Genomic DNA, 54,359 nt, shown 5'->3' with positions numbered 1-54,359 from the left:
GCATCCTACTTAGCTTATTCTCCGATGTCTTCACGGATGATCGACCACTGTGGGTTCTCTTCCCGTATGTAAGTAATGGAGCGGGTGATGGGAATCGAACCCACGCTACCAGCTTGGAAGGCTGGAGTTCTACCATTGAACTACACCCGCATACGTATAATGGTCGGGAAGACAGGATTTGAACCTGCGACCCCCTGGTCCCAAACCAGGTGCTCTACCAAGCTGAGCCACTTCCCGAAAAACTGACGACATAAAATATTATAATATAATTTCATGCAAACGTCCAGCGTATTTAGTGCTTAACGCTGGACGTTTTATTTCTCATTTATTACATAATCTTCATACTTACAATAACAACGATGGTACTAGCCATAACGGCTGAACCAAGCATAAACTTGCTGTAGACATCAGTCACTCCCTGTAGCGTTAGCTTCTTAGCAGAGCTTACTTCTACACCATCCGTTTGCTGACGTAACGCCTTTTGTATTTTCCTGCTTTGAATCGTAAGAACAATGATGGAAAGAAGGATAATTAAGGAGCCTGCTTGCTCCATCAGTGTAATATACAAAGGCAATGACCCACGATCGTACGGTAAAATCAGAAAGACCCCTGAGATCATGACCACTAATGCACTAGGAAGTATCAGACGTTTGACAAGCTGATCAATTTTGGTGACTACCTGAGTGTGCTGTTCAACTGATTCTTTCTTGGCTAATGATCGAAGAAGAAGACCGAATCCAATAAAAGATCCAATCCAAATAATTACACCAATAATGTGGAGAAAGTAATAGAATGACTGCATCTAACCCATCCTTTCAATGCATAGTTATTAAAAGATTTAACAAGCTTTAAGCTACCTTTACTAAAACCTTACCACATCTTTTGTTTAAGTGAAAAGGGTTAAGTTTTAAGCCTTGTTCCAAATCCGTGTATTAAGATCAAAATCTTCGATCATACCGAAGAAGAATAAAAGATCTTCATATACAGTCCTTGCTTGACTCCCATCAAAAGGTTTAAACACATTAGGCTCAAAATAATCCTTTCCTTTACCTAAAGCAATACTCATGTATGAGTTTACAAACGACAACTCGATACCATGAGGATGTCTCTTTTTGAAATTCATAATCCTCTCCAGCATGCTCACTGATAAGAGATATCTTGCTTTTACCTCATCGGTGGAAACAACATGGAATGCCTTATTAAATTCTTCATTTTCAAGAGTCACGGTGACCTTTTTCTGAGAGGAAAAGATATTGCCTACTCCTTGTAACAAGGAGTTAATTCCACTTCTATTGAAAATATTACCTGACTTCAAAGTCGTAACTCCGTCAAAGTCCTTGTGAAAATCAGCGACAAACAAAATACCATCGAACATCGTTACATTTTTTGTTGTACTTCTGCCTTTTGAGTCCGTAGAGGTTCTTACCTGAATCAGTTCAAGCTCTGAGAACTGAAAATCGGTTAGTCCGATTCTGCCTGAAAATAAATCCTCTCCACGCGTTTTATCAATCTTAAAATTAAATAGGTGACTGTTTCTAATATACTGATCTCTAATCCTACCGTTTTTCCTGTAATCACAGTGATATTCAAATTTGTCTGTTGCATTAGGCAACTCGCACTGTCTCAGTAGCTCTGTAGAAATTTTACCAACAACATGCTGTTTAAATTCGGTTCGGATTTCTCTTTTTTGCTTCATGATCTTACCTACACTAATACCTATGTATACGATGAAGATTAGAAACACAAAGAAAGTACCTGAGAAGCCTGCTACCATGCAGAGAATAAGAATGGCGAGCCCAAGGGCAAAGCCAATACCAAACTTTTTATAGCCTGAGACTATTTTGCTTCTTTTATCTTCTAGAGTTTGGATATGATCGCGTAAAATAGGGAGTATCTGTTCAAAAGTTGGAAACATTGTCTACCCCCTTAGAATGCCTCTAAGATCAACATCTTGTTTCTTGGCATCATCAATTTCTAGCATGGTTTTTCTTTGGAAGCCCATCATTCCAGCAAATAGGTTTGTGGGGATCGTTTCAATCATCGTATTAAATTTGGTTACATTAGCGTTGAAGGTTCTGCGACTTGCAGAGATCTTTTCTTCTAGATCATTTATGGTGCGTTGAAGCTGGATATAGTTCTCATTAGCTTTAAGCTCTGGATACCTCTCTACGTTGATGGTAGCTGCTGTGCGCTCAAGCTCATTATAGATTTGTATTTTTTGATCCTCGGGCATATCTGGGTAGATCGATTGTCTGAGCTGAGTAATATCCTTCAAGGTTCCTCTTTCGTGATCAGAATACGCTGCAACAGTTTCAGCAATTTGGGTTAGTGCATCAAAGCGCTGTTGTAAATATACATCAATACTTTGAAAGGACTCTCGTACTCTGTTTCGAACACTTATTAACCTGTTATAAGAAATGATTAAATACAGACCAACAAGGACTACGGCTCCAATAATAATAAATTCCATCATTCCACTCCTTTTAACTCTTTTTCTAGAAAATAGCCTACTCTTCCTTTTCTTACCCGCTTTCTAGATGCTTTAGGCCTACAATTGGTGCTGAAGTCTTAAGGACTTCCTTCCATCTTACACTAAATGTCGACATTTTTTCTGCTTTTTCAAAAAGTTCATTTCTGTTCTTAATATTTACTACGTTTATTTTATCGGGAGGTTTCTATTTAATGTATCTACTTGCAAATAGTCAACGTTGATTATATAATGTTGGTGTAACTATTTCCATTAAGGAAGGAGCTCATCATGACACGTTTAATGGTATTAGGATTACTCACGTTAAAGCCAATGACTGGCTATGAAATGCAGCAGCTGCTTCAGCAGTCCCAAACAGATCAATGGGCGGGGATATTACCTGGCTCTATTTATCATGCTTTGAAAAAGCTAGACAAAGAGGGGCTTGTTGAAATTGAATCGATTGGACATACGGGAAATCGGGCTAAAGCCGTCTATCAAATTACAGCAGCAGGCAGGGAAGCCTTTACAGAGCTCTTACTAATTACCCTTCAGGATTCATCTGTGCTCTTCCCTACAGGCATGTACACGGCTCTCTCATTTATTGAGGCTCTACCTGTGGAGGATGCTTTAAAGGCTATAGATCTCCAAAAGAGCTCCATAGAAGCTAGCTACAAAAACATGAAAGATGGAGAGGAGTTAAAAAAAGAGTATGGACAGCTAAACAGCTTCGCTTTGCTTACATTCGAAAACATATATGCTCATTACCGAATTCAGCTCGACTTTTTAGCGAAATTAAAGGAACTACTTCTTGCTCAACAGACTAACAGAAAAGGAGAAGGCAAAGGATGAAACAATTATTAGTATCTGCGAAGGGGCTCGTCAAGCGCTATGGCTCAAGGGCTGTAGTAAATGATATTCATTTGGAGGTGAACCACGGTGAGATCCTTGCATTGATTGGCCCTAATGGGGCTGGCAAATCGACAACGGTGGAGCTGCTAGTCGGTCTGCGATTACCCAATTCAGGTGAGGTGACCTATTGGCATAAGAACTACCAGAAGCATATAGGTGTACAGCTTCAATCGCCCCCCTTTTTTCCGGGACTTAACTCGTTAGAAAACCTAAGGTTCTTCGCTGCATTATACAAGAAGAATTTGACTCGACATGAGGGTGAAAGCATATTACAAGTTTGTGGTTTATCTGAAGTCATGCATACGGACGCTTCCCGTTTATCAGGAGGACAGCAAAAAAGGCTGGCTATTGCTATCTCAATGGTTCATAGGCCCGAGCTCCTCTTTTTAGACGAGCCAACAGCAGCGTTAGATCCAAGATCAAGATTGGAGATCCATTCTTTAATACGTAAACTAGCCGAGCAAGGTGTGTCCATTGTCCTCACCTCACATGATATGGATGAGGTGAGTAAGCTAAGTGATCGGGTTGCTATGATAAACGCTGGAAGAATTGTTGCTCAAGGTCAGCCAAGTGAGGTTTGTGCTACGTATCAGGTAGAATCCCTAGAAGATGTCTATCTACATCTAACCAATAAGGAGGAGGTTACATGCTAGGAACAATATTTCGTTCTATGTTGGTAACATCGATTAAGGATAAAATTACACTGTTCTACTCCCTGTTACTCCCTGTCCTATTAATCATTGGATTAGGATTATATATGGATGTAGCTTACCATCAGACTCTTTTGTTTGGGACGTTAGCCATTAGTACATTATTTTGGGGCTTATCAGGTATTGCCTTTCAGGTTCATCAGCAAAGAAGCCAGGGTGTTTATAAATTGATTAGGCTTACACCCTTCCCTACGTTTGCTTTTATCCTCATTGTTGCTGGCTCTAGGACTGTCTTAGGGATTCTTATTAATATTACGGTCTACGTATTTGGAGCTCTGTTCCTTAAGCAAGCTTTTTCTCTAAGTGGTATTGTAGGACTTCTTCTTGTTCTTGCTATTGGAACATTGTGTTTTTCTTGCCTTGGCTTTTTTATTTCTAACGTTTCTAAAAATGAAGGGCAAATCAGTATGTTCTCCAATTTACTGTTTATCCCTATTATCTTTGCTAGTGAGGTGTTCTATAGCTTACAGGGAGCTCCGCAATGGATTTATGTCATAGGACAGCTTTTTCCGATGAACAGCTTCATGCAGAGCTTATATCAAAGTCAATATGGCTTAGGTATGCTGGCACCACTTGGCTTACTTATGATCTTCACATGTATTTGGGCCGTATTAGCGCTATTAACGTTTCGATGGGATGATAGGACCTATCTCTTCATATCAATGATTAAGGGTAGGAAACAGACTTTGTAAATATGAGTCAGCTTATTTTTTATATCATTTAGTCAACATTGAATAAACCATGTTGCCTATCTGAGCTACGCTATTTTTGACTTTGTTCAAAATGTGCTGGCTCTTTTTTATAACTATGAACTGTAAAAATATTGAAATGAATAGAATGAGAGGTTCCTCCTCATACTTAAACAGACACACTAACAAGTTGTATGATATCCATGCATGGGTGGGATTAAAATGGGTACATTCTTTCAGCATAGCTTGGGTTTTTTACCTAAAGCCTTCGTCTTCATTATGGCTCTAGCTATTTTTTCAATTATCCTCCTTTCACACTGGTTGTTTGAATGGATTAGGGGATTGGTCGAACTGCCATGGATGAAAGGCGAAAATCAAAAGAATAGAAAAGAGATCATTGATTCTTTACGCAAAAAATAATGAAATCCCCATAAGAAAGGAAGCCTATGTTTAGTGATGAGACCTATAGAATTTCACCGTTAGAGCTATGTATCACTTTGATTGGAATGGTTCTTGGGGTTGGAGTGCTGACTTTACCAAAGGTGCTTGCGCAAGCACTAGGTACCCCAGATGGCTGGATTTCTGTTCTGATAAGTAGCTTGTTGGCTATGCTTATCATTCTCCTTTTCGTCAGATTAGCTCAGCACTTTCCTCAGAAGAACATATTACAAATATTGGAATACGCTCCTTATGGGAAGCTACTCTCCATGACGTTTGGGATACTTTTTGTTCTATATTTCCTTGGTGTGATTGCTTTTGAGGGTAGAGTCCTAGCTACTGTGGTGAAAATTTACTTATTGGTTGAAACCCCGACAGAGATAATACTGGCTCTCGTTTTTCTTACGGTAGCTTATGCAACCTCAAAAGGACTTCAGGGGTTGATCCACCTTAACCTGCTCTTTGTGCCTATATGTACCCTAGTTCTGTTTGGGATTGTTTTATTAAACATGAAGGACTTTAGCTTAGGAGAGCTGCTCCCTATTATGCCAAATGGTGTTACACCCATTCTCCTTGGTTTAAAAGAATCCAGTGTTTCGTTTTTAGGATTAGAGATTATTTTTTTCCTCGCGGCGTATATGAGAGCAAATCGTCTAAAGGCTGCTCCTTTAAATGTGAGTTTATCTTTTTTGGCTCTGCTCTATCTCATTGTTACTCTGTTATGCTTTTCCGTTTTTAGCGTCGAAGCTACTAAGATCATTGTTTTTCCTACTGTAGAGTTGGCCAAAGAAGTGGAGATTGCGGGAGGAATTTTTGAACGCTTGGAATCTCTTTTAATCACAGTATGGATTATTACGATTTTTAGTACAGTGGCTCTTTCCACATGGCTAACCTACACCATTCTACAAAAACAGTTTTTTAAGAAGAGCAAGCGAATATGGCTCATTGCTTTCGTGTCAGCTATCACGTATTTTCTTTCTTTCCTTCCTCAATCTATTACACAAGCGTTTATCTTAGGAGAACGAATCAGTTTTTTAGGGATTTGCTTGATTTGCTTTGGTCTCGCTGCAGGATATATGGCTTTATGGAGAAACAAGAGCTTAACCCATTAAAGGAGGAGAAATATGCCCCTTTATAAACTGTTGTTTAGTATACTTTGCCTCTGCCTATTAGGAGGGTGCTGGGATCGTACGGAAATTGAGGATATTGGATTTTTATTAGCAGTGGGATTAGATCCCATTGAGGATCAGGATCAGGATGAAGAAACGAGTGAGGAAAGGAAAGTAGAAATAGGGAAGCATGACCGTGAACGTATGTTTCGAACTACCTTTCAGGTGGCCTTACCAAAAAGCCTCCAAAATGAGGACGGTAATGGAATGAAATCCTATATCAATATAACGACTACGGGCATGACTAATTTAAAAATTAGCAGAAATACAGTGACAAGGAATAATAAGCAAAACAATGCTGAGCATCTACAAACCATTATTATTAATGAGCAGTTAGCCAAAAAAGGCATGATTGCCCATCTTGTGGATCTGTATTTAAGAGATCACGAAATGAGACGAAGAGTACATATTCTGATTTCTCGAGGAGAAGCTAAGACCTTACTAGAGCAAAAGCTACAGGTTGAGGAAATTCCTGCTATAGCGATAAAAAATATTAATGAAAACTATACAGCTGCCCTGCAAATGCTTAAATACGTGGAGATTGGTGAGTTATCAAGTAAACTGGTTCGCTCTGAAAGCTATGTCCTTCCAAGAATAAGCAGTGAGGGTGGTGCGGACTTTAAAATTGCTGGTGGAGCGGTCTTTGATGGGAAAACGAACATTATGCTTGGCTGGCTCTCTGAAACAGATGTAGAAGGCTACAATTGGATTATGGGTGAAGCAAATAATGGGGTCCTTGAGGTGGAGTTTGAAAAGGATGCTAATTTTGTATTTGAAGCCTTTACTATGTCTTCTACTATTTCCTATGAAAAAAGAAACGAAAATAATCATTTTACTGTTTCCATTTCAGTTGAAGGTACTTTTGGAGAAAGCTGGCTTGATCATATACCTATGAGTATCAATGTATTAAATAAGCTTGAGCTTGCTGTAGAGAGAAAAATAAAGGAGCAAGTCACTGCGATTATACAAAAAATGCAAACAGACTATCACCATGATATCTTTGGTTTTGGACAGAAAATTAAGCAGGAAGAGAACTCGTATTGGTTAGAGATTAAAGAGAATTGGGATGCTGAAGGTGGGGAATTTCAGAAGTCCGATTTCGAGGTTTTAATTGAGACTAAAATAAGAAATACAATGACGGAGGAACAGCTCAATTAGCTTTATAACGGGTGGGTGAATAAAAACTATGGGCAATAAATTCCGGAAGAAACGTCCTATTCTGCATAGAGTGAATAGAAATGAACTAGATGAACCTTTATCAACCAAACTTCAGGATTCGGTCACTACGATAAAAAACATATTTAAGGAAAGCGATGATCTTATTCAGCGAGATTTTAAGATTGGTAAAAAACTCTCCGCTTGCTGCTTCTATATCTCTAGCTTAACTGATGAACAGATTGTGGAACAAGCCATTCTAAAGCCTCTGATTCAAGCTGAAGAACATTACTGCGCTGATCTACCCCATACTCCTCCAGCCATCCAGGAGATCGTTAAGGAGCTTTTGGTTTCGGCGTCTGTTACCATGCATCATTCTTTTGATGAAGCCTTACTGCCCGTCCTTTCAGGAGACGCTCTATTGATCATAGATGGAGCTAGCTTGTTATTCACAATAGAGTCAAAAGGCTTTGAGAAAAGAGGAATTGAAGAGCCACAAACCGAGGTGGTCATTCGTGGACCAAGAGATGGATTTACAGAATCCTTAGAAACAAACATATCCCTGCTTCGTAGAAGAATAAAAAGTCCAGATTTAATCGTGCAGTCAAATGTACTAGGAAAACGATCTAAAATGAGTGTTGCCCTTTTGTATATAGATGGACTGGCTAACTCTGAATTAATTGAGGAGCTTCACTATCGTCTAGCATGTATAGATACGGATGATATTTCCGAATCGGGATCCATTGAGCAGTTGATTGAAGATAATGTCCTTTCTCCATTTCCTCAAATTAATCATACTGAAAGACCTGATAAGACAGTAGCAGGACTTCTAAATGGGCAGGTTGCTATTCTTGTTGAAGGCACTCCTTTTTCATTAATAGCCCCCATTACCTTTCATCAATTTTTTAAATCTACAGAGGATTACTATGATCGTTGGTTGATCGGCTCCTTAATTCGCCTACTCCGTCTCTTTGCTGCTTTCATTTCCTTGTTCTTACCAGCTCTTTACATTGCTATGGTGTCCTACCACCAAGGGATGATTCCAACGAAACTAGCCTTGTCTATCGCGGGGTCTAGAGAAGGAATCCCTTTTCCAGCCTTAATTGAGGCTATGCTGATGGAAGCCACATTTGAGCTCTTAAGAGAAGCAGGGAATCGTTTGCCTCGGCCGATTGGGCAAACTGTAGGTATAGTAGGGGGTATCATTATAGGAGACGCTGCCGTACGAGCGGGCATCGTTAGCCCCTTTATGGTTATTATGGTAGCCCTTACAGCTATAGCATCCTTCTCCATCCCTTCTTACAGTGTCTCTATTACATTCCGTATTCTACGCTTTGCCATTATGCTAGCAGCAGGATTATTCGGACTGTTTGGTATCACCTTATCATTTATTTGTATAAGTATCCATCTAGTCGGATTAAAAAGCTTTGGTAGTTATTACTTATCTCCTCTCGCTCCATATCGCTTTAAAGACTGGTTAGATTTTGTTTTACGTGCACCAATTAGCTTATTACGGTATCGTACCGATGAACCAAAAACAGTAGAAGACAGGAAGCAAAAATAATCAGCATTACCTTTCTAATAGGGTTAGCCATAAAAAAGTAACAAAAAAGGCACCCAACACTGTTGGGTGCAAAACAAAGGTTATGAAAAAAAGCTTATCGCTTTTTGTAGTTATTCGACATAATTCGAGCTACTATGGACGTCAAAATCCTTGTTATTTCTTCCAAATCAAACTGAAGCCTATAGCTCTGCCTGATTCAGAAGATCTCTTAAAGCGATTAACTCTTCCTTGGTTAGCGTTACACCTTTCCCCATCTTCTCATGATCAGCATCCCAATCCCTAAGGTCGTATTTCGCCTCTCTACCATTCCAGCTAATAAGGTTTAGCTCTTTTGTCCAGCCCTTTCCACTCTCGGATAGAACGCCAAGTGTCTGCTCTATTTCAAATTTAATTTGTGACATTACACTTTCCTCCTCTTGCCTCTTTGGCTAAAGATCCATTCATTGACCTATTTCTCTAATCAAATTACAAGTAAAATTACATTCAATAACAATTTAACTCCTACTGCTTTACCTTTACACCAAAGGCTTGGACAAAAGCCACTGCTTGTTCAGGGGAAATGACACTTCCGACTAAATCTCCAGCACTGGCGTGAATAGAATCGAAATGGCATAAACTAAGGTCCACATCAGCTAAAGATGTTCCCGTAAATTGAACATCATCTATGTAAGATTTACCGAACTGGATACGTTCAAATACTGCCTCAAAAAAGCTGGCACTTTTAAGCTGACAATCCTCAAAGCTCATATCCTTACAAGTCGAAACACTCCACGTCGATAACTGTCCCTGACATTGAACAAATTGAACATCAGCAAATACAGCTTCATCGAAGTCTGTTCCTACCATTTTACAATCTACAAATCGTACCCGGTTGAACTGAGCGCGATTAAATTTGACGTTCGATAAATCACATTTTTCAAAAATAACATCCGTCCAATTCGAGGCATTTAATTGTGATCCTTGAAGCTGAACGCTTTTTAAATAAAGCTCACTAAAGCCCACATGATCTGCTCGTAACTGTGTCGCTATGTTCTCGATTATTCCGTTTTCAATATAAGCATGGCTTGAGATATGCTCGCTCTCCAGTGCTATAGGAAGGAGCTCATACGGTAAATCTGGCTCTTGAATGCTATGTTTCTTTTTACGCATAACGATGTACTCACCTCTTCGGAACAAGTCTATAAATGGATCGAAGTCTTTAGCTACTATTATAACCATTTTCCTTAAAAAGGGGAACATATATTTCTATAATAATGTGATTTTCTTAATATCATCCACAAAAACCTTCTTGCGGTTTACCAAATTGGAGAAAATTTAAAAACCTTATGTGTATGTAAGTAAAAAAGAAGGAATATTTTATCAAGTGGGGAATAACCTATTTTGTAAAATTTTATAGGGGGAGTTTAAATTGACGGAAAAAGAATCTGGGAAAGTAAAAAAGTCATTCTGGAAGAACTGGTGGTTTTGGGCAATTGCTATTATTGTTATTGCTGCGATTGCCTCTAGCGGAAGTGATGATTCAGAGCAGCAGACTACAACCACAGTTCCAGCTCCAGCTACCGGGGAAACCCAACAAGATCAATCCGCTGATCGTACAGAAGAAATGAACGAAGAGGATCAAGTTGAACAAGAGATCCAAGAGGATTCAGAAGTTGAAGAAGTTGGAGGAGTTCAAGAAGTTGAAGAGACATCTATTAAAAAATATGATTCAGGGTCCTATATGGTTGGTACTGACATTGATCCCGGACTATATAGAAGCGAAGGAGATATTTATTACTGGGCCAGACTTTCTGGATTCAGTGGTGAGTTAGATGATATTAAAGCGAATGGAAACCCTATGTCATCATCTGCCATAGTTGAAATAAAAGATACAGATATAGGTTTTGAAACTCAAGGCAGTGGATTTTGGTATAAAATTGAGGACGACTTCCAAGGCGAATTGCTTACCGAATTTGGAGATGGTATCTATATAGTTGGTAAAGACATTGCAGCCGGAACATATCGAAGTGATGGTCATGTAGACTTGATTGGCTACTGGGCTAGACTAAAGGATTTTTCCGGTGAATTAGATGGCATAATTGCTAATGGAAATCCTGATGGATCTGTCATTGTAGAAATCAATACAACGGATGTAGGTTTTCAGACTTTTGGTAGTGGTCTATGGACTAAAATTGACTGAGCGACTTGGCTCTTACTTAACAGCCACTTTATTGCTGGCAAACGAAACTCCATTAAAAGCAATTCAAGAGAGATTGCGACATTCTAAAAGTATCAAACAACAGCAAATATTTATGCAAATGTAACAAAAAAACTTGAACAAACTACAACCAGCAAATTTGATAAATACAACCCAAATAAGAATAATGATTAAGTTGATTCGTCCCCAATTTTGTTTTTGGGCAAAAATACAAGCATTACAATTTAGTTTTGGACTCAAGGACAAAATAAAAAACCCTTATGTATCAAGGGTTTGAAGGCTTTAATATGTATGGTGCGGTCGGGGGGATTTGAACCCCCACACCCGTTGGGCACTACCCCCTCAAGATAGCGTGTCTGCCGTTCCACCACGACCGCAAAAAGAGTTCATTACGCTTACATCTATAGAAATATTTTATTATAAGAGATACTCTATATTTAATCATCTAATTTCTGCAAAAATAAAAAAATGGCTGGGCTACCTGGATTCGAACCAGGGAATGACGGAGTCAAAGTCCGTTGCCTTACCGCTTGGCTATAGCCCAACAATAATCATCCAGCTTTTTTAAATAAATAATCACCTTCGGGAGAACCCTCGGTGAGAATTCCGTATGTTTTTAATGGCGGAGCTGACGGGATTCCGACGCGCTAGCTAGTCCCGTGATTTGCTTCCTTGGTTCTTCACCTTCGGGAGAACCCTCGGTGAGAATTCCGTGTTTTTAATGGCGGAGCTGACGGGATTCGAACCCGCGATCTCCTGCGTGACAGGCAGGCATGTTAGGCCTCTACACCACAGCTCCAAATTAAGTATGGTGGAGGATGACGGGATCGAACCGCCGACCCCCTGCTTGTAAGGCAGGTGCTCTCCCAGCTGAGCTAATCCTCCATAACCAAATATGTTCTTTAATAATTTTCTTATTACTTCTTGAATAATGATGGTGACCCGTAGGGGATTCCGACGCGAAGCTAGTCCCGTGAACTCGCTTCCTTGTTTCTGCACCTTCGGGAGAACCCTTGGTGAGAATCCCTTACTACTTCTTTGAATAAAGATGGTGACCCGTAGGGGATTCGAACCCCTGTTACCGCCGTGAAAGGGCGGTGTCTTAACCACTTGACCAACGGGCCATGATTTAATTTTTATAAAAAATGGCGGAGAAAGAGGGATTCCGACGCGACAGCTAGTCCCGTGAATAACTTCCTTGTTTCTGCACCCTCGGGAGAACCCTTAGGTGAGAATTCCTCTTACATAAATGGCGGAGAAAGAGGGATTCGAACCCTCGCGCGCCTCACGACGCCTACTCCCTTAGCAGGGGAGCCCCTTCGGCCTCTTGGGTATTTCTCCAAATGGCTCCGCAGGTAGGACTCGAACCTACGACCGATCGGTTAACAGCCGATAGCTCTACCACTGAGCTACTGCGGAATAAGTAGAACATTTGTTATCATACAATGCTTTGGACAAAAAATCAAGAGCTTTTCCACAAATCTTTTCCATAAAATTTGTCCAAATTTCAATCATGCATATGGTGAATAAAAGAGATGATAAATCACAGCTTTTATTTTTAACAGCGACTTTTACAATTTATCATACTCTTTCTATTCAGTCAAGGCTTTTCCCTTTATTTTTTTGAACATCCGATTAGATAAACGCATAGAATGAAACATCTGTAATCGACTAACATGTAAGTATTGGAGGGAAAACTGATGCCTTATTGGCTACAACGACAGCTACGAAAAGCGTATTCATTAAAAGATATACATCAAATTCGTATGCTAAATGATTGCTGGTACTTATATCAGAATTCCTATAATAAAGGGGCAGCTAGAAGTGAACGTTAGGTATGTCTTATTTGTGCTAGCTTTACCAAACTCATATTGGTAAGCTAGCACATGATCTAAACATTCCATCAAAAACCTTAATCAGAAGATGGATTCATGATGAACTTAGCTTTTGTCTTCACTTTACTTATTAATATCCTGTTTGTTAACCCTCTGTTGGGGAAAGCATGGATAAGCCTACACGACCACGTTGATGATCAATCTGAATCACCCAAACAGTGACAATATCTCCTACCGATACAATATCTAATGGATGAGATACGTATCGCTTACTTAACTTAGAAATATGAACTAAACCATCATTTTTCAAGCCAATGTCCACGAAGGCTCCAAAATCGACAACGTTACGTACAGTTCCTTCAAGCTGCATACCTTCTTTAAGGTCATCCAGATTTAGCACATCTTTCATCAATAAAGGTTTAGCTAGTTGATCCCTTGGATCTCTCCTTGGCTTTTGGAGAGCTTCTATAATATCCGTAAGTGTTGGAATACCTATTTCTAATTGTTCAGCCCATTTATTAGTTTGAATCGCTGAGAGCGCTTGTACAAGCTCCTGAGAGCCTATCTGTTCTTTGGAGAAACCCAGACCATCTATAAAACGTTCCGCATCTTTATAGGACTCTGGATGAATAGGCGTTTGATCGAATGGATCCTGGCCATCAAATATACGTAAAAAGCCTACTGCCTGCTCATACGTTTTAGCACCTAAACGAGGAACCTTAAGAAGGTCCTTGCGCTTGGAGAAGGTTCCTTGCTCTTCTCTATGCTTCACGATTTGGTTAGCGACAGATTTATTAAGTCCTGATACATATTGAAGTAAGGAAACAGACGCGGTATTCACATCTACACCTACCTGGTTCACCGCACTCTCTACTACAAACGTTAGACTGTCACTCAAATAGGTTTGTGTAACATCATGCTGATACTGCCCTACTCCTATGGATTTAGGATCAATTTTTACAAGCTCTGCTAGAGGATCCTGCAAACGTCTGGCAATTGAAATAGCGCTGCGTTCAGCTACATCCAGCTGCGGGAACTCTTCTTTAGCAAGAGGAGAAGCCGAATATACGCTAGCCCCCGCCTCGTTAATTATAATGTATGATAAGTCAGCTTGGCTGCTTTCCTGAATAATATCAGCTACGAATTGCTCTGTTTCTCTAGAAGCTGTACCATTTCCAATAGCTATGATATCAATTGGATATTGCTGCAGAAGATCTCTGACCTTCTTTTTCGCCTCCAAAACTTTATTATGAGGAGGTGTAGGGTAAACAACACCCACTTCAAGCATCTTCCCTGTAGGGTCGATGACGCCTAGCTTACAGCCTGTACGGAAGGCCGGATCAACACCCAATACATATTTGCCCCGGACAGGTGGCTGTAATAATAGAGCCTTTAGATTCTTAGAGAAGATTTGGATCGCCTGCTCCTCTGCCTTTTCCGTCAATTCTCGGCGAACATCTCTTTCAATGGATGGGGCAATCAAACGTTTATAGCTATCTTCTACTGCTTGGCGTACAAACATAGCAGACGGTGAGGCATCCTGTTTGACCCATTCCTTATGAAGCTTCATTGTGATTTCTTCGGTAGGTGCTGAGATATCGAGCTTCAAGATCTCTTCTTTTTCTCCTCGATTCATTGCTAAAATACGATGGGGAACCACCTTGCTGACAGGCTCGTGATAATCATAATACATTTCATATGTATTTTTTCCGTCTTCTTCTTCATTTTTTTGCTTAGCTATTAACGACCCTTTGCGATAGGTCAGATCACGAATCCATTGTCTAGCTTGAGGATCATCAGAAACAAGCTCCGCGATAATATCCATAGCACCCTGTAATGCCGCCTCAACACTCTCCACCTGCAGCTTTTCTGAAAGGTAGCGCCCAGCCTCTTCCTCTGGAGCTGACATAGAAAAAGTTAGAAGCCACTGCGCTAATGGCTCGAGTCCTTTTTCTTTTGCCATAGTTGCCTTGGTTCTTCTTTTTTGCTTATAGGGACGGTAATAGTCCTCTACCTCTTGGAGCTTTTTAGCGGACGAAATTTGTTCTTGTAGCTCTTCCGTAAGCTTTCCCTGCTCCGAAATTAAGCGGAGAACTTCTTCCTTACGTTGAGCCAGTCCTCTTAAATATTGTAGCCGTTCCTCAATCCCTCTAACCTGCTCTTCATCTAAGCCTCCCGTCATCTCTTTCCGATAACGTGAGATGAAAGGCACGGTGTTCCCATCATCCAATAAGCTAACTGTTGTTTGAATAGATTTCTGAGTGAGCTTAAGCTCTTGAACGAGCTGCTCCATGATTTGCTGTTCCATGACTTTTGCTTCAAGTATAGTTTCTGTCACTTCTGTTCCTCCTAAACCGTTCAATATCCCCTATATAACACATATCAAAAACATGTATAAAACAGTATTCGCTTTCCATCTATTATTTCCTTGTATAGGACAGAAAAAACAAGGAAATGAACCTGAGCAAATAAAAATAGACGTGCTGTCACATGTCCAACATCGCCTATCTATCTACTCATGACCATATAAACCATTTTTAATGTCCATCTATGACCACATGTTCACCCCTACATAAGGGCACGACCTGTTATAATCGTCAAGTCATCGGCAAAATACTTGTGATTTCCGTACAACTCACTGATAATCACATCTGGTTTTTGATTTTTTCTCAAATCAAAAAATGCTCGATTAAGCTCTACACCATCTGAAAAAAGTGTGAAGGTAGTTCCTTTGGAATAAGGCATGGTCTGACCCTGAACATCAATCATTCTTCCATTTAAAAAACCTGGCTTGGAAACAGTTCTAAACATTTTTTGATTAGGAGTATAGAAATAGCCTTGAATATTCCCTATTCCTGCAAAAGTGATACTAGAATGCTGATAATCGACTTTCATTACACCAGCTACGGCGCCACGCGTTGAAGCTAACGTTCGATTACACTCCTGCAAGATGAGATGAACAGGCAAATGATGCTGTTGAGTAAAGCATCGTACAGCTTGATCAGCCGCCTTTTTTGCTTCCTCTCCACTACCTAACCCATCTGCAATCCCTAAAAAGAGATAGCTTTCAGTCTCCTCAATCACGTAGGCATCTCCACAGACGGCCTGCCCGCCTTTAGAACGTTGAAATACGGCAATTTCTGCTTTCTCTAAATCCAAAACTTTCATCTATAATATCAGCTCCGAATTTTCTGCCTTCAATGCTGCTTTTAGCTTCTGTAGAGCCTTCCTTTGCAGTCTAGATACGTGCATTTGAGAAATATCCAGCTGATCACCGGTTTCCTGTTGACTTAAGCCTTTGAAGAATGTGTAATGAAGTATCATTTTTTCTCTTTCGGACAGAACCTTGAATACCTTATCTAATAGTAGCCTTTGATTGATTTGATCAAAGCCTGCATCCTGTTCACCCATAATATCAAGAAGTGTCATTGTGCCCCCTTCTTGATCTGCTTCTATCGTTGAATCTACAGACAGCGCCTGATAGCTTTTACTCATCTCAAGTGTCTCTAAAACTTCCTCTGTAGTGGTTCCAAGATACTCGGCTATCTCATCAGGTGTTGGAGAGCGTTGAAGCTGATTTGTAAGCTCTTCTAAGGTTCGCTTTATTTTCGGCCCCAGCTCTTTAATCCTGCGAGGAACATGAACACTCCATGTTTTGTCACGCAAATATCGTTTGATTTCCCCTACAATGGTTGGTACCGCAAAGCTCTCAAACGTTCTACCGATTGACGTGTCGAAGCGTGCTAAGGCTCCAAGTAGACCAATCATTCCAACCTGAGATAAGTCCTCATATTGATCTTGATTACGAGAAAATTTACGTGCTAGGGTTTGAACCAAGCTTTCATAATGAAGAACCAATTTTGTTTTGATTTCTTCAGAGGGATTTGTTTGGAATTCTTTGATCCAATCTAGCACATCGTTTTTATTGTGATGAGGTTGTTTTGAATGATTGTTCATCACTCTCCACCTCGTTCCCCCGTTTAAATTTGGTCATGGATATCACAACCCCACCGTCGCCAGTAATTTGAACATCATCCATCAAGCTTTCAATAAGGAACAAGCCCAAACCACCTTCTGTGATAGAGTCAATGGATTGAGTATGGTCGATTGGCTTTAGGTTTAAACGAGTTTTTTCTAGATCAAAGCTCTGTCCATGATCCATAACCATTATCTCAAGGCGATCGTCGTAACCCGTACACCCGATAATAATTTTCCCGTCGCCACCTTCATAAGCGTGCAAAGTTGCATTTGTACAAGCTTCAGCTACAGCAAGCTTGATATCTTCGATGTCATCCATAGAAAATCCAAATCGACTAGCTACTCCCGAAATGAGCAAGCGTACCACACCAACATATTCCGGCTTAGCAGGTATTTTGAGCTCTACAAAATCCTGATTCATGATTGGCCCTCCTGTACTCCGTTTATTTCTACTAAGGCAGAGAGTCCTGTAATAGAAAAAAGTCTTTGAAGTCTTTCATTAGCATGCTGTAATGTAATTTCACTATTGTGATTTTTAGCTGTTTTCAAAGCTCCTATTATCGTCCCAAGTCCAGAGCTATCCATAAATTCAACTTGGGCTAAATCGACAATGATTTTATGCTCATTTTGTTCAACTAGTGGGAAGAGCTGACTTTTCAATTGCGGTGCTGTATAGACATCAACTTCTCCAATTAAATACACAATAGATTTATTTCCTTGAGTGCTTAGCTTTATTTCAAGATTCATATTAAACCCTCCGTGCCTTATTAAGATGTCTATTATATACCCACACCGAGCTTAGTTTAAACTAGAATCCATACTGGCATATTATGGATAATTATAAGTTTACTAATCTGTTGGATTTTGGTTCAGCACACTTATAGTAATCTTGCGTTATTTACCCTATGCTGACCTTTTGATGACAACAATGGTTTGGTCGTCCTGTAATTCAAAATCGGACAGCTTAAGAAGCTGCTTGTGTATAGAATCGGCCATCTCTTGAGCAGGTAAATGTTTGTACTCGTTAAAGAGCTCTTTAATCTCATCTCTTTCAATAAATCGTTCTTCTTCGACTCTAATTTCAGTCAAACCATCCGTAAATAGAATAATAATATCGTTTGGCTGTACTTCGATGGATTGCTCCTGATACGTAGCTTCATGAGTTAAACCAAGTACAGGTCCCTTTGCTTCAAGGTCATAAAATTGGTCATCTTGAGCAGAATAATATAGGCTTGGCTCGTGTCCAGCTGATGCGTAACGAAACACATGATCACTAAAGCAGTATGTTCCGTATACCATGGTCACGAACATATTAATATCAATATTTTTTTCTACAACTCGATTAATGCTTGATAGTAGGGTATGAGGGTCTAATGGGTGATCAACCAAGCTCTCAATCGCATATTTGATTAATGACATACATAATGCTGCTGGAATTCCTTTTCCGATAATATCGGCCACAGCTAGACAAAGATACCCACTATTATCAACAAACACATGGTAATAATCACCACTCATTCTCTTAGCTGCTACGCTACATATCCCTAGCTCTAAATCGCTGGGAATGGATGATGGTATAGGAGGAAGTAAGGTTTGTTGCATTTTAGCGGCGATCTCAATCTCAGATTGAAGTTGAATTTGCTTTTCTCTTAAGCTGACATGCTCGCGATACTGAATGCCATAGCCAATCATAATCTCTAATAGAAAGTCGAAGGATTGGAGAACTTCTGGCTGTATGTTTAAAAAATCTTTTTTAATACTTTCAATATGAAAGCCCACAATCTCTTCAGGAGACACGCCTTTATCAATCATGCTCTTACTAAGCTGCTGGGCATTGTATAGTGCATCTTCTGAACCATGCTGGATATATTGGTGAAGCATTTGAGCATACCGATCACTAACTTTTTTTTCTTTTGTTTGTTTATCCACCCTATTACCTCCTTCCCGTCAAATTTCAATATTTATAGTAGACTCCCTACCTTAACCACTTAATTGATATAATTTCGGTTCCATTGCCTACCTCTGAAGTAATTTCGAATGTATCCATCAGACGCTTAACTCCTGGTAGACCTGCGCCTAATCCTCCTGATGTAGTAAATCCATCCTGCAATACCTGTTGGAGGTCACTTATCCCTGGTCCATTATCACTTGCTTGTATGCGTAAACCTATACGACCACCTTCCTGAATAATAGATATTATAATAACGCCTTTTTTAGCATATAGGTAAATATTTCTCGCTAGTTCTGAGATAGCCGTCGCTATTCTGGCCTGATCGACTTCTCCGAAGCCCATTTCCTTGGCCATTGTCCTCCCAGATTGTCTTGCTGCAACAATATCTAGTTCAGCCTCCACTTCAACACAGGATGATTGGTCGCTCACTGTTTAGCCCTCCAATTCCTGTTTCAGCTTGGATAACCCTTGCTCTAAATTAAGCGCTGTAAGGACACCCTCCATTGAAATGCCTAAGTCTATTAAAGTAATCGCTACCGCTGGTCTAATTCCAGTGATGACAACTTTGGCTCCCATTAAATCTGCCATTTGGATCACATCACCTAGCACTTTAGCAATAAAACTATCAATTAGAGTTACAGAGGTAAGGTCAATGACTACCCCTTTAGCTCCAGTATCTCGTATCCTATTTAACAAATCCTCCTGAAAGGATAGAGCGGTTTGGTCATCTAACTCAATTTGAATAGAAGCTAAAAGATATTGTTCTAGCTTCAAAATAGGTATTCTATTCATCATCGCTAGCACCCTCTTTTAAATCTACAATTTTACGATTGGTCATGGCCAGAGCTTCAGCCATCCCTTTCCTCAAGGAACTAGTGGTTCTAAATTTCCCTAGCTGAATACCAAGATTCACGATTGTCTGCGCAATTTCAGGTCGAATCCCTACTAGAATCGCTTCAGATCCTACTAATCGTACAGCGTCTGAGGCTTGGATCAAGTGATGCGCTACCATTGTATCTACTACAGGCACTCCTGTAATGTCAATGAGTACAACCTGAGATTCAAACTTAATCACACCGGATAAAAGATTTTCCATAATTAATTTAGCACGGTCGGTATCAATCGTACCAACTAACGGCATAACACTAATCCCTTCGAATACAGGAATTAATGGAGCAGTTAGCTCCTTTAGAGCTAGTTTTTGTAAGGTGTCAACCTTTTCCCATGATCCCGTATACAGGGTAATTAGCTGATCAATCACAGGATCAACCCAACGTTGCACCTCGCTATAAATATTAACAGGTGAGCTTTGGATCTCCTTATCTTGAGATAGCTCTTCAATCAATACTTTCTTAAAAACCTGCAGCCCTTTAGTTAAATGCTGCAAAGGCCACCCTTGCTGGATTTGCTCATTCGCAAAATTTTCGATATGCAATAGAGGGTTGTCTTCACTCACATAGCTATCTGCCAATACACGTATAAACGCTTCATTCATTGCATCGTAGCGATCATTCGACATATGCTGCAAGCGATGCTCCTGTCTATATGCTTGTATTTCCTTCAACCATTTCTCGATCAGTCCATCTTTATTGTCCCGAATAAATTGGATAATACTAGCTTCCATGAACTTTATCCCCTTTACTTGTTTTGTCCTACTCTCTTCCCCTATCATACCTACTTTGTTCAATTTTCGCCAGTTTGAGATTTTTCTTCGCTTGGTTTATTTCTTTTTTGAACCCTTCTATATCTTGTTTTATTACTTCTTGATCACTATATCGTTTTTGTTCATAAAACGTATGAATGCTATCCCACAATGCTGAATCTTCCTTGCTTTCTTCATAACCCATACTCCAGGTTCTTGCTGTATGAGAGGAGGTAATCTTGACCCCTTTGCTCTGTGCATATATTAAAAGATCTTGATATAGTCTCCTCACTTCGTCTTTAGCCCAGTTTACTTTTCTCGAACGATTTTTCATGCCCATGTATTCGGCTGCACGATCAGTCGTACTTTTTTTACCAGCTGCACTTTTTTGTTCTACTCTAGGTTTTATCCAAACATTTAGGGCAATAAGGTACATGCAAAAAAGAACAAAAGCAACCCCAATCAATAGCAAGACAATCATCACACTAGAGCTAGAAAATGCTTCGTTCAATATATTTTCTACTTCTTCTAGCTCTCCCGTAGAGTCTTCCTCGGATTGCCAATCATTATTTAGTGATATGTCTAGATCCATCAGCCAATACATAAAAGACTGTAAGGGCTTTGTACTTAATACCCACATTACAATGAATGCGATGAAGTTCTTTACATATTGAACACCCATCATTAAGTACGGAAGAAAAATAGGAAGACCTGCCCAAGCTAAAGCTAAACAAAGCAGAAAGGACTGGTTCTTTAACCAGTTCCAAAAAGAAATAGGACTATCCTTCACTTTTTCGTAATTATAATAAAAAATACCGAACAGCAATAAACCCAGATTTACCCATAGATAAGGAAGCATAATGGACTGTACTTCCGCATGAGTAAATATGCTTAGAAACAGAAATAGAATAGTCAGAAGGGTCACAAAGGAAAGAAAACGTTTAACAATCGCCTCTACTGTAAAGCTTTGTTCATGGAGTAGCTTTAATCTCCATAAAGGAATAGCTGTTATAATAAAAAGGATGAAAAAGTGAAAAATGTTTACTATGAGACCCATTAGCATCATAAGCAATAATAAGATATATACTAGATGATTCGTCTTAATGTTTTTCTTTTCTCCTAGCCGCAAAGTCAAACTGGCTACTAGATAAATAACTAGCAGCCAAATATATGATTCAAAGCTTAAATACTCAAGCTGTAACAGAGCATAAAGAGTCTGAAGCAGTAACATAAATATAAGCATTTCTTGCGTGTAGGAGATTAGAATGCCGATCATCTTCTTCAAGAATCTTCTCACTCATTTCTGAATATGGTCAGTTTATAATTTATCCCTTTGCTGCTAGTTGCTTCTATCTTTCTTCATCTTCTTTAGTTGTTTTTCTTGCTTCTTCTTTTCTTTATAAAAGAGATCTAGCTCTTTTTTAGCCTTTTTAATCTCTTGTTTATATTCATCCATCTGTTTTTCTTCTACAGGCTGATTGCTATATCTTTGTTGCTCGTAAATAGCATTTACATTGTTCCACAGCTCTTTCGCCTGCTCATTAACCTTAAACTCCTTGCTCCATGAGCGTACAGTCTGGATAGGAGACACAGGTTCTCCCTTCCTCTCAGCTTGTACAAGCAAGGATTGGTACTGTTTTCTAATGTCATCCTCGACCCAATTCACCTTTCGGCTCAGCATTCTCGGTGATTTTGCTTGCTCATGGACTTTTCTACGGTCTCCTGATGTCCTGCCTTCTTGCTTGCTCATAAAGCCTTTCCCTTTCCGTACAAGTAATATAATGAAAAGAATCAGGCAAACTAAAATTAAGGCAAAGAATAGAATACCTACACCAAGGACGACAAAATCAAACCAGTTCCGAACAACCTCTTCAACCACTTCTTCTCCCTCACCAATCTCATAAATGGTCTCTTCTAGCTCAAGTTCTTCTTCTCGAGAAGGTTGCCAACGAGAGTTAGGGAGTAGCCAAGAGAAAAACGCCTGTATCGGGGGTGAAGTAAATAACCAGGATAATCCTTCTGGTATTTTCCTCAAAATAAATTGTACTGCAGGGAGTAAAAAAGAGGTTGCTAAGGCTAACGCTCCGAAACCTAAACCAAGATATAGAAGCAAGGTCTGGCTTTTTAACCACTCCCATATTGTTGATCCCATTTCCTGTTGATTCTTCAGATAACTCCTGTAAAGAAGGCCGGCCACCATCACAATGAATTGGATCCATAAATGAGTCAATAGAAGACTTTGTTCCACATCGATAGTCATTAAACTAACATAGATAAAGCTTATGACTAGGACTCCGACAAACACTGTTAGACGTTTAAGAACATGTTCAGCTTCAAGCTTTAAAGGCAATATGTTAAGCAGTCTCCAACAGAAGAAAGCAGTAATAATAATAAGTACAGCCAAATTAATGTCCCACAATAAGAAACCAATCACACATAAAATGACAGGTAGCACAAGGGCTAAAGCTCTAGAGTTAGGTGCTTTGGCTTTTACACTGAGTAAAAAAGGTACACCAATTATAAAACAAACTCCTGCCCAGCTATAAAAGCTGACTATGGAAAGCTGTTCTTTTACAGAAGTAAGAAGGAGATAAAAGCCAAGGAAAAAGGTCAATACTTCTTGTACGTAATACAACATTGCTGTAAAAATTCTCTTAAGCATAACGCTTCATCTCTCTCCCTACTTTTTGTAACACAAAACCTTCTTTTTCTGTCTGAATGATATATAAGGGGATGCCTTCACGCGCCATCCTCTCTATTAAAGTATTTAAGGAGTCTGATAAATACGGTGTGATTAAAATAAAGATTTTGCCCTCCGTATAGTTCTGATAACCATGATAAACAGCACCCTCAAAGGAAAGTGTTGAAAATATATTAACTTGGGCAAGGTTCTCTAACGTGTAAGATAGATGCTTTGGTCCTTCTCCTGTCTTTATTTGATACACGGCCTTTTGATTCATGGGTCTCATATTTAAGAGAACCTGATAAGGGATGCTCTTGACTGCAGCGTGATGACAGATAGAGGCCACAGCACTAATCGCTCGCTCGATCAGTTCTTCATTCATCCCCATCCAGCGCTCCTCCTGTGACCGTACATTCCCCACAACCACTAGCTCCGTGTGGGCTGTTCGATCTAGAAGCTTCGTATGTAACTCTTGTTTTCGCGCTGTTGTTTTCCAATCAATTCGCTGAAATGGATCCCCGTTTTGATACGTTCTAGCGCCAACAATATACGTTGGATCCTCGTGAGTAAATCGATTCACCGATCGTTCTCCCATAGGGGTACGCTCTAATTGATCGACTCCCACAACAGGCACTACCTTTGGATATATGAGCAATTCATCTCTAGGCAGGATAAACTCTTTCTTTACACTTCCTAATATAAAAGGATCGTTAAAATCTGTTATGAGCTCATGAAGCTGTACAATTCCTCTTTTCTTAGCTACCGCTTCAAATTTATAAGATATTGCTTCTTGTTTGTGCAAAGTAAACGTAGACTCATATTGGTTATGCACTTCTCCTGGATAACCAAACGCATCTAACTCAAGCTTATTCTGCAATTTGAAGGACCATTTCCCTTGAATGGGGAGATTCCCATTATTTTTAAGCTGGAGGGATAATGTAGCCTTCTCACCAGGGAATAACCGATGCAGATTCCATTCTATTTCCATGTCAACAGGCTTATGGACGTAACTCAGATAAAAAAAGACTGTGAGTGTAATCGCAAAAAGAAGTAGCCCTAACAAAAAAAGAAAATCTGCTCCAAATATAGCTCCAAAAATAACGATTGGGGCAGCTAATGAGGTAATCCAGTAGAATCGTGTATTTCGTTCATGCCTTACACGTGTTTGAATCATCTGCCTCCTACCTCTTCTAGCGGAACAGCCACCTCATTGATGATCTCTTGTAAAACATCATGTTCAGTGACATGTAGCTGCGCATCTAAACTTAGCATTAGACGGTGAGCTAGAACCTTTGGAGCCAGGCTTTGGATATCATCTGGAATCACAAAGCTACGCTGCTCCATGTAAGCCTTAGCTTGAGCTGCACGCATGATAGCCAACGTTCCCCTTGGACTAATCCCCACTTCAACTTGGGCATGCTCCCTAGTAGCACGAACAATCTGTAAGAGATACGTCTCTACATCCTCGTTAATAAAAACATCCTTTACTTCTTCCTGCATATCTTGTAATTCCTGAACGGTTATTGCTGAACTTAGTGTAGCTAGAGGCTGCTCCTTCCTAAAGCGCTGTAGAATTTCTCTTTCCTCCTGTAGCTCTGGATACCCTAAGCTTAGCTTCATCAGGAACCTGTCCATCTGCGCTTCTGGTAGAGGAAACGTCCCTTGAGACTCTACAGGGTTTTGAGTAGCTATAACAAAAAAAGGGTTAGGCATCGGGATCGTCTGACCATCGATTGTCACTTGCCTCTCCTCCATGGCTTCTAATAAGCTCGACTGAGATCTTGGAGTAGCACGATTAATTTCATCAGCTAACAAAATATTCGTATGGATGGGTCCTAGACGAAGCTCAAATTGCTGCTCCCTAGGATTATAAAAGTTAATGCCTGTTACATCTGAGGGCAATACGTCTGGAGTAAATTGTATTCTTTTAAACTCTCCCTCTAATGACTTTGCCAACGTCTTAGCCATGACCGTTTTCCCTGTTCCGGGTACATCCTCTAAGAGCACATGTCCATTAGCTAATATGGCGATAATTAATGTATCGATCATGTCCTTCTTCCCAACAATAACTTGGTTCATATTTTCCTGTAATTTAATCAGCTTTGCTTGTTTGTCATTAACTTGATTCATCGTTTCTCCAACAGCTCCTTAGCACTTTTCATTAAACATGAAATATTCTGATTTTTTGGCGTTAATTTATTTTGTTTTTTACTAAAATTCAACAAAAAAGGGCAAATTCCTGCTAGATTTGGAAGTTTGCAAACTAAACTTTTAGGCAAGAATCAACTTATGGTTTAAAAATCTAGATCAAGTGGTATACATAAAAAAAATAAAAAGCCCAACTAAACACATTCTGTTGGACAACTTATTATGGTTAAAAATCTATTAATCCTAAACTAATTTGTATGGCCTCGTCTACTTTAGCCATCATGGCTTCATCAAGATGAGTAATCTTATCTGTTAATCTCTGCTTATCAATCGTTCTAATTTGCTCTAACAGAATGACTGAATCGCGATCAAAGTCATAATCCTTCGCATTGATTTCAACGTGAGTTGGTAGCTTAGCCTTCTGAATCTGAGCTGTAATCGCTGCGACGATGACTGTGGGACTAAATCGGTTGCCAATATCATTTTGTACGATTAATACCGGGCGAACACCACCCTGCTCCGATCCTACTACAGGTGATAAATCCGCGAAATAAACATCGCCACGCTTTACAATCAATCGTTACACCCCGCTTACTAAGCGGTCTAAGGTAAGATCTGCTTCCTCTTCAGCCAAAAAAGCCTCAGAAGCCATATTCAAATTAATGTTCGCCATTTCCATATAGCCTTTTTTCATAATTTCGCGAATATGCCTTTTTTTACGCTCTGTAAGATACATTTTCATGGCTTGCCTAATTAATTCGCTGCGGTTTGAGTTTTCTTTTTCCACGACACCATCCACCTCTTGTAACAAATGCTGGGGAATACTAATCATAATTCGCTTCGTATTCGTATTGGACACCACACGCACCTCCAACAATCACCAGAACCTAAAATCGTCTCATGTCATAACAATTAATATAATACCATTATGTCGATCAAAACACAAAAATATACTTTAAAGCTTCTAATTCGATTAAAAGGGCAGGAATCCTGCTTTTTTAAAAAAATATTTTATAAAATCCTAGCTAAATCTTCTTATTTCTTTCTTCTTTTTTAAAGTATTATTAGCTCCGATTTATGCATACCAAATGATTCTAACACGCTTGAGCTTAGAAAGGCAACCGTTCACCGTACTTGTAATATATTCTAGGAACTCTAGGATGCAGACGACAAGAAATTTCATAATTTATTGTCCCTAAAAGCTGGGCTACTTCATCTATACTAATCTCTTGGTCTCCTTGCCTTCCAATTAAGGTCACTTTCTCGTCACGAGGATAATACTGATCCAGTAACAGCATACATTGATCCATGCATATCCTACCCACCTGTTTTACCCTTCTCCCCTGTATTAAAGCGTAGGACTGGTTAGATAAGCCCCTACTCCAACCATCCGCATATCCAATTGGAAGCGTCCCAATCCAGCTTTCCTGCTCTGTTTTATACGTAACCCCATAGCTTATACCTGCACCTTCTTTGGCCTGTTTGACATGACTTAGACGAGTATGCAAGGAAAGAGCAGGTTTTAAGGGGAAAGGAAATGACTCTTTCATCCCCATTGAAGGATGTAGTCCATACATACTTATTCCTACTCGGACTAAATTAGTCGTAACAATTTCTGGAAAAATTGCTGTTGCTGCGCTATTAGCATCATGGATATATGGTACTAAGATATTTGCTTTCTTTACCAAGGCAAGGTAATCCTGAAATATTTTTTGTTGATTGTTGGTGTAGGATAGATCGTGCTCATCTGCTGTAGCAAAATGTGTATACACACCCTGCCACTTAACATTCACTTTCTTATTTTTAGCCTGCTGATAGTCGCTGATAAAGCGGTTGAGTTCTCCTTCTCCACTTAAACCCATACGTCCCATTCCTGTATCAAGCTTCAGATGAAAGAGTAATTCTGGTGCATCTTGATCGATATACGGCAGAGCTCTTTGCAATGCTTCTACATCATTGAAGGAGATGGTAATTCGATACTTTTGTGCTATAGGAACTCCTTCTTCTGCACAATAGCCAAATTGTAATATTGGAGCATCTATTCCTGCTTCTCTTATCTCTAATGCTTCCTCTAATAGAGCAACACCTAGCCATGTAGCTCCTGCTGCTAAAGCTTCCTTGGCGACAGGAACTGCTCCATGTCCATAGCCATTTGCTTTTACAACGGCCATAAGCTCCTTGTCTTGACTAATATGTTCTCTATAAAAAGATACATTGTGCGCTATTGCTCCTAAATCTATCTCTGCCCATGTTTTTCTATACAGCCCTCTCGTTTGCATTCTTCTATCTCTCCCTTAATCAGGTATAAGCTATTCCATTACTTTTTTCTTTTTTGCTACTATACCATTCTTTCAATTGCAGTGAAATAAAAGATATTTCTAGGAATCTTATCAAAGTAAAAGGATAGGGTTTATCTCCCTATCCTTTAATCACTTTCTTCGTTTTACAGTATTTAGAATTCTTATTTATTCGATTGCCCCATTAAAGACTGAGCTATCGCAGCCATTTCTTCCTCTGGTAGGTTGTCACTGCTTATGAGGAAATCTACACCTTCATAGGTCCAAGCTAAATTTCCATCACCCATAACCCCGACAGTGAAGCCGAGATCAATAATATCGCCAACCTGCATGCTTACATCCTTTGCTTGCGGACGTTCCTGAATGAGATTGAAATGGTAGTTTCCGGCATAACGAAGGATTACTCTAGGAATGCCATGTACCTGAACTTCCTCTTCCTCCACTAATTCTACATTTGTCGGGAGATAGCTTGGGTAGTAAGTACCAAAGCTTCCCTGGTTCTGTTCTTGCTCCTCAGCCATTGTTGGGATGGAATCAATGAGCGCACTTTCCATATTACGCTTCATTTCAAAAGCATCCTCCTCAAACGTAGGATTAGATTCGAAGCTTGTGTAGTCCACTGATACCAGCACATTGAAATTAGCATCTGAAACTTCCAGCTTTACGGGCTTAAGCTCCCTATCTAATGCGATTTTCTGATGGGAAAGCACCTTATTCTGATAATTAGCTGCCACGTCAAACACAAAATTATTTCCTTCTGTACTGAACTTACGGTTCGTATCTGCCAAGATATCTTTAATTAATGACTCATAGAGGTAAACCTGCCCTTGGCTTTGTGGCCAGTCACTTTGGAAACGAAAGCTCTTATTCAGATGTGGGGTGAGGACAAAAACTCCATCATCATTTTTTAAGATAATCTGTGTGATTCCTCTCTCCTTGTTTGTTAGCGCAATTCGATAGTATTCAGGCTTTTTATGCCAAACCTCCACTGTGTAATCCAGAGGCTCCTGTCCTGTGTTCAACACTAGGTTAGCCTCCGCTTTGTAGCTCTGCATAGCATTTAACTGGTCAGCCAGGTCTCCGACCACATCTTCTTCTCCTTTACCTCCACAGGCCACTAGAACGATGGCTAATAGGGTCAGTAAAGATATAAGAAGAATTCGTTTCTTCATGATTATCATCCCCTTCACTAGTTTCACGATTAATATGTATGTCCTAAAAAGGGGATATATGCAGACTAGCATGACAGGCTTTTAATTTTTTTCTTCTGTTCTAGATATTTTGTTGTTCTATAATAACCTGAGCTACAGCATAGTGTTCGCTGTGTGAGATACTTAAATGAAAGATATGATCTGCATGTCTGTTATCATGCCAATGTAGGACAGGTGCTCCAGAGCTTTGTGAGAGGATGGAGACATCCTGTAATGAAAATTGAGCTCCTATACCTGTACCAAGAGCTTTAGAAAGAGCTTCCTTTGCTGCAAATCTACCTGCTATAAATTCTATCTGTCGTTTTCTCGAAAGGGAGCCCCAAATCACTCTTTCTTCCTCAGTAAGGATTCTGTGAACAAGCTTCTCTTGTTGTTGTTCAGTGAGATTACTCATTCTCTCAAGCTCAATGATATCTATGCCTATACCTATAATCATTTTACTCAACTCTTTTCTAGGATTGTGATAGACTACAAAGAGAACTGTCGTTTAATGGAGGTGCTACATTTGTTTATCCGTAATGAAAGAAGCATCAAAGAATTTATGAGACTTTACCCCATCGTATCATGGATTGTGATGATAAATACAGCGATCTTTTTACTGATTCAAGTTCTACCCTTTAACACAATAATGCTTTGGGGACTTGGATACAATGGGCTGATTGCTCAGGGTGAATATTGGAGGATTTTAACACCCATATTTATGCATGCCAGTGTAGGACACTTTGTATTTAATACATTCTCTCTTATTATTTTTGGCCCTGCCTTAGAACGTATACTTAACAAATTCAAGTTTACAATTATCTATTTGCTAACGGGGATTATTGGTAATATAGGAACCTTTGTATTCGAGGGTCCCACGTATAGTCATTTAGGGGCTTCTGGAGCAATCTACGGGCTACTTGGAGTGTATTTCTTTATGAGGTTCCTGCGGAAGGATTTGATTGACCCAGGGTCAGCACAGATTGTCATCATCATTTTAATTATTGGTGCAGCGTATACCGTTATTTCTCCTACTATTAACCTCCTTGCTCACTTATTTGGTTTTGTTGGTGGTGCATTGTTAGCTCCTCTTTTCTTGCCTAAAGAAAGACGTAGATATTTATAGCTTCTTCTCTAATATAGAATAAAGAAAACTATTGTCGGATCATCTAGATTCCAACAATAGTTTATTTTTTAGCAAAAAAGGCAACGGAGACTAGCCCCCTCACCTTTTTGATTATTAAACTAAGTGACAAGCAACAAAGTGATTTCCACCCACGTCACGATACTTCGGAATCTCTTGTCTACAGATATCCTTCGCTATTGGACAGCGAGTATGGAACTTACATCCACTTGGTGGATTAGCTGGACTTGGAATATCTCCTTGTAGTACAATTCTTTCCCTCTTAAGTGTCGGGTCTGGGACTGGAACAGCTGAAAGTAGTGCCTGTGTGTAAGGGTGTAGTGGGTTTCTAAATAGCTCTTCTCTTGAAGCCATTTCTGCCATCGAACCCAAGTACATAACAGCTACTGTATCGCAGATATGTTCCACAACACTTAAATCATGGGAAATAAATAAATAGGATAAGCGTTCCTTTTCACGCAAATCTGTAAGAAGATTGATAATCTGTGCTTGAATGGATACGTCAAGTGCCGATACGGGCTCATCCAACACAATAAAGTCAGGGTTTAAAATAAGTGCTCTTGCTATCCCAACCCTTTGTCTCTGCCCACCTGAGAATTCATGTGGATAGCGATCAATATGATACGGCTGGAGGCCACAAATTTTCAAAACTTCATGCACTCGATCACGCAATTCACTCTTAGAAGTAAGTCCATGATCAAGAAGCGCTTCCCCGATGGAATCCCCGATTCTTAAACGTGGGTTTAAGGAACTAAAAGGATCCTGGAAAACAAGTTGCATTTTAGGGCGTAAGCTTCTTAGCTTGTTTTTAGAAAGTTTGTGTACGTCTACGCCTTCAAAAATGACGTCACCTTCGGTTTTGTCATATAGTCGCACAATAGTACGTCCAACTGTACTCTTACCGCAGCCAGATTCTCCAACCAGACCTAATGTCTCACCTTTTTTCATCGTAAAGCTTATATCATCAACAGCCTTTACATGACCGATGGTCTTCTGAAAAACGCCACCACGAATAGGGAAGTATTTCTTAAGATTATTAACCTCTAAAATTGTTTCACTCATGATGCTCCCTCCCCTTCATATAGCCAGCATGCGACCTTATTTCCTTGCTCATCTGTTTTCAGCTCTGGCTGTTGTTCTCGACAAATATCCATGCAATGCTCACAACGATCATGGAAATGACAATTTTCGCCAAGTTCTACTGGGTTTGGTACATTTCCTGGTATCGTATACAGACGTTCTTGTCTCTGTCCAATAATTGGTTTAGCATTCAAAAGTCCTTGAGTATAAGGGTGGCGAGGATTACTAAATATTTCATTTACAGGTGCTTGCTCAATTACCTTACCCGCGTACATAACTACAACATAGTCAGCCATTTCCGCCACAACACCTAAGTCATGTGTGATCAGCATCATACTCATTTTACGATTTTCTTTAATCTCTCTTAGAATATCTAAGATTTGAGCTTGAATCGTAACATCCAAAGCTGTAGTAGGCTCATCCGCAATTAATAGCTTTGGATCACAGCTTAACGCAATCGCAATCATGATACGCTGACGCATACCACCACTAAGTTCATGTGGATAGCTATTTACAATATCCTTTGCTCTTGGAATTCCAACTAATTCAATCAATTCAATAGCTTTAGCTAATGCTTGTTTCTTAGATAGATATTTGTGTTTAAATAATGGCTCCATAATCTGTTCGCCAATTTTTAACACTGGGTTTAAGGAAGACATTGGCTCCTGGAAAATCATAGCAAACTCATTTCCGCGTAGAAGTTGCATTTCTCCCTCTCTAAGCTTAAGCAAATCTTTACCTTCGAAGAAAATTTCCCCACCCTCAATTTTTCCTGGTGGTGAAGCAATTAAGCGCATTAAGGACATGGCTGTGATACTTTTTCCACAGCCTGATTCTCCTACGACACAAACCGTTTCTCCTTCTCTAATAGCAAAACTGACGTCGTTAACAGCTTTGACCACACCAGCTTCGGTATGGAAATATGTTCTTAGATTCTTGAATTCTACTAAATTATCAGCCATATCTATATTTCCCCTACCTTTTTTGTTTTGGATCAAATGCGTCTCTTAATCCGTCACCAATCAGATTAATGGCTACTACCGTCACCAAAATACACACCCCTGGTGGTACCCAAAGCCATGGACGTCTTTGGAAATCAATCATATTATTGGCCGCAGAAATCATCTCTCCCCAAGACGGAGTTGGTGGTACCACTCCCAAACCAAGGAAGCTTAAGGCGGATTCCAATAGAATTGTACTAGCAACACCTAAGGTACCAGCAACGATAATAATTGGAAGTGTATTAGGAAGTAAGTGCTTAAAAATCTTCTTTCGATCTCGTAAACCAAGAACCTCGTTTGCTAACATAAATTCTTGTTCTTTTAAGCTGAGAATCTGACTTCGAATCATCCTTGACATCGTCATCCAGCTAATAATACCAATAATAAACATAACTAAATATATTCGTTTATCAGGTGGGAACTTTAAATCAGATAACACCGCTCCGAGCAGGATTAAAATAGGTAAAGTAGGGACAGAATAGATTACATCCGCTAATCTCATGAGAAGAGTGTCAACCCATTTACCATAATAACCTGCCAGCAATCCAACCGTTACCCCTATAAGAATAATAATACTTGTTGCAACTACGCCAACTAATAATGACACTTGACCTGCTTCCATCAAGCGAAGCAAAATATCTCGTCCTAATTTATCTGTACCCAGCCAATGATCCGCATCCGGTGGCTTGTTTTGATCCTGTACACTAAGCCTTGCATCCTTATATTCTGAAAAGTACGGACCGATAAAAGAAAAAACAAACATAAATACTACAATAAGAATTCCCACTACAGCAAGTTTGTTTCTAAATAACCTAGCAAAACCTTCACTCCAAATAGATCTAGGCTTTTCTTTTCTTTCTTGTATCTTCTTTGGTTCTTCAATGTTTGCCATATTGTTCGTCATCTTTGTATCCCTCCCTACTTGTGTCTTATCCGCGGATCAGCAACACCATAAAGCACGTCCGCAAGAATATTAGCTACAACTGTAAGAACCGCAAGGAGCATTACAAATGCTAGAACTAACGGATAGTCTCTTTGATGGATTGAGTCTATATAGATTTTACCAATCCCCGGCCAATTAAAAATCCGCTCAGTAATAACGGCTCCAGAGAATAAAGTTGGAAGCTCTAAGGCAAACAACGTAATTAAAGGTAATAAAGCATTACGCAGAGCATGCTTAAATATAACTACTCTTTCTTTCAAACCTTTAGCACGGGCAGTACGAATATAATCCTGCTTAATAACCTCAAGCATGTTCGTTCTAAAATAACGAGTAAGTGACCCGATAGAGACAATGGACATAGCAAAAACAGGTAGGGCCATATGCTTCATAACATCCCAAACGTAAGCTAAGCCAGTGTAATCAGTACCAGTTGTTATCTTTCCACCTAATGGGAAAATCCTATAGTCAACCGCAAACACCTTCAATAGATAAAGTCCTATAAAAAAGGAAGGTAAAGACATAAAAATAAACACAAGCAGAGTAACAACATTATCATAAATCGTATACTGTTTTATAGCTACAAAAACTCCTACTACAGAAGCGACCATCCATTGTACAGCTGTGGCAGCAATTGCTAGAAGGAAGGAATTCCAAATAAATGTTTTAAGAACATTTTCAACAGGTGCTCTGTAATAAAGCGAATGACCAAGCTCTCCTTGCAAAACATTACCTGCCCAAATAACATATCTTTCTGGCAGAGGCTTGTCAAACCCGTAAAGTGCCCTTAGCTCCGCTGCGCGTTCTGCAGTTAAGTCTGGATTCCCTTGAGCGCTAATAAAATCTCCAGGTGCTAGTGAAAAGACGAGGAAAATTAAAATGGATGCACCTATCAGTGTAGGAATACTTTGTAGAAGTCTGCGGATGATGAACTGCTTCATATTCTCCTCCTCATTATATGCACTAAGCTCAGCCAATTTTGGCTGAGCTTAGCAGCAAAGTTAAAGCCAATATAGATTATTCAATTTCAACGTTATAAATACCTTCTGAGAAGTATCTATAAGGGGAAATTTCAAACCCTTGGATTCTTGAATTAATTGTGTTCATGTTTCTTCTTTGGTACATGAAGATATAAGGTAGATCTTCATTCATTACTTGGTAAAGCTCTTGATAAATCTCTTTACGCTTATCTTGGTCAAGCTCAGCTAATCCTGCTTCAATCAATCTATCAACATCTTCATTTGAATAACCGTCTCTGTTTTGAGAACCGTTTGTGTGGAAGATATTTGTTGGGTCTGGCTCAGGAGTTAAGCCCCATGCCATAAATAACATATCAAAATCTCCACGATCACGCTTGTCCGTTACAGCATTAAACTCAAGTTGCTCAGGAATAAATTCAATTCCAAGCTCCTTGTAGTTTTCTGTTGCGTAAGGAATAATTGCATCATTAACTTCGTTTGGACTAGATGCAGCAAAGTTAATAACGAATCTTTCACCATCTTTATAACGGTATCCGTCACTGTTTAATTCCCAGCCTGCTTCTTCTAATAACTCGTTAGCTCTGTCTGGATCATACTCATATGCATTTAATGTGCTTTCGTCTGGATAAGCCCATGACATTTTTGATTGTGGAACGTTAATTACATCAGCATAGCCTTGAGAATAAGCATATACAATATCCTCACGGTTTAAGCCGTAAGTCAATGCTTGTCTTACACGAACATCTTGAAATTTCTCTTGAGTGTGGTTAAAGGCAATATACCCATAACCATTGTTTAATAATAAGTTGATATCAAGAAATCCTAAACTTTCTAACAATTCAACATTGTCTGCATTAACAGAAATCCCTTCTTCAAAATCAGTTTCACCTGTTTGAAGCATAGAAATGTTTGTTTCACCAGTTGTTGGCTTAAAGATTAAAGTATTAATGCTTGGAGCACCCATAAAGTGATTCTCATTAGCTGTTAAACGAACCTCTTGACCTGGAACATAACGATCAAATACAAATTGTCCAGTTCCTAACGGTTGTTGATTTAAAGCTTTAACAGCATCTAAGTTCCCTTTAGAGAACTCTGCACCATAGTAATGCTTAGGAAGTACAGCTAGTACACCTAAATTAGCTAATGTAGTCGCTCTAGCTTCTGTTACTTCAATTTGCAGTGTGTGATCGTCTAGAACGTTAACACCTTCAATTGATTCAGCATCGCCATTTTTATACTCATCAAATCCCTTAATAGCTGCTTTACTTAAATCAGCATTTCCATCATAAGTTGGATCTGCATAAATGTAATAAGTAAGCTCTGCATCATGTGCTGTTACTGGTGTACCATCACTAAAAGTAACGTCATCACGAAGGTTAAATGTATACAACAAACCATCATCTGAGATGTCCCAGCTTTCAGCAATATCTTCTTTGAAAGAACCATCAAAATCATAAGCAAGAAGATTATCAAAAAGAGTATCTATAACATATCTATCATAGGATGTGCTATAGAACCACGGATTGAAAATACCTGCTGTTTCATTCATTCCCACGATGACTGTATCGGTTCTAGCTAAAGAGCTAGCAGGAGCAAGTGATTTATCAGTTGCGTAAATCCAACCATCTTCATCTTCCCCAGTTGTTACATCAGTATCCTCTGAAGCACCTGGTGCTTCAGTACTAGGTGTTTCTGAGTCTGTGCCTGTCCCATTATCGGACGAAGAACATGCAGCCAAGAAAACAGCACTAATAAGCATTAGTGTCATTCCTAGAAGTAATAACTTCTTATTCATTTCTTTTTCCCCCTCTTAGTATCTAAGTTGTTTTTAAATCAATCCTAAAGATATCATATTTGCGGAAAAATGTGTAGCGATTTTTCGACAAAAGCACATGAAAAATATGCCTAAGCACCTAGGAATGATTAATTTAATTATTAAAAGGTAGGATAAAAGTATTAATCTAGGAAAGCTTATTTAGTCTATTGATGTAGCTGTACAGCTACATCAATAGACCGTAATGCTTATCAGAACATTCTTATATAGTTTTTTAAGAGAAAGCTAGTAGGAACCAGTCGACTCGTTAATTCTTATTCTTCATCGATATATGCTTTATAGAGACTATATGCAAAGTTCCTGTATGGAGAAATTTCAAAACCTTGAATTCTAGAGTTAATAGTATTCATATTGTATCTTTGGTACATGAAGATATAAGGTAAGTCTTCGTTAAGTTCTTGATATAGCTCATTGTAGATCTCTCTACGCTTATCTTGATCAAGCTCTTCAAGTCCAGCTTCAATTAATCTGTCTACCTCAGCATTAGAGTATGAGTCGTCATTTTGAGATCCTTCTGTATGGAACGTATTTCTTGGATCTGGATCAGACGTAAGACCCCATGCTAGGAAGAGCATATCAAAATCTCCTCTTTGGCGTTTTTCAACTACTGCATTAAACTCTAACTGTTCAGGAACAAATTCAATACCTAAGTCCCTATAATTCTCAGTAGCATAAGGGATGATCGCATCATTTACTTCATTCGGACTAGATGCAGCAAATTCAATAACAAATCTTTGCCCATCTTTATAGCGATATCCATCATCAGCAAGTTCCCATCCTGCTTCCTCTAATAATTGGTTAGCTCTATCTGGGTCAAAGTCATAAGCATTTAAGTCACTTTCATCTGGATATGCCCATGATACTCTAGACTGTGGAATGTTAAGTAGATCTGCATAGCCTTGAGAATATGCGTATACAATATCTTCTCTGTTTAATCCATACGTAAGAGCTTGCCTCACTCGTTGATCTTGGAACTTTTCTTTTGCATGGTTAAATGCAATATATCCATAACCATTATTAGGGAGTAAACTTAAATCTAAGAAACCTAAGCTTTCTAATAATTCTACATTGTCAGCATTAACTGATATTCCCTCTTCAAAATCTGTTTCACCAGTTTGAAGCATAGAAATATTTGTCTCATTTGTAGTAGGCTTATAGATAAGGTTCGTGATATTTGGTGCACCTTTCCAGTAGCTTTCGTTTGCTGTTAGACGTATCTCTTGACCAGGAATGTAACTGTCAAATACATATTGTCCACTACCAAGTGGTTTTTGATGAAGTTCTCTAATTGATTCCAAGTTCCCTTTACTAAACCCCTCCATATAATGGTGACTTGGAAGAATTGCAATATTACCCACTAGTAGTAAGGTTTTTGCTCCAGCCTCTGTCACTTCAACCTCGATAGTATGATCATCTACTACAGTAATTCCCTCAATTGTTTCTGCATCTCCATATTTGTACTCATCCCAACCTTTAATGTTCGCAGGAGTTAAGTCTGAGTTGCCATCATACGTTGGATCAGCAAGTACATAGTAAGTGTTAACTGCATCGTGGGCTGTTAACGGGGTTCCATCTGAGAATGTAATATCGTTCTGTAAAGAAAACGTATACTTTAATCCATCATCCGAAATCTCCCAGTCTGCAACAGAAGGCATAATCATCCCGTCATAATCAACTTCAAGTAAATAATCAAAAATTGATATATTTACATAGTTATCGTATGCGGTACTGTAAAACCATGGGCTGAAAATACCAGCTGTTTCATTCATCCCAATAATAATCGTGTCATTACGTGACAGGGAAGCGGCAGGAATCTGAGACTTATCCGTAGCTAGTCTCCATCCTTCAACAGAATCAGCTGTTTCCTCACCTTCACCATCAGTACCTTCTTCAGTGTCTCCAGGCTCTTCAGTTGTTGGTGCTTCTGGTTCTGTGCCTGTTTCGCCACTATTTGAAGAACAAGCAGCCAAGAACAGTACACTAATTAGCATTAAGCTAAGCGCTAAAAGTAATAACTTTCTTTTCAAGTGAAATCCCCCTTGTATATTATATTTTTTAATTCCAATTATTAAGATATCACAGAAAATTAGATTTATGTTTAGTTTTTAGAAAACTTCGAAAAAAAAAATTAGGAAAACTTTATCTTTTTTTTACAGTTTCTTATTTTTCTTGAAGAATTCTTTTCTTATTCCTTTTTAATATCTTTAAATTATACTCCGTTGAACAAGATAAGCCCCCAATACCAAATGATATTGAGGGCATTTATATATTGGAAACTACTTTCTTTTATTTTTCATCTTTTTTCTCAGGCTTACTAGAGTGCTGGACAGGATCGGCAACCTGACCTTCTTTCTTCAATTCCTTCCCGGTTCTCATGTCTTCCATCTCTTTTCCTAGCTTCTTCATGTCATCCAGGTTATTGACCATGTTTCCGTTCATATCCTTATCCTCCTTTTCTGCCTTAATGTTTTCTATTTGTCCTTCTTGGACATCAGTGTTGTTCTTATTTTCATCATTTATTTGTTTCATTTTATCTTTGTTCTCTGCTATATTCTTATCAGCTTGTTTCTTCTCTTGATTATCAGAGTATCTCATAAATAAGCCTCCTCTCTCCTATTAATAAAGGAAAACTACCTTTACGTAAGGAAAGATGTATTTGCCTATTTATTCCCGTTCCTAACGACCCATAAACCTCTTTATACAGACAAGCGATATCTTTTACCCAAGAGACAGTAACAAAAAAAGGCTACTCTTCAACGGGTGTCTAGAGTAGCCTATTTCATCAAAATTTTATAACAGGGAGCATAATATCAATGACCGTTCCCTTTCCTTCCTCACTATCAACAAGCATCCTTCCATTATGATCTTCAATGATCTTAAAGCTGACCATCATACCTAATCCAGTCCCCTTTTCTTTTGTCGTAAAGAAAGGCTGACCAATTCTTGATAATACTTCCTCAGGGATTCCTGGTCCTTGATCCTTGATTTGAACTTGAATCCAATCCCTGTTCTTTTTCTTAGCCTTTATAACAACCTCTCCACCGTTATCCATCGACTCTATCGCGTTCTTTAAAATATTGATAAAGACCTGCTTCAATTGATTAGGGACACATTTAATTAAGCCAATTCCCCTCTTGAACTCTGTCACAATTTGAATATTTTTAATGATAGCCTGTGTTTCTAAAAGCATTTTGACATCCTCGAGAATTTCAACTATATCTTTTTTCTCATAGCTGAGCATACTTGGCTTAGACAGTCCTAAAAGCTCGGTAATAATTGTTTCAATCCTCACAAACTCATCCATCATAATACTCAAGTAATTAGCGTTCCCGTTATTTTCAGATTGCATTAGACGGGTAAATCCTTTCAAAGCTGTTAGCGGATTCCGAATCTCATGGGCAATACCTGCTGCAAGCTCACCTAACGCAGACATCATCTCTGAACGTTTTAGAATTTGTTCCGCATGCTTTTTCTCTGAAATATCCTCAGCTAAGATAAGGTTCTGCATCGTTCCTTCGAATTCGTCCTTGAAGGGTAGCACCGTTACGGATGCCCAATGTAGATGTCCTGCTTTATCCAGATACTTCATTTCTCCAATCCAAGGCTTATTGGATTTAAAGCGATCAAGATACTGCTGGTACTCATCTGTGGTCAGTTCTTCAAAATATAGAAAAGGAACCTGCTTCTGAGTATGAATCTCTTCCGTTGTCCAGCCCGTATTTTCATAGAATTTTAAATTAGCGTATTCGATGTTATTATTCATATCGCATATAACGACGATGTTCGGACTTTGCTCAATAGCTGTGTGTAACCGTTGCAGTTTTCTGTTCGCCAGTTTAATATCCGTGATATCCATAAACGTGATGACAATCCCGTCAATATCCTTTTCCTTCGTCCGATAGGGTAGAATACGCATACTAAACCAGCGTCCATCATAGCTGCGAATTTCCTTTTCAATGGAACGAGAGGTGTGCAAAACACTCCTAGCATCGGTAAGTAGGTCTGCATAAATCAAGTTATGGTTAATGTGCGCTATTGGCCTTCCAATATCCACTTCTAACAGATGGACGACATTTTTTACGGAAGGAGTGAATCGTTTTACATAGAGCTTCCTATCTAGAAAGATTGTTGCAATTTGAGTACTAACCAAGAAGTTATCCATATCATTATTAAGATCTGTTAGCTCCTCTATCTTCATCTCATGCTCCGTGTTAACTGATAGAAGCTCCTCATTGACGGATTGTAGCTCTTCATTAATACTTTGCATCTCTTCATTAGCCGCGATGAGCTCCTCATTTGTGGATTGCATCTCTTCATTGGCTGTTTCTAGCTCTTCAATGGTGGATTGTAAAATCTCCTTTGTCATTTCCAGCTCTTGCTCAAGCTCAATAATGTGTTGATTAATACTATCTTCAATATTAATGTATTGAGAAGTCTCCTCCTGATTCTCCTCCTCCAGCTTATGCATAAAGATAATAACGTACGAGGAAAAAGGAGTGTATCGGGACAATGGTTTTACGGTTAGCATAACCTTCATGCTTGAACCATCTCCCTTGTAAAAAAGCGTAGGAAAAACAACCTCTTTTCTTTCTCTACGAACTTTTTTGATGGCTGTATGAATGGCCACATACGTATGAATATGAATAATCTTAGATAAATGTAAGCTAGCCTGTCCAGTAGGAATAAGCAAAAATTGGTTGACATGACCACAAAATTGAACAACTTCATTTAGCTCATCCACAATAATGCTTGGTGTCATAAACTTATCTAGGATAATCGTCTGAAGGTTTTTCGTCTGCTTTAGCTTCTTATTCAGTAATTGACTTTGATATTTTTTTTTGTCCATTCGTTGATCAATAACCTTTCCTTTTACCCCTAATGAAATTGGGACACTTGCTCTAGTGCTTTCTTTATACGAAAAGATACTCCATTTCACATCAACTGGCTCAAAGTAATAGGAAAGCTTCCCTATTGTCTCACTGGAGCCTAGGAATAAATGACCTTTCGTCGTTAAGGCGTAGTGAAAAATAGACAATACTTTCTCTTGAAGCTCCGGTTTAAAATAAATGAGCAAATTTCTACAACTAATCAGATCCATATTAATAAATGGAGCATCTTTCGTCACATCATGCGTAGCAAACACAATCATTGCCCTAATCTCTCTATTAACCTGATACCCATTCATGTGAGTAAGCTGGGTAAAATATCTACCTAAAAGCTCTGGAGTAAGAGTACGCTCTATTTCAGCGGAATAGGTTCCATGTCCTGCATGTTCAATGGCACGTTTATCTATATCTGTAGCAAAGATTTTGATCTTTATCCTATTGTTTTGCTTACGCATGTACTCCTTACATAAAATTGCGAGAGAATAAGCCTCTTCACCTGTCGAGCAACCTGCTACCCACATTCTAACCTCCCTATCACTAGAATCATGTTTTAGTATTTTAGGGAGAATATGGGATTCTAAAACACGGAAAGCATTAGGATCTCTAAAAAAACTCGTTACCCCGATTAGGATGTCCTGCTGCAATCGTTCAATTTCTTCTTCATGATTCTGTAGGTACTTCCAATACTGCTGAATGGTTGTACAGTTTACCTCGAGAAGGCTCATTCTTTTTTCTATCCGGCGCAAAATACTGTTAGGACGATAATAGGAAAAATCCATTCCTGTATACTGCTTAATCTCATACAGGATATCTGCATATGTTTCTCCATGCCTATGCTGTGTAATATCAAGACTTTGCTTCCCTACAATACTCTCTAGCGCAATAGCCATTTCTTCAACCGTCATCATATAATTAACTACGTTCGTGGCCATTGCGCTTTGTGGCATATCCGAGTACTGTGCTGTATCCTCATCCTGTACAAAAACAAGCCCACCTTGCTCATGTATCGCTTGAACTCCAATAGCCCCATCATTTCCTTTTCCTGATAAAATAATCGCCATCGCTTGCTCCTTCTGATCATGAGCAAGGGAGGTCAAAAAAACATCAATAGGAAAATGGGGCTCATCCAAGGCTCTATCAGATAAAACCAGTTTCCCCTTATGTATGGTCATGCATTTGTTTGGTGGGAGAAGATATATACAGCCTAGTTCAATCATCATTCCTTCTTGTGCATGGTAGACGGGCATGGATGTATGTTTGGAAAGAAGCTCAACCATGTAGCTCTTGTGTCTAGGAGATAAATGCTGAATAACGACAAACGCGATTCCATGTGTAGCCCCTAAATGATCAAAAAAACTAGTTATTGCTTCAAGCCCCCCAGCTGAGGCTCCTATCCCAACAATAAAGCTCTTCTGTTGATTCTGATCTAAAGAGCTCTTTGCATCCTTCCCTGATAACCGATCGCTACTCATAATTGAACATGACCCCTTCTTTATATAAAATGGCAGTCATCTGGATGAGATGACATCCATTCATTCTCCATTTTCTTCATTTTAAAATAACCTAAGTTCTATTTCCACAAAAGCCATATGTTTCACAAATGATCAGTATGGGAGGTCAAGTGGAGGGTATAGGGAATGGTTGGTTTCATTATAATATATTACAAATATTTTGTATATTTGAGGCACACATTTATCTTTCTTACACACTATTTCTTAATAGATCTAAACACAAAATAACAAGTAGGGCAATATGGCTATCTAAACTAGATAGCCTGACCTAACACAGCACCAATCTCATTATGAATGACTAAATCAAAGCAATGATCTAACATTGTCGCCTCGCGGTTAAGGATAACTTTTTTAATAGAAGGAACAGATTGAGCAATCATGGCTAGCTGATTAATCGGTCCTACTTGTAAGGATGAGCCTAATACAAGAAAAAGATCTGCTGCGGTCGTAGCTTCTACACTTTCATGCAAATAACGTACCTGATCCTCAAATAATACAACTCCTGGATGAAGGATGGTTTGACATAGCTCTCCTAGTTGATCCGAATTGGAGGCAGAACTCGATAAAGGCTTGGTACACATTGGTAGGTCATGATTATTGATAAAACCTATGTCATAGGTAGCCTGACAAGCTGGACAAAAGGCTTGCTGAAGTGTTCCATGTACTTCATAGACATGAGTGCTTCCTGCCACCTGATGTAGACCATCTACATTTTGCGTCACTATGGTGACTTGTTTGCCTAAATCCTCAAGTTTCTTTAATGCGTAATGCCCTTGGTTGGGCACATAATTTCCCTGTAGCTTTAATTGAAAGATATCCTTATAAATGGGCCAAAATTCATCCGGGTAACGCTCCAAGAAGGAAAGAGACATCAGTTCTTCTCTGCTTTGATTTCTCGTCCATACTCCTTCTGTTGATCTGAAATCAGGAATTCCTGACTCCGTGCTCATACCAGCTCCACTTAACACAACTATCCTCTTCGCTTCCTTCACCCATTGCTTAAACTGTTGCAGTTGCTTCTCTAAGTCCATTTCTCTCCTCCTTTTCGTTGTAACTCCATCTTATCATCCCTAGGATCACGGTACAGTACAACCTTGATCTTTTCTATTAACTTTCGTATAATTAGCATAATTAATACCTAGTACTAATATCTAATTATATAACTTAGTATAAGGTGGAGGTGGAAAGGTTTGCAGAATCATTCAATAGCAAAAGCGAAAATAACAGCTCTTGGTAGCTACGTCCCTGCTCAAATCTTATCAAACTATGATCTTGAAAAGTTGGTGGATACAAGCGACGAGTGGATCGTTCAACGGACAGGAATGAAAGAGCGTAGAATAGCCGGGGAACATGAATTTACTTCTGACTTATGTATTAAAGCGGTACAAAATCTGCAGGAGAAATACGGGAAAAATCTAGAAGATGTGGACCTCATTATTGTATCTACCACAACAGCAGACTACCCTTTCCCTAGTGTTGCCTGCCGAGTGCAATATGCGTTTGGTATCAAACAATGTGCAGCGTTTGACTTAAATGCCACATGTGCTGGTTTTGCGTATGGATTACATGTAGCAAATGGGCTAATCTCGAGTAGTTTACATAAAAAAGCGCTTGTCATAGGAGGAGAAACTCTTTCTAAGGTTACAGATTATACAGATCGAACGTCGTGCATCCTTTTTGGTGATGGGGCAGGGGCGCTTTTACTGGAGTATGATGAACATGAATCAAGCTTTCTTGCGTCAACCTACGGCACTGAAGGAAAAGGGGGACAGCATTTATACCGCACAGGTCTGTCAACAACCATTGATGACATAGATATGCTTGGGAATGGCAAGATGGTGCAAAATGGACGCGAGGTATACAAATGGGCCGTTACTTCTGTTCCTAAAGGTGTACGTGAATTACTTCAAAAAGCAGGTCATAGCTCTGAGGAAGTCGATTGGTTTGTTCCCCATAGTGCCAATCTAAGAATGATTGAATCCATCTGTGAGAGGGTCGGCATTCCTTTAGAGCGTACGTTATATAGTCTAGAATATATGGGTAATACCTCATCCGCTTCTATCCCTTTGGCTCTACACCTTGGACTGCAAAATAATCAGTTAAAGTATGGAGATAAGGTTATTGTATACGGCTTTGGAGGAGGTTTAACCTACACCGGATTGTTGCTGAATTGGACCATACCAAATTTAACGAATTAGATGATCTATCGCACCGGCTGTAGTGCGACAGCAAAAAGGAGCTAGCCCTACAGAAAAAATCTGCTTGCGGGGATAGCTCCTTCTATACTTTCTATTCTATGAAGTTATAGCTCATCTAAGAGCAAGGTTAATCTATAAATCTATTGCAAATAAGGAGCTGGATTCACCTGTTGTCCATTTAGATGGACCTCAAAGTGAAGATGTGAGCCGGTAGAGTTCCCGGTGTTACCCATTTCCGCTATTTTTTCGCCTCTTTTTACAGAGTCCCCTACATTTACACTTATGCCCCCCTGACGGATATGAGCATAAAGAGTTCGTAGATTACCACCGTGATCGATAACAACCGTGTTGCCATAACCGTTCATGTATTGAGCAATAATGACGGTTCCACTTTCAGCTGCTACAATCGTATCTCCATCAACTCTAGGAGTACTTGCCCCAATATCCATTCCTTTGTGGCTTGAAGTCCTTCCAGTGATCGGATGAACTCTAGTTCCAAATTGTGAAGTAACTCTACTACTAGCTGGAACAGGCCAAGCAAACTGTCCTCCACTCGGAGCATTTACTTGCTGGGTAGGCTGACTTTGTGCTCTTGCTATGGCAAGTCGCTGCTGCTCTTGCTGCTTCACTTGAACTTGATTTCGTTTTGCAGCTACTTCATTAATGAGGGCAAGAACCTCCTGCTGTATCTGTTCATCCAACTCAGCCACTTCTTCTTGTTCCACCTCAATGCTGGCGATAGTGACCGTCTTTTGCTTACGCTGATCCTGTAAGCTAGCCTGCAAAACCTGCAGATTATGACGATCCTCTTCCAGTTGAACCATAAGCTTGTCCACTTCTGCCTTATTATCTTCAATTAATTGCTTAGCAGCAATATAATCATCTAGTATTTTCTGATCCTGTCCGACAAGGAGCTGAATAAACTCCAAGCGTACTAAGAAATCACCAAAGCTAGAGGACCCAAATAAAACATCTATATAAGATAGGTTTCCTTCAGATTCATAGATTTGACGGACCCGACCTCTAAACAACTCATCCCTTACCTCAATTTGCTCCTGAGCCTCTATGATTTCCTGCTCTAGCTTCTCAATTTCTGCTTGTGTTTGAGTAATCTTTTGCTCGGTTTGAGTAATTTCTGTACGTGTTTGCCCTATTCTATTATCTAGGGACTTTATTTCAGATTGAGCCTGCCTTTTCTGCTGCTCAAGATTATTCATTCTGTGTTCAAGTGATTTCTGTTCACTATTCTTATTCTTCCGATCCTGTTCTAGCTGATTAATTTCCTTATTCAGTTCTTGAATAGTCGCTGCTTCGACCGTTTCTACCATATGTAAACCTAGTAAGCTTACACTAAGGAAGAATACAACAACAACCTTTCCGCAAAAAGCTACAGTATCTCTTTTATTCCAACGCATTTCTACTCTCCCTGTTCTTAGTTTGTAGCTGACCTGATGTGTCAGGAGGTTTTCTGTATTCTGCTATAAGACACTGCCTTTCTCTTTTTCTACTGGCAGATAAACTAGGATGGCTGTATGTATTATTTTCGCTTCAAACTTCTAAATTATGATAGTCTCTCTCATGAATTTTTTAAAAACCCATGAAGTAACCCTATTATGTTTCTCTATAAAAAGCAACCTTTTTAACGGAAAGTTCACAATTACACGTGGACATCCTTTTTCGTAAAAACGAGGTAGGAGACGGCAAAAAACAGTACCATATGAAGGGCGATCATGCCTAATGAAAAGAGTAAAGTCACCCCTTCAAACATCGGTTGCCCATACATATGCTGAGATAGATCTGTATGAGCAAATAGGATATATTTACCTTCTTGAACATTTGAATAGCTTAGCAAGGTTAGAAGGGTGTTAGATACTAAATAGATAAAAATAGGTCCTAATATAGAAAATAGACTATTTCTGGAAACGGCAGAAAATGTGAATGCTAAGGTGCTAATAATGAATATTTCAATTGTCCCAAACACGTAAGACCCTAACATGCTAATGATGAAAAAGGGATCATTTACTACAGCATTGGATGTAGGTGAAAAGAAAAGTAAGCCCACAAGTCCTGTAATGATGATGTGAGCACAAACAAATACTACAAGGAATAGACATAGTGAGAGATATTTGGCTACAAGGATTTTAGCTCTACTCACGGGTCGAATAAGGAGCATCTTAATCGTTCCGTTATGAAATTCACTTGAAACGATATCTCCACCTTGGATAATACCGATGAAGATAATTAGGACCAAGAGCTGTGTACCGTTCTCTACAAAATCCCAAAACATATAATCAGTACCACCAAACAGCATTTTTAGGAATAATCCTACCATACTATTAGCGATAATTAACAAACCTAGAAGAATCCATGTCCTAGATTTTTTATAAATCTTCACATTCTCATTATGAATAAGCTCAGCTATTTGGTTCATGGCTGTTTACCTCTCAGCTTTTTGAAAAATGCATCCTCAAGGGATACCTTGGTCCACTCAATCGCATAAACGTGAATATCCTCTTGGACAAATCGTCGGTTTAGTTCGGCTACTCCTTGGTAATTTGCCCGAACAGAAAGCCCATCACTAGTCAATTCTAATAGAGTTCCCCATTCAGATTGATTCTTTACAATCTGTTCTGCGCGGTCCAGGCTCGACAGTCTGAAGGTCACAACATCGCCCTCAGCTGTATCTGTTCTAAAATCATCTAATCGCCCACTTTCAACTAATGCCCCATCATGAATAACAATGACACGATCACAAATAAGCTCAATTTCGGCTAACACATGGCTGGAGATAACAACGGATACCCCATCATGTCTAGCTAAATGCTTCAAATGATTCCTCAGATCTTTAATTCCCGAAGGATCTAGGCCATTGGTTGGCTCATCTAAAAGGAGAATAGAAGGACGATGCAGGATGGCTTGTCCTAGACCCAAACGCTGCTTCATTCCCAAGGAATACGTAGACACCTTATCTTCTATGTAATCCTCCATTTCTAATAAATCTATCACTTCATCTAGCCGTTCTTCAGAAACGTCTTCATTCATTCTCTTATAATGTAGGAGATTATCATATCCTGTCATATATTCATAAAACTCTGGGTTCTCGATAATCGCACCAATATGAGCCATGGCCTGCTCGAATTTTTTATGTAAATCATATCCGTTAACCTCAATGTGACCTTTGGTAGCCTTCAGTAACCCTACCACACACTTCATCAGCGTGGTTTTACCAGATCCATTTGGACCTAACAAACCAACAATCTCACCCTGTTGCAGCTCAAAAGATATATCCTTTAGAATCGTATGCTTACCTATCCTTTTATCCAACTGAGTGACAGACAATACCGTATTCTGATCCACAGCAAGACCTCTCTTCTGTATTTGAAACTTTTTGTTATTTGGTATAATTGGATTCGCTAATCCTCCCTCTCTTTTATCATAATTCCCACAATGCTGTAAAGCAGACGTAGCTAGAGCATGGGGAAAAGGCAGAGATTTTGAATCTCCACCTACAGCTACTAAGCATTCCAATACTCTATACATATTTTATTTTGTTTAACGATGATGTCGAAATTTAAAATGTATAACTGTAGCACCTTGCAAGCTCATGACCAGAGGAGCATAGCACATACACATTCAAATTTAGGGTGTATCCACTAAATCATCAGTTGGGATGGCTAAAGGTACAGGGGTGACTGATCCATCCGAATTTTTTACATAAACATTAGGCACTTCGCCTGGCAGCACAATGAAGTCAATTGGTAAGGAGGTTGAAACCACTGCTTCGTCAGAGGAAAACGGAATGACGATGCGGACATCTGCTTGAATTTTTAAATAGACGGTAATGGAAACGACGTTAATCCCTGCCTCCTCCATCTCAATAGAAATATCTGCTTTAGCTGCTCCCATGGGTACAAGTGTAATGGGCACAAGTGGACCAAGCTGGGCCAAAATATTACTGTTTAACGCTTGCCCTAGTGGAATTCGAATTGGACTGTTTGAAAGCTCTCTAAGCTCCTCGTTCGCTCGATCAATAACCGTTGAAACGATTTCTGCCTGTTTGGCTTGATCAAATGTAATCAGTATGATTTTACCATCCTCATCCTTTTCAAAGATAACGACTTCATTAGATCCGATATCCTGACTAAGCTTATGGCTTATTGCATCACTTATCGTTAGGGTAGCAATTTGCTTAACATGTGTTGCCGCTATGTTTTTTAAAGCGGGCTCTAAATTTCGTTCAACAAAAAGAAAGCCTTGAATGGAAATGATTAGTATAATCACTAGTACGATAAGGAATATATGCCTCTTCTTTAAAAAGGAACGCTGGGTTGCTGGTCTAAACCCCTTCGACATCGAACATCCCCTCCTACATTAATACGTATGCAGCAGGGCTCGTCTACATGGTATAAGCCTGACAAACTTTTTTGTTTACAGGAATAAGTAGACCAACCAGACCGATTAACGGCACAAACAAAAAACAAAATAGATAAGAGGTCGCTTCTATAAGTAACCCCGCGGCAAAAGACCCAACCGATTGACCAGCTCCAAGGGCTAAGAAAGCCAAACTCACTCCCATTGCAGGCGAGGAAGGAAATAAGCGTGTGCCCCATACAATAAACAAGCCTGTCAAAAAAATAAATGAAACTCCAAACAACAGACCAGATACATAAACAGTTACCATTGTAGGTATTGTAATTGAGCTAATAGAAAACAGCATGATCCCAAGAATAAGACGATACGCATAAGCCAGCCCAATTTTATGAATGACGCGACCAGCCATAGCACCACCTATTCCAGCGATCCCCATTATAATCCAAAAGATGACACTATCATTGGCACTCATCTCGTACATTACATTTATATAGCTTCTTGAAAATGTCCAATATACGGAAGAAACACCTCCTGCCAGTAAAGAAGCCAGCAGTAAATTTTTTGCTTTCACAAGTGAGCCTACTATTGGTTGTTTAGCTTCCCCTTCATGAAGCTTTAGCTTATAGCTTGGAATACTTTTAGAGCTCCAAATGAGAACGAAAAGTGCGATTACAGCAAAAAATAGGTAGGCTAGACGCCAGTATTCCGATAAAGCTAGCGCAATCGGCCCCGTCAGAATGAGACCAAAGCTCGTTCCACTATTTATCCACGTATTAGCTTTATCCTTTTCGTTATCCTTTAAAGAGATGGAAGCTACCTGACTAAGAGCAGGGGATGCCCAACCACTCCCTACTCCCCCTATAAAGCTACACAAAACCATTGTATAGACATCTTGAGCAAGAGCTATTCCTATTAATCCTAGAAGGGCACTTAAACCAGAGCATTGTACGACCTTTTTCGTCCCCCATCGTTGGATGAGGAAAGAAGATGTTAGCAAAGCAAACGTGTATGCAATATATGCTGTTGATCCAATCATTCCTGCTTCACCTGCTGTTAAACGAAGTGATTCTGCTATATCAGGTAAAAATAATCCGAAGCTGAGCCGGGCCAATGCATATGTTACAGCAATCATGGCTACACCAAGGAATACCAGTTTCCACATCCGTTTTTCCTCCAATTCTTTAGTACGTGTACTTTTGAATGAGAACTATTGTCTGATCCCTTTTCTATTATCATTAACTTTAGATAGAACGATCATTATATTTTGTTTTAAAAAAAGTAAGCATAATGCTTACGAAATTCCTTTAACTAAATGACGGAGCTGCTCACTAACCTGTTCAGCATCTAGGACTTCCGCTAAAGCTGTAGCTCCTTCGAATAATAAAGCGAGTTGAATCGCTTGTTTCTGCTGAAAACCAAGCTCTTCAAAATAAGATATTAAGGCTTGCTTATGTTGATTTACATATTCCACAATCTCATACTCTTCGCTCGAAGCAAATTCCTCTTTAGCGCGTAAAAACATACATCCTTTCGAGCTATGCTGCCGAATCCATGCTAGATGTCCCTCTGCTAATTCAGCCGCACTTGCTGAGGAATAATTTTGGATAGAGGACTGTAATAACTTGAAATATCTCTCCCCTCTCCTTTTTAATACAGCTAAAACCAACTCTTCCTTGGACGCAAAGTGGTTATACAGTGTCATAAGAGCTACATTGGCTTCATTTACAACCCTTTTCAGTCCTATCGCATGAAAGCCATATTCATAAAATAGCCTTTCCGAATGTTGCAATAAATCTTCCTTTTTTTTACTCATACTATTTCCACCTTTGTATAGAACGATCACTCTATTAATATCATAGTAGTTATGAAGTGACAACCGATAACCTTGTTATATCCTATTCTCTTATTCTATTTAATTTATCAGCAATCTCCTCTAAAAGCTCAATCTCCCTACGTTGGTTTTTAACCATCGTATACTGATTACTCAATATAAACACTCCTAAAAATCCGATTAAGATTAAAAGTAAGCCCATCTCTTTCTCTCCCCTCTAGTAGAACACTTACGTTTACGCTAATAAGAGGTATGATCCTCTTCATTCAATTATCCTATTTTAATTTATTATAAACAACCCTTCATTCTACACAATTAACAAATACAGGGATTTAAAGAATGAAATAAAAAACTCTTTTTTTCAAAAGAAAATTTTTTTATCTTGGTGAGTCCTTGTCTCATGTGCATTGGAGTAAGATTTAGCTTTTGGGGGTAAAAAAATCATGTTGCCAAACAGAGATGTTGAGTTTATAATTCTAGTTACGAAATCAATATTTAGTGTTGTTCTCAATTGAGAATTCAATATTTAGTATATTTTTGCTATAAAGGTGTCGATTCATCGACTTAAAAAGGGAATTTGGTTCAAAGCCAAAACTGTACCCGCAACTGTACATGCTGATGAAATAAGCACATCCACTGTGACTCTCACGGGAAGGGCTTAAAGTAAGGAGAAGCATAAGTCAGGAGACCTGCCTTTATAGTTACAGACTGTCTTCTTCGGGAGCTGAGAAGATAGAATGAAAAAGGACTAATTGACGTGTGGTCTGCCTTCATTCTATGTGCTCATCTTCTGAGATGAGCTTTTTATTTTACTATCAAAATTTATAAGTTTAAAGGTAGATAGTATAAGAAAATCTAAGGCTTTCGCCATGACTTGGCGCTAAGCCAAGTTTTTCTAATGTGCATAGGAGGAGAAATCATGCTACAAACAAAAGTAAGATACACAGATATTACGACAGATTTTACTAGTCTTGAACAGTATATGGAGGAACAGGCCAAGCCGTATTCACTACCATTGGATGAATACAAAGAGAAGGTTAAGCTTACCTACGAATATATGGAGGAACCTACATTAGATAAGGTCACTAGTTTACTAGTCCTTTCTGCACTTGAACGCATTACAGCTTCCGAGCCTGATTGGACATACTTTGCAGCGAGCATTTATTTAGATAAGCTCTATCATTCTGCTAGTACGACTCGTGGCATTGAGGCTGACAAAAAGTACGGCTCTTTGTATCTGTTAATTAAGGAGCTAACAGACCTAGGTATTTACAACGATCAGATTCTAACAAGCTATACTAAGGAAGAAATAGGAATACTAGAGCAGGAAATTACCCCTGATCACGATCATAAATTTACATACATTGGCTTGTTGACCCTGGCAGATCGTTATCTAGCGAAGGGTTATCAAAAAGAGGTGTACGAGTTACCTCAGGAACGTTTCATGATTATTGCCATGACCCTTATGTTAAAAGAAAAGAAAGAGAAGCGCCTTGAGTTGGTTAAAGAAGCGTATTGGGCATTAAGTAATCTTTACATGACAGTGGCTACACCGACCCTAGCTAACGCCGGTAAAAGCTACGGTCAGCTCTCTAGCTGCTTTATTGATACAGTAGATGATAGTTTAAGAGGGATCTATGATTCCAATACAGATATCGCTAACCTGTCCAAGGGTGGCGGGGGAATCGGAGTCTACTTAGGAAAGATTAGAGCTAGAGGTAGTGATATCAAAGGCTTTAAAGGGATATCCTCTGGTGTTATTCCTTGGATGAAGCAGCTCAACAATACGGCTGTCAGTGTTGATCAATTAGGTCAAAGACAGGGTGCTATTGCTGTCTATTTAGATGTGTGGCATAAAGATATCTTCCCGTTCCTAGACGCGCGCCTTAACAATGGGGATGAGCGTTTCCGTACCCATGATTTATTTACAGGTGTCTCTATACCGGATGTGTTTATGGAAGCTGTAGAAAACAGAGAGGATTGGTATCTCTTTGACCCACACGAAATTCGTAAGGTGATGGGCTATTCTCTAGAGGATTTTTACGATGAAAAACAAGGCAGTGGCTCGTTTAGGGAGAAATACCAGGAGTGTGTAGCACACCCTACTCTTTCTAAAACAACGGTACCCGCTATTGATATCTTTAAATCGGTCATGATCTCTCAATTAGAGACGGGAACACCTTACATGTTCTATCGTGATGCGGCAAATCGTGCTAACCCAAATAAGCACGCTGGAATGATTTATTGCAGTAACCTGTGTACGGAAATTATGCAGAACATGAGCCAAACGACTGTCATTGAAGAGAAAACCGAGGATGGTAAGATTATTACAGTGAAGGAACCAGGAGATTTTGTGGTATGTAATCTTTCCTCCATTTCCTTAGCAAGTGCTGTTGGTGATGATGTGCTTGAGCGCCTGATCCCTATTCAGGTGCGTATGCTAGATAACGTTATTGATTTAAATAATATTCCGGTGCACCAAGCTCAGATTACGAATGAAAAGTATCGTGGAATTGGCCTAGGTACGTTTGGCTGGCACCATCTACTAGCGTTACAAGGGATTACTTGGGAAAGTGAACGCTCCCTTGAATATTGTGATGAAGTGTATGAGAAAATCTCATATTTAACGATAAAAGCAAGCATGACGTTAGCAAAGGAGAAATCTCCTTATCCGGCATTTGAAGGATCTGATTGGGAAACAGGAGCGTATTTTGAGCAAAGAGGCTATCATTCTCCTGACTGGCAGGTTCTTCAGCAGGATGTGAAGGAGCATGGTGTACGTAATGGTTATCTCATGGCTGTTGCACCAAACTCTTCTACCTCTATTATTGCAGGCTCTACAGCTAGTATTGATCCGATCTTCCGCAAAGAATATTCGGAGGAAAAGAAGGATTATAAGATTCCTGTAACAGCACCTGATTTAAATGCGAAGACGAACTGGTACTACAAAACAGCGTATGTGATTGATCAAAAATGGAGCATTCGTCAAAATGGAGTGCGTCAGCGCCATATTGATCAATCTGTTTCCTTCAATTTATATGTACAAAACAATATTAAAGCGAAGGATTTATTAGATCTGCATCTATTAGCTTGGAAATCTGAGCTGAAAACGACATATTACGTTCGTTCTACGTCCAGTGCAGTGATTGAGGAATGTGAAAGCTGCCATAGTTAATACCTTAACAAAGGGGATAAGACAAGCTTGAGCATGGTACATCCTCAAACAACCTAAAGAGACTCCAGTGTAAGCTTTTCTTTTGTTTCTATGTTCTTCATGATCTATGGCTTCCTCTAACGGACAAAAATGCACCTTAGAAGTGTTTTTTTGACCTTTAAAGATTCTAACGGACAAAATGGACCCTTAGCGTGTAAATCGAATCAAAATCAACGTATTTTTCATTCTAAGGGTCGAAAAAGTCCGTTAGGAGATTAAATCAGGTAAAATGTCGCTCTAAGGGTCAAAATGCAGTTAGAATAAAAAGTGGACACTCATAAAAGACACGTAGATAATAAAAGAAAGAAGACGGAGAGGGTGTCACAAATGAGTGGGGCAAGACA

At 39.3% G+C, this 54,359-nt stretch carries 51 protein-coding genes, 9 tRNA genes and 1 riboswitch; of the genes, 12 read left to right on the top strand and 48 right to left on the bottom strand.

Going from position 1 to position 54,359, the window contains the following annotated elements; all coding sequences use genetic code 11:
* Positions 1-76: 76 nt before the first annotated feature.
* From J2S11_RS20780 to J2S11_RS20760, 5 genes are all read right to left on the bottom strand, one after another.
* A tRNA-Gly gene (locus J2S11_RS20780) sits at positions 77-150 on the bottom strand.
* A 10-nt stretch (positions 151-160) separates the two neighbouring features.
* Positions 161-237: transfer RNA gene (locus tag J2S11_RS20775), tRNA-Pro, on the bottom strand.
* Positions 238-328: 91 nt separating this feature from the next.
* Positions 329-802, bottom strand: a complete 474-nt coding sequence (locus J2S11_RS20770; protein ID WP_307397894.1) for a hypothetical protein — start codon at positions 800-802, stop codon at positions 329-331.
* 105 nt (positions 803-907) lie between these two features.
* Positions 908-1,915, bottom strand: a complete 1,008-nt coding sequence (locus J2S11_RS20765) for a DUF3137 domain-containing protein (protein WP_307397893.1) — start codon at positions 1,913-1,915, stop codon at positions 908-910.
* 3 nt (positions 1,916-1,918) lie between these two features.
* Positions 1,919-2,470: a LemA family protein gene (locus tag J2S11_RS20760; protein WP_307397891.1), complete on the bottom strand. Its 552-nt coding sequence runs from the start codon at positions 2,468-2,470 to the stop codon at positions 1,919-1,921.
* Positions 2,471-2,758: 288 nt separating this feature from the next.
* On the opposite strand from J2S11_RS20760, the gene J2S11_RS20755 reads away from it, so the two are divergent.
* From J2S11_RS20755 to J2S11_RS20725, 7 genes are all read left to right on the top strand, one after another.
* Positions 2,759-3,319: a PadR family transcriptional regulator gene (locus J2S11_RS20755; protein ID WP_307397890.1), complete on the top strand. Its 561-nt coding sequence runs from the start codon at positions 2,759-2,761 to the stop codon at positions 3,317-3,319.
* Positions 3,316-4,032, top strand: a complete 717-nt coding sequence (locus J2S11_RS20750; protein WP_307397889.1) for an ABC transporter ATP-binding protein — start codon at positions 3,316-3,318, stop codon at positions 4,030-4,032. The genes J2S11_RS20755 and J2S11_RS20750 overlap by 4 nt, the downstream gene beginning before the upstream one ends.
* On the top strand, positions 4,026-4,781 hold the full coding sequence (locus tag J2S11_RS20745) for an ABC transporter permease (protein ID WP_307397887.1): 756 nt from the start codon (positions 4,026-4,028) through the stop codon (positions 4,779-4,781). Before J2S11_RS20750 ends, J2S11_RS20745 begins: the two co-directional genes overlap by 7 nt.
* Positions 4,782-5,000: 219 nt before the next feature.
* Positions 5,001-5,198 (top strand): hypothetical protein, encoded by a 198-nt coding sequence (locus J2S11_RS20740; RefSeq protein WP_307397885.1) that lies wholly within the window; start codon positions 5,001-5,003, stop codon positions 5,196-5,198.
* A 26-nt stretch (positions 5,199-5,224) separates the two neighbouring features.
* On the top strand, positions 5,225-6,328 hold the full coding sequence (locus J2S11_RS20735; protein ID WP_307397883.1) for a GerAB/ArcD/ProY family transporter: 1,104 nt from the start codon (positions 5,225-5,227) through the stop codon (positions 6,326-6,328).
* A gap of 12 nt (positions 6,329-6,340) precedes the next feature.
* The gene (locus J2S11_RS20730; protein WP_307397881.1) at positions 6,341-7,543 is read left to right on the top strand and encodes a Ger(x)C family spore germination protein; all 1,203 of its coding nucleotides are present in this window, start codon (positions 6,341-6,343) and stop codon (positions 7,541-7,543) included.
* A 28-nt stretch (positions 7,544-7,571) separates the two neighbouring features.
* Positions 7,572-9,104, top strand: coding sequence for a spore germination protein (locus J2S11_RS20725; RefSeq protein WP_307397880.1), 1,533 nt, complete (start codon positions 7,572-7,574; stop codon positions 9,102-9,104).
* Between the two features lie 179 nt (positions 9,105-9,283).
* Here J2S11_RS20725 and J2S11_RS20720 read toward each other — a convergent pair whose 3' ends face one another.
* Positions 9,284-9,505, bottom strand: coding sequence for a YdbC family protein (locus J2S11_RS20720; protein ID WP_307397878.1), 222 nt, complete (start codon positions 9,503-9,505; stop codon positions 9,284-9,286).
* Positions 9,506-9,605: 100 nt separating this feature from the next.
* Positions 9,606-10,253 carry a pentapeptide repeat-containing protein gene (locus J2S11_RS20715; protein WP_307397876.1) on the bottom strand — a complete coding sequence of 216 codons (648 nt, stop codon included), beginning with the start codon at positions 10,251-10,253 and terminating at the stop codon, positions 9,606-9,608.
* 259 nt (positions 10,254-10,512) lie between these two features.
* Between J2S11_RS20715 and J2S11_RS20710 the strand changes: the two genes are divergently transcribed.
* A complete protein-coding gene (locus J2S11_RS20710; RefSeq protein WP_307397875.1) occupies positions 10,513-11,283 on the top strand; it encodes a hypothetical protein in 771 nt (256 codons plus the stop codon).
* Positions 11,284-11,593: 310 nt separating this feature from the next.
* On the opposite strand, the gene J2S11_RS20705 is transcribed toward J2S11_RS20710, so the two are convergent.
* The 7 genes from J2S11_RS20705 to J2S11_RS20675 all read right to left on the bottom strand — a co-directional run bounded on the left by J2S11_RS20705 (position 11,594) and on the right by J2S11_RS20675 (position 12,720).
* Positions 11,594-11,678 (bottom strand) — tRNA-Leu (locus J2S11_RS20705).
* 92 nt (positions 11,679-11,770) lie between these two features.
* Positions 11,771-11,845: transfer RNA gene (locus J2S11_RS20700), tRNA-Gln, on the bottom strand.
* A gap of 178 nt (positions 11,846-12,023) precedes the next feature.
* Positions 12,024-12,100: transfer RNA gene (locus tag J2S11_RS20695), tRNA-Asp, on the bottom strand.
* A gap of 10 nt (positions 12,101-12,110) precedes the next feature.
* A tRNA-Val gene (locus tag J2S11_RS20690) sits at positions 12,111-12,186 on the bottom strand.
* A gap of 164 nt (positions 12,187-12,350) precedes the next feature.
* A tRNA-Glu gene (locus tag J2S11_RS20685) sits at positions 12,351-12,425 on the bottom strand.
* A gap of 126 nt (positions 12,426-12,551) precedes the next feature.
* Positions 12,552-12,642 (bottom strand) — tRNA-Ser (locus tag J2S11_RS20680).
* Positions 12,643-12,645: 3 nt separating this feature from the next.
* A tRNA-Asn gene (locus J2S11_RS20675) sits at positions 12,646-12,720 on the bottom strand.
* 281 nt (positions 12,721-13,001) lie between these two features.
* Here J2S11_RS20675 and cmpA point away from each other — a divergent pair.
* Entirely contained in the window at positions 13,002-13,136 is a 135-nt protein-coding gene (gene cmpA / locus J2S11_RS20670; protein ID WP_307397873.1) for a cortex morphogenetic protein CmpA, read from the top strand.
* A 145-nt stretch (positions 13,137-13,281) separates the two neighbouring features.
* Here cmpA and J2S11_RS20665 read toward each other — a convergent pair whose 3' ends face one another.
* From J2S11_RS20665 to acpS, 18 genes are all read right to left on the bottom strand, one after another.
* Positions 13,282-15,444 carry a Tex family protein gene (locus tag J2S11_RS20665; protein WP_307397900.1) on the bottom strand — a complete coding sequence of 721 codons (2,163 nt, stop codon included), beginning with the start codon at positions 15,442-15,444 and terminating at the stop codon, positions 13,282-13,284.
* A 260-nt stretch (positions 15,445-15,704) separates the two neighbouring features.
* A complete protein-coding gene (locus J2S11_RS20660) occupies positions 15,705-16,304 on the bottom strand; it encodes a SpoIIE family protein phosphatase (protein WP_307397871.1) in 600 nt (199 codons plus the stop codon).
* Positions 16,305-17,093: an RNA polymerase sigma factor SigB gene (gene sigB / locus J2S11_RS20655; RefSeq protein ID WP_307397870.1), complete on the bottom strand. Its 789-nt coding sequence runs from the start codon at positions 17,091-17,093 to the stop codon at positions 16,305-16,307.
* Positions 17,059-17,535, bottom strand: coding sequence for an anti-sigma B factor RsbW (gene rsbW, locus J2S11_RS20650; RefSeq protein ID WP_307397868.1), 477 nt, complete (start codon positions 17,533-17,535; stop codon positions 17,059-17,061). The genes sigB and rsbW overlap by 35 nt, the downstream gene beginning before the upstream one ends.
* A complete protein-coding gene (locus J2S11_RS20645; protein WP_307397865.1) occupies positions 17,532-17,861 on the bottom strand; it encodes an STAS domain-containing protein in 330 nt (109 codons plus the stop codon). Before J2S11_RS20645 ends, rsbW begins: the two co-directional genes overlap by 4 nt.
* A 156-nt stretch (positions 17,862-18,017) precedes the next feature.
* Positions 18,018-19,043, bottom strand: coding sequence for a PP2C family protein-serine/threonine phosphatase (locus J2S11_RS20640; RefSeq protein WP_307397864.1), 1,026 nt, complete (start codon positions 19,041-19,043; stop codon positions 18,018-18,020).
* Between the two features lie 46 nt (positions 19,044-19,089).
* Entirely contained in the window at positions 19,090-19,494 is a 405-nt protein-coding gene (locus J2S11_RS20635; RefSeq protein WP_307397863.1) for an anti-sigma regulatory factor, read from the bottom strand.
* A gap of 3 nt (positions 19,495-19,497) precedes the next feature.
* Positions 19,498-19,857, bottom strand: a complete 360-nt coding sequence (locus J2S11_RS20630; protein WP_307397898.1) for an STAS domain-containing protein — start codon at positions 19,855-19,857, stop codon at positions 19,498-19,500.
* Positions 19,850-20,689 carry an STAS domain-containing protein gene (locus tag J2S11_RS20625; RefSeq protein WP_307397861.1) on the bottom strand — a complete coding sequence of 280 codons (840 nt, stop codon included), beginning with the start codon at positions 20,687-20,689 and terminating at the stop codon, positions 19,850-19,852. The genes J2S11_RS20630 and J2S11_RS20625 overlap by 8 nt, the downstream gene beginning before the upstream one ends.
* A 28-nt stretch (positions 20,690-20,717) precedes the next feature.
* A complete protein-coding gene (locus tag J2S11_RS20620) occupies positions 20,718-21,992 on the bottom strand; it encodes a hypothetical protein (protein WP_307397859.1) in 1,275 nt (424 codons plus the stop codon).
* A gap of 54 nt (positions 21,993-22,046) precedes the next feature.
* The gene (locus tag J2S11_RS20615; protein WP_307397858.1) at positions 22,047-23,369 is read right to left on the bottom strand and encodes a coiled-coil domain-containing protein; all 1,323 of its coding nucleotides are present in this window, start codon (positions 23,367-23,369) and stop codon (positions 22,047-22,049) included.
* Positions 23,362-24,564, bottom strand: coding sequence for a DUF58 domain-containing protein (locus J2S11_RS20610; RefSeq protein ID WP_307397856.1), 1,203 nt, complete (start codon positions 24,562-24,564; stop codon positions 23,362-23,364). The genes J2S11_RS20615 and J2S11_RS20610 overlap by 8 nt, the downstream gene beginning before the upstream one ends.
* Positions 24,561-25,520: an AAA family ATPase gene (locus tag J2S11_RS20605; RefSeq protein ID WP_307397854.1), complete on the bottom strand. Its 960-nt coding sequence runs from the start codon at positions 25,518-25,520 to the stop codon at positions 24,561-24,563. Before J2S11_RS20605 ends, J2S11_RS20610 begins: the two co-directional genes overlap by 4 nt.
* A 244-nt stretch (positions 25,521-25,764) precedes the next feature.
* Positions 25,765-26,115, bottom strand: coding sequence for a type II toxin-antitoxin system PemK/MazF family toxin (locus tag J2S11_RS20600; RefSeq protein ID WP_307397852.1), 351 nt, complete (start codon positions 26,113-26,115; stop codon positions 25,765-25,767).
* 3 nt (positions 26,116-26,118) lie between these two features.
* Positions 26,119-26,370 carry a CopG family ribbon-helix-helix protein gene (locus tag J2S11_RS20595; RefSeq protein WP_307397897.1) on the bottom strand — a complete coding sequence of 84 codons (252 nt, stop codon included), beginning with the start codon at positions 26,368-26,370 and terminating at the stop codon, positions 26,119-26,121.
* Between the two features lie 277 nt (positions 26,371-26,647).
* Complete coding sequence (gene alr, locus J2S11_RS20590) at positions 26,648-27,817, bottom strand: alanine racemase (RefSeq protein WP_307397850.1); 1,170 nt, start codon at positions 27,815-27,817, stop codon at positions 26,648-26,650.
* A gap of 182 nt (positions 27,818-27,999) precedes the next feature.
* Positions 28,000-29,007 carry a LolA family protein gene (locus J2S11_RS20585; protein ID WP_307397848.1) on the bottom strand — a complete coding sequence of 336 codons (1,008 nt, stop codon included), beginning with the start codon at positions 29,005-29,007 and terminating at the stop codon, positions 28,000-28,002.
* Between the two features lie 100 nt (positions 29,008-29,107).
* A complete protein-coding gene (acpS, locus tag J2S11_RS20580; RefSeq protein ID WP_307397847.1) occupies positions 29,108-29,482 on the bottom strand; it encodes a holo-ACP synthase in 375 nt (124 codons plus the stop codon).
* Positions 29,483-29,551: 69 nt separating this feature from the next.
* On the opposite strand from acpS, the gene J2S11_RS20575 reads away from it, so the two are divergent.
* A complete protein-coding gene (locus J2S11_RS20575; RefSeq protein WP_307397846.1) occupies positions 29,552-30,151 on the top strand; it encodes a rhomboid family intramembrane serine protease in 600 nt (199 codons plus the stop codon).
* Positions 30,152-30,265: 114 nt separating this feature from the next.
* Here the strand turns inward: J2S11_RS20575 and J2S11_RS20570 are convergent, their stop codons facing one another.
* From J2S11_RS20570 to J2S11_RS20530, 9 genes are all read right to left on the bottom strand, one after another.
* Positions 30,266-31,231: an ABC transporter ATP-binding protein gene (locus J2S11_RS20570; protein ID WP_307397845.1), complete on the bottom strand. Its 966-nt coding sequence runs from the start codon at positions 31,229-31,231 to the stop codon at positions 30,266-30,268.
* Positions 31,228-32,211: an ABC transporter ATP-binding protein gene (locus tag J2S11_RS20565; protein ID WP_307397844.1), complete on the bottom strand. Its 984-nt coding sequence runs from the start codon at positions 32,209-32,211 to the stop codon at positions 31,228-31,230. Before J2S11_RS20565 ends, J2S11_RS20570 begins: the two co-directional genes overlap by 4 nt.
* A 13-nt stretch (positions 32,212-32,224) precedes the next feature.
* Positions 32,225-33,154 (bottom strand): oligopeptide ABC transporter permease, encoded by a 930-nt coding sequence (gene opp4C / locus J2S11_RS20560; RefSeq protein ID WP_307397842.1) that lies wholly within the window; start codon positions 33,152-33,154, stop codon positions 32,225-32,227.
* Positions 33,155-33,168: 14 nt separating this feature from the next.
* The gene (locus tag J2S11_RS20555; RefSeq protein WP_307397840.1) at positions 33,169-34,131 is read right to left on the bottom strand and encodes an ABC transporter permease; all 963 of its coding nucleotides are present in this window, start codon (positions 34,129-34,131) and stop codon (positions 33,169-33,171) included.
* 76 nt (positions 34,132-34,207) lie between these two features.
* Complete coding sequence (locus J2S11_RS20550) at positions 34,208-35,965, bottom strand: ABC transporter substrate-binding protein (RefSeq protein WP_307397838.1); 1,758 nt, start codon at positions 35,963-35,965, stop codon at positions 34,208-34,210.
* A gap of 293 nt (positions 35,966-36,258) precedes the next feature.
* Positions 36,259-38,031, bottom strand: a complete 1,773-nt coding sequence (locus J2S11_RS20545) for an ABC transporter substrate-binding protein (protein ID WP_307397837.1) — start codon at positions 38,029-38,031, stop codon at positions 36,259-36,261.
* Positions 38,032-38,290: 259 nt separating this feature from the next.
* Positions 38,291-38,599: a hypothetical protein gene (locus J2S11_RS20540; RefSeq protein ID WP_307397835.1), complete on the bottom strand. Its 309-nt coding sequence runs from the start codon at positions 38,597-38,599 to the stop codon at positions 38,291-38,293.
* Positions 38,600-38,786: 187 nt separating this feature from the next.
* The gene (locus J2S11_RS20535) at positions 38,787-42,362 is read right to left on the bottom strand and encodes a CheR family methyltransferase (protein ID WP_307397833.1); all 3,576 of its coding nucleotides are present in this window, start codon (positions 42,360-42,362) and stop codon (positions 38,787-38,789) included.
* 293 nt (positions 42,363-42,655) lie between these two features.
* Positions 42,656-43,414, bottom strand: coding sequence for an NAD-dependent protein deacylase (locus J2S11_RS20530; protein ID WP_307397895.1), 759 nt, complete (start codon positions 43,412-43,414; stop codon positions 42,656-42,658).
* A 177-nt stretch (positions 43,415-43,591) separates the two neighbouring features.
* On the opposite strand from J2S11_RS20530, the gene J2S11_RS20525 reads away from it, so the two are divergent.
* The gene (locus tag J2S11_RS20525) at positions 43,592-44,599 is read left to right on the top strand and encodes a ketoacyl-ACP synthase III (RefSeq protein ID WP_307397831.1); all 1,008 of its coding nucleotides are present in this window, start codon (positions 43,592-43,594) and stop codon (positions 44,597-44,599) included.
* A gap of 140 nt (positions 44,600-44,739) precedes the next feature.
* Here J2S11_RS20525 and J2S11_RS20520 read toward each other — a convergent pair whose 3' ends face one another.
* From J2S11_RS20520 to J2S11_RS20490, 7 genes are all read right to left on the bottom strand, one after another.
* Entirely contained in the window at positions 44,740-46,014 is a 1,275-nt protein-coding gene (locus J2S11_RS20520) for a murein hydrolase activator EnvC family protein (RefSeq protein ID WP_307397829.1), read from the bottom strand.
* 242 nt (positions 46,015-46,256) lie between these two features.
* Complete coding sequence (locus tag J2S11_RS20515; RefSeq protein ID WP_307397826.1) at positions 46,257-47,030, bottom strand: ABC transporter permease; 774 nt, start codon at positions 47,028-47,030, stop codon at positions 46,257-46,259.
* Complete coding sequence (locus J2S11_RS20510; protein WP_307397824.1) at positions 47,027-48,139, bottom strand: ABC transporter ATP-binding protein; 1,113 nt, start codon at positions 48,137-48,139, stop codon at positions 47,027-47,029. Before J2S11_RS20510 ends, J2S11_RS20515 begins: the two co-directional genes overlap by 4 nt.
* A gap of 99 nt (positions 48,140-48,238) precedes the next feature.
* Positions 48,239-48,952 (bottom strand): sporulation protein YunB, encoded by a 714-nt coding sequence (gene yunB / locus J2S11_RS20505; RefSeq protein WP_307397821.1) that lies wholly within the window; start codon positions 48,950-48,952, stop codon positions 48,239-48,241.
* A gap of 43 nt (positions 48,953-48,995) precedes the next feature.
* Positions 48,996-50,132, bottom strand: a complete 1,137-nt coding sequence (locus tag J2S11_RS20500) for an MFS transporter (RefSeq protein WP_307397819.1) — start codon at positions 50,130-50,132, stop codon at positions 48,996-48,998.
* A 129-nt stretch (positions 50,133-50,261) separates the two neighbouring features.
* Positions 50,262-50,783, bottom strand: a complete 522-nt coding sequence (locus J2S11_RS20495) for a TetR/AcrR family transcriptional regulator (RefSeq protein ID WP_307397817.1) — start codon at positions 50,781-50,783, stop codon at positions 50,262-50,264.
* Positions 50,784-50,865: 82 nt separating this feature from the next.
* Positions 50,866-51,003 (bottom strand): hypothetical protein, encoded by a 138-nt coding sequence (locus J2S11_RS20490; protein ID WP_307397816.1) that lies wholly within the window; start codon positions 51,001-51,003, stop codon positions 50,866-50,868.
* Positions 51,004-51,330: 327 nt separating this feature from the next.
* A riboswitch (cobalamin riboswitch) is annotated at positions 51,331-51,512 on the top strand.
* A 208-nt stretch (positions 51,513-51,720) separates the two neighbouring features.
* Here J2S11_RS20490 and J2S11_RS20485 point away from each other — a divergent pair.
* Positions 51,721-53,976, top strand: a complete 2,256-nt coding sequence (locus J2S11_RS20485) for a ribonucleoside-diphosphate reductase subunit alpha (RefSeq protein ID WP_307397814.1) — start codon at positions 51,721-51,723, stop codon at positions 53,974-53,976.
* The last annotated feature ends 383 nt before the right edge of the window (positions 53,977-54,359 follow it).

Origin of the sequence: Bacillus horti, assembly GCF_030813115.1 — a bacterium.
GTDB classification, from domain to species: domain Bacteria; phylum Bacillota; class Bacilli; order Caldalkalibacillales; family JCM-10596; genus Bacillus_CH; species Bacillus_CH horti.
The sequence above is the reverse complement of the archived record's forward strand: the minus strand, read 5'-3'. Positions and strand labels throughout refer to the sequence as shown.

What these genes read in the sequence shown, in the direction of transcription:
- J2S11_RS20770 (WP_307397894.1), bottom strand. Translation starts at nt 802, where the DNA reads ATGCAGTCATTCTATTACTTTCTCCACATTATTGGTGTAATTATTTGG.
- J2S11_RS20765 (WP_307397893.1), bottom strand. Translation starts at nt 1,915, where the DNA reads ATGTTTCCAACTTTTGAACAGATACTCCCTATTTTACGCGATCATATC.
- J2S11_RS20760 (WP_307397891.1), bottom strand. Translation starts at nt 2,470, where the DNA reads ATGGAATTTATTATTATTGGAGCCGTAGTCCTTGTTGGTCTGTATTTA.
- J2S11_RS20755 (WP_307397890.1), top strand. Translation starts at nt 2,759, where the DNA reads ATGACACGTTTAATGGTATTAGGATTACTCACGTTAAAGCCAATGACT.
- J2S11_RS20750 (WP_307397889.1), top strand. Translation starts at nt 3,316, where the DNA reads ATGAAACAATTATTAGTATCTGCGAAGGGGCTCGTCAAGCGCTATGGC.
- J2S11_RS20745 (WP_307397887.1), top strand. Translation starts at nt 4,026, where the DNA reads ATGCTAGGAACAATATTTCGTTCTATGTTGGTAACATCGATTAAGGAT.
- J2S11_RS20740 (WP_307397885.1), top strand. Translation starts at nt 5,001, where the DNA reads ATGGGTACATTCTTTCAGCATAGCTTGGGTTTTTTACCTAAAGCCTTC.
- J2S11_RS20735 (WP_307397883.1), top strand. Translation starts at nt 5,225, where the DNA reads ATGTTTAGTGATGAGACCTATAGAATTTCACCGTTAGAGCTATGTATC.
- J2S11_RS20730 (WP_307397881.1), top strand. Translation starts at nt 6,341, where the DNA reads ATGCCCCTTTATAAACTGTTGTTTAGTATACTTTGCCTCTGCCTATTA.
- J2S11_RS20725 (WP_307397880.1), top strand. Translation starts at nt 7,572, where the DNA reads ATGGGCAATAAATTCCGGAAGAAACGTCCTATTCTGCATAGAGTGAAT.
- J2S11_RS20720 (WP_307397878.1), bottom strand. Translation starts at nt 9,505, where the DNA reads ATGTCACAAATTAAATTTGAAATAGAGCAGACACTTGGCGTTCTATCC.
- J2S11_RS20715 (WP_307397876.1), bottom strand. Translation starts at nt 10,253, where the DNA reads ATGCGTAAAAAGAAACATAGCATTCAAGAGCCAGATTTACCGTATGAG.
- cmpA (WP_307397873.1), top strand. Translation starts at nt 13,002, where the DNA reads ATGCCTTATTGGCTACAACGACAGCTACGAAAAGCGTATTCATTAAAA.
- J2S11_RS20665 (WP_307397900.1), bottom strand. Translation starts at nt 15,444, where the DNA reads ATGGAACAGCAAATCATGGAGCAGCTCGTTCAAGAGCTTAAGCTCACT.
- J2S11_RS20660 (WP_307397871.1), bottom strand. Translation starts at nt 16,304, where the DNA reads ATGAAAGTTTTGGATTTAGAGAAAGCAGAAATTGCCGTATTTCAACGT.
- sigB (WP_307397870.1), bottom strand. Translation starts at nt 17,093, where the DNA reads ATGAACAATCATTCAAAACAACCTCATCACAATAAAAACGATGTGCTA.
- rsbW (WP_307397868.1), bottom strand. Translation starts at nt 17,535, where the DNA reads ATGAATCAGGATTTTGTAGAGCTCAAAATACCTGCTAAGCCGGAATAT.
- J2S11_RS20645 (WP_307397865.1), bottom strand. Translation starts at nt 17,861, where the DNA reads ATGAATCTTGAAATAAAGCTAAGCACTCAAGGAAATAAATCTATTGTG.
- J2S11_RS20630 (WP_307397898.1), bottom strand. Translation starts at nt 19,857, where the DNA reads ATGAATAGAATACCTATTTTGAAGCTAGAACAATATCTTTTAGCTTCT.
- J2S11_RS20625 (WP_307397861.1), bottom strand. Translation starts at nt 20,689, where the DNA reads ATGGAAGCTAGTATTATCCAATTTATTCGGGACAATAAAGATGGACTG.
- J2S11_RS20615 (WP_307397858.1), bottom strand. Translation starts at nt 23,369, where the DNA reads ATGCTTAAGAGAATTTTTACAGCAATGTTGTATTACGTACAAGAAGTA.
- J2S11_RS20610 (WP_307397856.1), bottom strand. Translation starts at nt 24,564, where the DNA reads ATGATTCAAACACGTGTAAGGCATGAACGAAATACACGATTCTACTGG.
- J2S11_RS20605 (WP_307397854.1), bottom strand. Translation starts at nt 25,520, where the DNA reads ATGAATCAAGTTAATGACAAACAAGCAAAGCTGATTAAATTACAGGAA.
- J2S11_RS20595 (WP_307397897.1), bottom strand. Translation starts at nt 26,370, where the DNA reads ATGATTAGTATTCCCCAGCATTTGTTACAAGAGGTGGATGGTGTCGTG.
- alr (WP_307397850.1), bottom strand. Translation starts at nt 27,817, where the DNA reads ATGCAAACGAGAGGGCTGTATAGAAAAACATGGGCAGAGATAGATTTA.
- J2S11_RS20585 (WP_307397848.1), bottom strand. Translation starts at nt 29,007, where the DNA reads ATGAAGAAACGAATTCTTCTTATATCTTTACTGACCCTATTAGCCATC.
- acpS (WP_307397847.1), bottom strand. Translation starts at nt 29,482, where the DNA reads ATGATTATAGGTATAGGCATAGATATCATTGAGCTTGAGAGAATGAGT.
- J2S11_RS20570 (WP_307397845.1), bottom strand. Translation starts at nt 31,231, where the DNA reads ATGAGTGAAACAATTTTAGAGGTTAATAATCTTAAGAAATACTTCCCT.
- J2S11_RS20565 (WP_307397844.1), bottom strand. Translation starts at nt 32,211, where the DNA reads ATGGCTGATAATTTAGTAGAATTCAAGAATCTAAGAACATATTTCCAT.
- opp4C (WP_307397842.1), bottom strand. Translation starts at nt 33,154, where the DNA reads ATGACGAACAATATGGCAAACATTGAAGAACCAAAGAAGATACAAGAA.
- J2S11_RS20555 (WP_307397840.1), bottom strand. Translation starts at nt 34,131, where the DNA reads ATGAAGCAGTTCATCATCCGCAGACTTCTACAAAGTATTCCTACACTG.
- J2S11_RS20550 (WP_307397838.1), bottom strand. Translation starts at nt 35,965, where the DNA reads ATGAATAAGAAGTTATTACTTCTAGGAATGACACTAATGCTTATTAGT.
- J2S11_RS20540 (WP_307397835.1), bottom strand. Translation starts at nt 38,599, where the DNA reads ATGAGATACTCTGATAATCAAGAGAAGAAACAAGCTGATAAGAATATA.
- J2S11_RS20535 (WP_307397833.1), bottom strand. Translation starts at nt 42,362, where the DNA reads ATGAGTAGCGATCGGTTATCAGGGAAGGATGCAAAGAGCTCTTTAGAT.
- J2S11_RS20520 (WP_307397829.1), bottom strand. Translation starts at nt 46,014, where the DNA reads ATGCGTTGGAATAAAAGAGATACTGTAGCTTTTTGCGGAAAGGTTGTT.
- J2S11_RS20515 (WP_307397826.1), bottom strand. Translation starts at nt 47,030, where the DNA reads ATGAACCAAATAGCTGAGCTTATTCATAATGAGAATGTGAAGATTTAT.
- J2S11_RS20510 (WP_307397824.1), bottom strand. Translation starts at nt 48,139, where the DNA reads ATGTATAGAGTATTGGAATGCTTAGTAGCTGTAGGTGGAGATTCAAAA.
- yunB (WP_307397821.1), bottom strand. Translation starts at nt 48,952, where the DNA reads ATGTCGAAGGGGTTTAGACCAGCAACCCAGCGTTCCTTTTTAAAGAAG.
- J2S11_RS20500 (WP_307397819.1), bottom strand. Translation starts at nt 50,132, where the DNA reads ATGTGGAAACTGGTATTCCTTGGTGTAGCCATGATTGCTGTAACATAT.
- J2S11_RS20495 (WP_307397817.1), bottom strand. Translation starts at nt 50,783, where the DNA reads ATGAGTAAAAAAAAGGAAGATTTATTGCAACATTCGGAAAGGCTATTT.
- J2S11_RS20490 (WP_307397816.1), bottom strand. Translation starts at nt 51,003, where the DNA reads ATGGGCTTACTTTTAATCTTAATCGGATTTTTAGGAGTGTTTATATTG.
- J2S11_RS20485 (WP_307397814.1), top strand. Translation starts at nt 51,721, where the DNA reads ATGCTACAAACAAAAGTAAGATACACAGATATTACGACAGATTTTACT.